The 56239-nt window shown below is 60.7% G+C and carries 56 protein-coding genes and 1 tRNA gene (1 of these 57 cut by a window edge); 25 read left to right on the forward strand and 32 right to left on the reverse strand.

The window, feature by feature from the left end:
- Positions 1 to 329: 329 nt before the first annotated feature.
- The 3 genes from msrQ to KUD11_RS03835 form a co-directional block, all read right to left on the reverse strand.
- Positions 330 to 935 carry a protein-methionine-sulfoxide reductase heme-binding subunit MsrQ gene (gene msrQ, locus KUD11_RS03825; protein WP_109386459.1) on the reverse strand — a complete coding sequence of 202 codons (606 nt, stop codon included), beginning with the start codon at positions 933 to 935 and terminating at the stop codon, positions 330 to 332.
- Positions 932 to 1837 carry a protein-methionine-sulfoxide reductase catalytic subunit MsrP gene (gene msrP, locus KUD11_RS03830; protein WP_109386457.1) on the reverse strand — a complete coding sequence of 302 codons (906 nt, stop codon included), beginning with the start codon at positions 1835 to 1837 and terminating at the stop codon, positions 932 to 934. Before msrP ends, msrQ begins: the two co-directional genes overlap by 4 nt.
- Before the next feature lie 71 nt (positions 1838 to 1908).
- Positions 1909 to 3402, reverse strand: a complete 1494-nt coding sequence (locus KUD11_RS03835; protein WP_109386455.1) for an FMN-binding glutamate synthase family protein — start codon at positions 3400 to 3402, stop codon at positions 1909 to 1911.
- A gap of 277 nt (positions 3403 to 3679) precedes the next feature.
- On the opposite strand from KUD11_RS03835, the gene KUD11_RS03840 reads away from it, so the two are divergent.
- Positions 3680 to 4159: a fasciclin domain-containing protein gene (locus KUD11_RS03840; protein WP_109386453.1), complete on the forward strand. Its 480-nt coding sequence runs from the start codon at positions 3680 to 3682 to the stop codon at positions 4157 to 4159.
- 162 nt (positions 4160 to 4321) lie between these two features.
- Here KUD11_RS03840 and KUD11_RS03845 read toward each other — a convergent pair whose 3' ends face one another.
- On the reverse strand, positions 4322 to 5005 hold the full coding sequence (locus KUD11_RS03845; RefSeq protein WP_109388265.1) for a hypothetical protein: 684 nt from the start codon (positions 5003 to 5005) through the stop codon (positions 4322 to 4324).
- Positions 5006 to 5028: 23 nt separating this feature from the next.
- Positions 5029 to 5883 carry a hypothetical protein gene (locus KUD11_RS03850; protein WP_224380144.1) on the reverse strand — a complete coding sequence of 285 codons (855 nt, stop codon included), beginning with the start codon at positions 5881 to 5883 and terminating at the stop codon, positions 5029 to 5031.
- 262 nt (positions 5884 to 6145) lie between these two features.
- On the opposite strand from KUD11_RS03850, the gene KUD11_RS03855 reads away from it, so the two are divergent.
- Positions 6146 to 7195 carry a hypothetical protein gene (locus tag KUD11_RS03855; protein WP_146190856.1) on the forward strand — a complete coding sequence of 350 codons (1050 nt, stop codon included), beginning with the start codon at positions 6146 to 6148 and terminating at the stop codon, positions 7193 to 7195.
- Here the strand turns inward: KUD11_RS03855 and KUD11_RS03860 are convergent.
- The 4 genes from KUD11_RS03860 to clpB all read right to left on the reverse strand — a co-directional run bounded on the left by KUD11_RS03860 (position 7192) and on the right by clpB (position 13783).
- Entirely contained in the window at positions 7192 to 8121 is a 930-nt protein-coding gene (locus KUD11_RS03860; protein ID WP_109386447.1) for a hypothetical protein, read from the reverse strand. The genes KUD11_RS03855 and KUD11_RS03860 overlap by 4 nt on opposite strands.
- Before the next feature lie 4 nt (positions 8122 to 8125).
- Positions 8126 to 10165, reverse strand: coding sequence for a glycosyltransferase family 2 protein (locus tag KUD11_RS03865; protein WP_109386445.1), 2040 nt, complete (start codon positions 10163 to 10165; stop codon positions 8126 to 8128).
- A gap of 223 nt (positions 10166 to 10388) precedes the next feature.
- On the reverse strand, positions 10389 to 10928 hold the full coding sequence (locus KUD11_RS03870) for a GNAT family N-acetyltransferase (protein ID WP_109386443.1): 540 nt from the start codon (positions 10926 to 10928) through the stop codon (positions 10389 to 10391).
- Between the two features lie 236 nt (positions 10929 to 11164).
- Entirely contained in the window at positions 11165 to 13783 is a 2619-nt protein-coding gene (gene clpB / locus KUD11_RS03875) for an ATP-dependent chaperone ClpB (protein WP_109386441.1), read from the reverse strand.
- Positions 13784 to 14041: 258 nt separating this feature from the next.
- Here clpB and pyrF point away from each other — a divergent pair, with 258 nt between their 5' ends.
- Both pyrF and KUD11_RS03885 read left to right on the forward strand, forming a co-directional pair.
- Positions 14042 to 14737: an orotidine-5'-phosphate decarboxylase gene (pyrF, locus tag KUD11_RS03880; RefSeq protein WP_109386439.1), complete on the forward strand. Its 696-nt coding sequence runs from the start codon at positions 14042 to 14044 to the stop codon at positions 14735 to 14737.
- A 138-nt stretch (positions 14738 to 14875) separates the two neighbouring features.
- Positions 14876 to 16132, forward strand: coding sequence for a DNA polymerase IV (locus KUD11_RS03885; protein ID WP_109386437.1), 1257 nt, complete (start codon positions 14876 to 14878; stop codon positions 16130 to 16132).
- 3 nt (positions 16133 to 16135) lie between these two features.
- On the opposite strand, the gene KUD11_RS03890 is transcribed toward KUD11_RS03885, so the two are convergent.
- A complete protein-coding gene (locus tag KUD11_RS03890) occupies positions 16136 to 16999 on the reverse strand; it encodes an N-formylglutamate amidohydrolase (RefSeq protein WP_109386435.1) in 864 nt (287 codons plus the stop codon).
- Between the two features lie 151 nt (positions 17000 to 17150).
- On the opposite strand from KUD11_RS03890, the gene KUD11_RS03895 reads away from it, so the two are divergent.
- The 3 genes from KUD11_RS03895 (at position 17151) to KUD11_RS03905 (ending at position 18968) form a co-directional block, all read left to right on the forward strand.
- Positions 17151 to 17225: transfer RNA gene (locus KUD11_RS03895), tRNA-Val, on the forward strand.
- 79 nt (positions 17226 to 17304) lie between these two features.
- The gene (gene ykgO / locus KUD11_RS03900; RefSeq protein WP_005850168.1) at positions 17305 to 17430 is read left to right on the forward strand and encodes a type B 50S ribosomal protein L36; all 126 of its coding nucleotides are present in this window, start codon (positions 17305 to 17307) and stop codon (positions 17428 to 17430) included.
- 296 nt (positions 17431 to 17726) lie between these two features.
- Complete coding sequence (locus KUD11_RS03905) at positions 17727 to 18968, forward strand: NAD(P)/FAD-dependent oxidoreductase (RefSeq protein WP_109386433.1); 1242 nt, start codon at positions 17727 to 17729, stop codon at positions 18966 to 18968.
- Positions 18969 to 18971: 3 nt separating this feature from the next.
- On the opposite strand, the gene KUD11_RS03910 is transcribed toward KUD11_RS03905, so the two are convergent.
- The 3 genes from KUD11_RS03910 to xseA all read right to left on the reverse strand — a co-directional run bounded on the left by KUD11_RS03910 (position 18972) and on the right by xseA (position 22382).
- On the reverse strand, positions 18972 to 19505 hold the full coding sequence (locus tag KUD11_RS03910; protein ID WP_109386431.1) for an NADPH-dependent FMN reductase: 534 nt from the start codon (positions 19503 to 19505) through the stop codon (positions 18972 to 18974).
- Positions 19506 to 19709: 204 nt separating this feature from the next.
- Positions 19710 to 20615, reverse strand: coding sequence for a LysR family transcriptional regulator (locus KUD11_RS03915; protein ID WP_109388263.1), 906 nt, complete (start codon positions 20613 to 20615; stop codon positions 19710 to 19712).
- A gap of 210 nt (positions 20616 to 20825) precedes the next feature.
- Positions 20826 to 22382, reverse strand: a complete 1557-nt coding sequence (gene xseA / locus KUD11_RS03920; RefSeq protein ID WP_109386429.1) for an exodeoxyribonuclease VII large subunit — start codon at positions 22380 to 22382, stop codon at positions 20826 to 20828.
- Positions 22383 to 22501: 119 nt separating this feature from the next.
- Here xseA and purD point away from each other — a divergent pair, with 119 nt between their 5' ends.
- Positions 22502 to 23764: a phosphoribosylamine--glycine ligase gene (gene purD / locus KUD11_RS03925; RefSeq protein ID WP_109386427.1), complete on the forward strand. Its 1263-nt coding sequence runs from the start codon at positions 22502 to 22504 to the stop codon at positions 23762 to 23764.
- Positions 23765 to 23783: 19 nt separating this feature from the next.
- Here the strand turns inward: purD and KUD11_RS03930 are convergent, their stop codons facing one another.
- Together KUD11_RS03930 and KUD11_RS03935 are read right to left on the reverse strand one after the other, a co-directional pair.
- Positions 23784 to 24485 carry a hypothetical protein gene (locus tag KUD11_RS03930; RefSeq protein WP_109386425.1) on the reverse strand — a complete coding sequence of 234 codons (702 nt, stop codon included), beginning with the start codon at positions 24483 to 24485 and terminating at the stop codon, positions 23784 to 23786.
- Between the two features lie 5 nt (positions 24486 to 24490).
- Positions 24491 to 24814, reverse strand: coding sequence for a 2Fe-2S iron-sulfur cluster-binding protein (locus KUD11_RS03935; RefSeq protein ID WP_109386423.1), 324 nt, complete (start codon positions 24812 to 24814; stop codon positions 24491 to 24493).
- A gap of 277 nt (positions 24815 to 25091) precedes the next feature.
- On the opposite strand from KUD11_RS03935, the gene KUD11_RS03940 reads away from it, so the two are divergent.
- Complete coding sequence (locus KUD11_RS03940) at positions 25092 to 25619, forward strand: peptidoglycan-binding protein (protein WP_397545199.1); 528 nt, start codon at positions 25092 to 25094, stop codon at positions 25617 to 25619.
- Between the two features lie 20 nt (positions 25620 to 25639).
- Here the strand turns inward: KUD11_RS03940 and KUD11_RS03945 are convergent, their stop codons facing one another.
- Positions 25640 to 26047, reverse strand: a complete 408-nt coding sequence (locus KUD11_RS03945; protein WP_109386421.1) for a DUF2177 family protein — start codon at positions 26045 to 26047, stop codon at positions 25640 to 25642.
- A 443-nt stretch (positions 26048 to 26490) separates the two neighbouring features.
- Between KUD11_RS03945 and KUD11_RS03950 the strand changes: the two genes are divergently transcribed.
- A complete protein-coding gene (locus KUD11_RS03950; protein WP_109386419.1) occupies positions 26491 to 26712 on the forward strand; it encodes a DUF1127 domain-containing protein in 222 nt (73 codons plus the stop codon).
- A 222-nt stretch (positions 26713 to 26934) separates the two neighbouring features.
- Here the strand turns inward: KUD11_RS03950 and KUD11_RS03955 are convergent, their stop codons facing one another.
- Positions 26935 to 27894: a KpsF/GutQ family sugar-phosphate isomerase gene (locus tag KUD11_RS03955; protein WP_109388259.1), complete on the reverse strand. Its 960-nt coding sequence runs from the start codon at positions 27892 to 27894 to the stop codon at positions 26935 to 26937.
- Positions 27895 to 28075: 181 nt separating this feature from the next.
- On the opposite strand from KUD11_RS03955, the gene KUD11_RS03960 reads away from it, so the two are divergent.
- Positions 28076 to 29407, forward strand: a complete 1332-nt coding sequence (locus tag KUD11_RS03960; RefSeq protein ID WP_109386417.1) for a UDP-glucose dehydrogenase family protein — start codon at positions 28076 to 28078, stop codon at positions 29405 to 29407.
- Between the two features lie 21 nt (positions 29408 to 29428).
- Here the strand turns inward: KUD11_RS03960 and trhO are convergent, their stop codons facing one another.
- Positions 29429 to 30343: an oxygen-dependent tRNA uridine(34) hydroxylase TrhO gene (gene trhO, locus KUD11_RS03965; protein ID WP_109386415.1), complete on the reverse strand. Its 915-nt coding sequence runs from the start codon at positions 30341 to 30343 to the stop codon at positions 29429 to 29431.
- A gap of 118 nt (positions 30344 to 30461) precedes the next feature.
- Here trhO and pncA point away from each other — a divergent pair, with 118 nt between their 5' ends.
- Positions 30462 to 31058, forward strand: coding sequence for a bifunctional nicotinamidase/pyrazinamidase (gene pncA, locus KUD11_RS03970; RefSeq protein WP_109386413.1), 597 nt, complete (start codon positions 30462 to 30464; stop codon positions 31056 to 31058).
- On the opposite strand, the gene KUD11_RS03975 is transcribed toward pncA, so the two are convergent.
- Both KUD11_RS03975 and KUD11_RS03980 read right to left on the reverse strand, forming a co-directional pair.
- Positions 31045 to 31392: a VanZ family protein gene (locus KUD11_RS03975; protein WP_146190855.1), complete on the reverse strand. Its 348-nt coding sequence runs from the start codon at positions 31390 to 31392 to the stop codon at positions 31045 to 31047. The two genes, pncA and KUD11_RS03975, sit on opposite strands and share 14 nt — an antisense overlap.
- Entirely contained in the window at positions 31392 to 32213 is an 822-nt protein-coding gene (locus KUD11_RS03980; protein ID WP_109386409.1) for an ABC transporter permease, read from the reverse strand. Before KUD11_RS03980 ends, KUD11_RS03975 begins: the two co-directional genes overlap by 1 nt.
- 129 nt (positions 32214 to 32342) lie before the next feature.
- Between KUD11_RS03980 and cysQ the strand changes: the two genes are divergently transcribed.
- Together cysQ and KUD11_RS03990 are read left to right on the forward strand one after the other, a co-directional pair.
- Positions 32343 to 33140, forward strand: a complete 798-nt coding sequence (gene cysQ, locus KUD11_RS03985; RefSeq protein ID WP_109386407.1) for a 3'(2'),5'-bisphosphate nucleotidase CysQ — start codon at positions 32343 to 32345, stop codon at positions 33138 to 33140.
- A complete protein-coding gene (locus tag KUD11_RS03990) occupies positions 33137 to 33937 on the forward strand; it encodes a 3-deoxy-manno-octulosonate cytidylyltransferase (protein ID WP_109386405.1) in 801 nt (266 codons plus the stop codon). Before cysQ ends, KUD11_RS03990 begins: the two co-directional genes overlap by 4 nt.
- Here the strand turns inward: KUD11_RS03990 and KUD11_RS03995 are convergent.
- Positions 33934 to 35301: an MATE family efflux transporter gene (locus KUD11_RS03995; RefSeq protein ID WP_224380145.1), complete on the reverse strand. Its 1368-nt coding sequence runs from the start codon at positions 35299 to 35301 to the stop codon at positions 33934 to 33936. The genes KUD11_RS03990 and KUD11_RS03995 overlap by 4 nt on opposite strands.
- 227 nt (positions 35302 to 35528) lie before the next feature.
- On the opposite strand from KUD11_RS03995, the gene galU reads away from it, so the two are divergent.
- From galU to KUD11_RS04030, 7 genes are read left to right on the forward strand one after another with little or no spacing between them, the layout of a single operon-like run.
- Positions 35529 to 36422: a UTP--glucose-1-phosphate uridylyltransferase GalU gene (gene galU, locus KUD11_RS04000; protein WP_109386403.1), complete on the forward strand. Its 894-nt coding sequence runs from the start codon at positions 35529 to 35531 to the stop codon at positions 36420 to 36422.
- Positions 36423 to 36449: 27 nt separating this feature from the next.
- Positions 36450 to 37433 (forward strand): UDP-glucose 4-epimerase GalE, encoded by a 984-nt coding sequence (gene galE, locus KUD11_RS04005; RefSeq protein WP_109386401.1) that lies wholly within the window; start codon positions 36450 to 36452, stop codon positions 37431 to 37433.
- A gap of 57 nt (positions 37434 to 37490) precedes the next feature.
- A complete protein-coding gene (locus KUD11_RS04010) occupies positions 37491 to 38534 on the forward strand; it encodes a glycosyltransferase family 2 protein (RefSeq protein WP_109386399.1) in 1044 nt (347 codons plus the stop codon).
- Positions 38535 to 38591: 57 nt separating this feature from the next.
- Complete coding sequence (locus tag KUD11_RS04015) at positions 38592 to 38771, forward strand: hypothetical protein (protein WP_181375364.1); 180 nt, start codon at positions 38592 to 38594, stop codon at positions 38769 to 38771.
- The gene (locus KUD11_RS04020) at positions 38701 to 39687 is read left to right on the forward strand and encodes a glycosyltransferase family 2 protein (protein ID WP_109388255.1); all 987 of its coding nucleotides are present in this window, start codon (positions 38701 to 38703) and stop codon (positions 39685 to 39687) included. Before KUD11_RS04015 ends, KUD11_RS04020 begins: the two co-directional genes overlap by 71 nt.
- 19 nt (positions 39688 to 39706) lie before the next feature.
- Positions 39707 to 41407 carry a DUF5927 domain-containing protein gene (locus KUD11_RS04025; protein WP_109386397.1) on the forward strand — a complete coding sequence of 567 codons (1701 nt, stop codon included), beginning with the start codon at positions 39707 to 39709 and terminating at the stop codon, positions 41405 to 41407.
- Positions 41408 to 41413: 6 nt separating this feature from the next.
- A complete protein-coding gene (locus KUD11_RS04030) occupies positions 41414 to 42841 on the forward strand; it encodes a sulfotransferase family 2 domain-containing protein (protein WP_109386395.1) in 1428 nt (475 codons plus the stop codon).
- A gap of 25 nt (positions 42842 to 42866) precedes the next feature.
- Here KUD11_RS04030 and KUD11_RS04035 read toward each other — a convergent pair whose 3' ends face one another.
- The 10 genes from KUD11_RS04035 to KUD11_RS04080 all read right to left on the reverse strand — a co-directional run bounded on the left by KUD11_RS04035 (position 42867) and on the right by KUD11_RS04080 (position 50337).
- Complete coding sequence (locus KUD11_RS04035) at positions 42867 to 43331, reverse strand: PTS sugar transporter subunit IIA (RefSeq protein ID WP_109386393.1); 465 nt, start codon at positions 43329 to 43331, stop codon at positions 42867 to 42869.
- A 53-nt stretch (positions 43332 to 43384) separates the two neighbouring features.
- On the reverse strand, positions 43385 to 43948 hold the full coding sequence (gene hpf, locus KUD11_RS04040; protein WP_109386391.1) for a ribosome hibernation-promoting factor, HPF/YfiA family: 564 nt from the start codon (positions 43946 to 43948) through the stop codon (positions 43385 to 43387).
- Between the two features lie 241 nt (positions 43949 to 44189).
- Entirely contained in the window at positions 44190 to 44948 is a 759-nt protein-coding gene (gene lptB, locus KUD11_RS04045) for an LPS export ABC transporter ATP-binding protein (RefSeq protein WP_109386389.1), read from the reverse strand.
- A complete protein-coding gene (locus KUD11_RS04050; protein ID WP_397545235.1) occupies positions 44945 to 45442 on the reverse strand; it encodes an LptA/OstA family protein in 498 nt (165 codons plus the stop codon). The genes lptB and KUD11_RS04050 overlap by 4 nt, the downstream gene beginning before the upstream one ends.
- Positions 45439 to 46053, reverse strand: a complete 615-nt coding sequence (lptC, locus tag KUD11_RS04055; protein WP_109386385.1) for an LPS export ABC transporter periplasmic protein LptC — start codon at positions 46051 to 46053, stop codon at positions 45439 to 45441. Before lptC ends, KUD11_RS04050 begins: the two co-directional genes overlap by 4 nt.
- Positions 46054 to 46665, reverse strand: a complete 612-nt coding sequence (locus KUD11_RS04060; protein WP_109386380.1) for a ribonuclease D — start codon at positions 46663 to 46665, stop codon at positions 46054 to 46056. It abuts the gene before it with no gap.
- Between the two features lie 106 nt (positions 46666 to 46771).
- Positions 46772 to 47191, reverse strand: a complete 420-nt coding sequence (gene arfB, locus KUD11_RS04065; RefSeq protein ID WP_109386378.1) for an alternative ribosome rescue aminoacyl-tRNA hydrolase ArfB — start codon at positions 47189 to 47191, stop codon at positions 46772 to 46774.
- 316 nt (positions 47192 to 47507) lie between these two features.
- Positions 47508 to 48362 carry a penicillin-insensitive murein endopeptidase gene (gene mepA, locus KUD11_RS04070; RefSeq protein WP_224380288.1) on the reverse strand — a complete coding sequence of 285 codons (855 nt, stop codon included), beginning with the start codon at positions 48360 to 48362 and terminating at the stop codon, positions 47508 to 47510.
- Between the two features lie 32 nt (positions 48363 to 48394).
- Positions 48395 to 49729: an MFS transporter gene (locus KUD11_RS04075; RefSeq protein WP_109386374.1), complete on the reverse strand. Its 1335-nt coding sequence runs from the start codon at positions 49727 to 49729 to the stop codon at positions 48395 to 48397.
- 59 nt (positions 49730 to 49788) lie between these two features.
- Positions 49789 to 50337 (reverse strand): acyl-CoA thioesterase, encoded by a 549-nt coding sequence (locus tag KUD11_RS04080; RefSeq protein WP_109386372.1) that lies wholly within the window; start codon positions 50335 to 50337, stop codon positions 49789 to 49791.
- Positions 50338 to 50463: 126 nt separating this feature from the next.
- Between KUD11_RS04080 and KUD11_RS04085 the strand changes: the two genes are divergently transcribed.
- From KUD11_RS04085 to yaaA, 3 genes are all read left to right on the forward strand, one after another.
- Positions 50464 to 50751: a YggT family protein gene (locus KUD11_RS04085; protein WP_109386370.1), complete on the forward strand. Its 288-nt coding sequence runs from the start codon at positions 50464 to 50466 to the stop codon at positions 50749 to 50751.
- A gap of 80 nt (positions 50752 to 50831) precedes the next feature.
- Positions 50832 to 52871: a DNA helicase RecQ gene (recQ, locus tag KUD11_RS04090; RefSeq protein ID WP_109386368.1), complete on the forward strand. Its 2040-nt coding sequence runs from the start codon at positions 50832 to 50834 to the stop codon at positions 52869 to 52871.
- Between the two features lie 32 nt (positions 52872 to 52903).
- Positions 52904 to 53680, forward strand: coding sequence for a peroxide stress protein YaaA (gene yaaA / locus KUD11_RS04095; protein WP_109386366.1), 777 nt, complete (start codon positions 52904 to 52906; stop codon positions 53678 to 53680).
- 4 nt (positions 53681 to 53684) lie between these two features.
- On the opposite strand, the gene KUD11_RS04100 is transcribed toward yaaA, so the two are convergent.
- Complete coding sequence (locus KUD11_RS04100) at positions 53685 to 55880, reverse strand: response regulator (RefSeq protein ID WP_109388253.1); 2196 nt, start codon at positions 55878 to 55880, stop codon at positions 53685 to 53687.
- Between the two features lie 143 nt (positions 55881 to 56023).
- Here KUD11_RS04100 and KUD11_RS04105 point away from each other — a divergent pair, with 143 nt between their 5' ends.
- Positions 56024 to 56239: the start of an MG2 domain-containing protein gene (locus KUD11_RS04105; RefSeq protein WP_109386364.1), read on the forward strand. Its footprint extends 4596 nt past the window's final position; 216 of the gene's 4812 nt are visible here — the first part of the coding sequence; its start codon is at positions 56024 to 56026; the stop codon falls past the right edge of the window.

The following is a 56239-nucleotide window of genomic DNA, read 5'->3' on the forward strand; positions in this document are numbered from 1 at the left end:
CGCTCCTTGGTTCGTCTGGCGTCCCCTTGGTGCATCTCTGCGCCGCCGGTGAAGTGGGTTCTACGGTTTGCCGCTAATACCCGCAACCCCTTTTTTCCCCAAACATGGGTTTTTTTCCAAAATGCCCGTTTTTGCCAATAAAACAGTTATTTAATAGGCAAATTTCTATGGAGACTTTCGCTCAGAGTAATTTTATTGCCCGTATATAGCGCCTGCGTTTCCCCATATTTTGCGCCTGCCGCCGGGACAGCCGCAAGAGCCGTAGAGAATCTATGATTCCCAGCCCCTGCGCGCCGAGGATTCTTTTTCAAACGCCCAAAGATTCTCTCTCATGCGGCCACGCGGCTGCGCTTTGGCACCCGGCGCAGGGCCAAAAGGCCGAGAATCGCCCCCATATAGAGAATCGGCTCCAGCTGAATCCCACGGGTCAGCAACAAGAAGTGCAGCCCCCCTAGAAATGCCACCACGTAGGTAAGCCGATGAAGGGTCCGCCATGTGGGGCCCAGCCTGCGCACAGACCAGTTATTGGAGGTCGCAGCCAGAGGGAGCATCAGCGCAAACGCCACCATCCCCACAGTGATATACGGCCGCTTCACGATATCCGTCCATATCTGGCTCACGATACCCACATCCAGAAACAGCCAGACCAGCAGATGCAGAAACACATATATAAAGGCGAGCATTCCGAAGGTGCGTCGGAACTTCATAAAGTTCACACCCAAGAAGCGGCGCAGCGGCGTGATGCACAGACCGATAATCAAAAGCTGAAGAGCAATCTCACCCAGCGCATGTTCCAGGGCCTTGATAGGCTCCCGGCCAAGCCCCCCGGTCTGCCCCTGATAGAGCAGCCAAGGAACCGGAAGCAGACACAGTATATATACTGCCCATGTCGGCACCCGCCGCGCGGTGCCGTTTATAGGATCAACTGGGCTCAATTGAACTTCACGAGGTCCATACCCTCGTAGAGCCCGGCCACCTCATCCTCGTATCCGTTGAACATCAATGTTGGCTGGCGCTTCGAGAATAACCCGCCGCCCACAACCCGCTCGGTCGCCTGGCTCCAGCGGCGGTGATCCACATTGGGGTTCACATTACTATAGAAGCCATATTCACGTGGGTTGGATTTGTTCCAGCTTGTCAGCGGTTGTTCATCCATGACGGTGATCCGCACGATCGACTTGATGGATTTGAACCCGTATTTCCATGGCACCACCAGACGCAGAGGCGCGCCGTTCTGATTGGGGATGTCTTTGCCGTAAATCCCTGTCGCCATAATAGTGAGCGGATGCACCGCCTCATCCATGCGCAGCCCTTCGACATAGGGCCAGTCCAGAACAGGGCTTGAGACACCCGGCATTTCCTCAGGCCGCAAGAGCGTCTCGAACGCCACATACTTACCGCCGCTCTGAACCCCCGCCATTTCCAAAAGATCGCGCAGCTCAAAACCGTTCCACGGGATCACCATCGACCACGCCTCGACACAGCGGAAGCGGTAGATGCGCTCCTCAATGCTCATCTGGGCCATGATATCCTCAAACGCATATGCGCCGGGGCGATCCACCATGCCGTCGATCTGCACCGACCACGGCTCGGTCGTCAGCATATGAGCATTGCGGGCGGGATCTTCCTTGCCCGTGCCGAACTCATAGAAATTGTTATAGCCAGTGATGTCGTCCCAAGCGCTTGGCTCCAAAACGTCACCTTGGGCCTGCGCGGCACCGGTCATCCCCACAAGGCCAAGCCCCGCCACACCCGCCATCAGCTGACGGCGGTTCATATAAACACCCTCTGGCGTCACGTCATTTTCAGTCAGGGTGTTTTTCCAGCGGTAGGCCATATGTCTCTCCGGGTTAAGATGCGTCTTGTTGCCTTAAGAGATGCGCACCTGATCCGTCAAAACAAGCAGCCTCACGAAGCTGTGCCCGCGTTGTAACTTGGCCGGATCTGGTTGAGCGGGATCGATGTGCCATCCGCCTGCACGATCCGCACATGCCGCCTGCGCATTTCACGCGGCTCGCCCACACCAACGGAATGCGCGATCATCTCAAGCTCTTTGGTCACCGCTTTGGCATAAAGGGCGACTTTCTTGAACTTATCCTCAACCACCAAACCCTTCTGAAACCGGGGATCATGCGTGGTGATGCCCGTCGGACAGGTGTTCTTGTTGCACTTGAGCGCCTGAATACAGCCAAGCGAGAACATGAACCCCCGCGCCGAGGTCACGAAATCCGCCCCTGCACAAATCGCCCAGGCCACGTCACCGGGATTAACGAGCTTGCCACTTGCCACAATGCGGATGCGCTCCTTCAGCCCGGCTCGGTCGCGCAAATCCACCATCCGCACCAATGCATCGCGAATTGACAGACCCACCAGATCCATCAAAGGCATGGGTGCCGCACCCGTGCCACCCTCGCCGCCATCCACGGTGATGAAATCCGGGGCCGAGGCTGCACCGCGCGCTTTGATCTGCTCAAACAGCGGTGCCCACGCTTCGGTCGCGCCAACCACAACCTTGATCCCCACGGGCTTGCCGGTCACCTCGCGCACCCGCGCAATCATATCGAGAAGACCGCCAAAATCCTCCACCTCCGCATGGCGGTTGGGCGACAGGCTGTCGGCCCCCTTCGCGATCCCGCGAATGTGCGCGATCTCATCCGTGATCTTTTCAGCGGGAAGGATGCCGCCTTTGCCCGGCTTGGCTCCTTGGGCGAGCTTTATCTCGAACATCCGCAGGGTGGGATGCGCAGCCACCTCGTGCAGCTTCTCGTCATTCAAATGCCCGTCCGCGTTGCGCACACCGTATTTCGCCGTGCCGATCTGAAAGACAAGGTCGCACCCACCCGAAAGGTGATAGGGCGAAAGGCCCCCCTCCCCGGTGTTGAGCCATACACCCGCCTCAGCCGCACCCCGGCTGAGCGCCTCAACGGCGGGGCGCGAAATGGCACCAAAGCTCATCCCGGATATGTTGAAGATTGAGCGCGCCTCAAAAGGATGCCGGCACTGCGGGCCAATCACCATCGGGTCAGTCAACGCCGCCTGACTGTCCAAAGGCGGAAAGGCCGCGGGCACGAAAATCGGCGTACCAGCCAATGTGATGTTGCGGGTGGACCCAAACGCCACCGTGTTGCCCGCGCCGCTGGCGGCATGGTTGACCCAATCGCGCTGCGCCCGGTTGAAGGGCAGTTCCTCGCGGTCCATCGCAAAGAAATACTGCCGGAAAAATTCACCCAAGCCGCTAAAGAGCTTCCGAAACCGCCCAATCACAGGATAGTTCCGTCGGATCGCATCCTCAGTCTGCATCTTGTCGAAAACAAAGATCACCACAACCGCCAGAGCGATCACCCCAAGCAAAAAGACAAAGCCCAGCGCAAGGCCCTCTAAGGCCGCCATCGCAAAATCCATGGATACCGCTCCTATGTTTACAGCGCTGCGACGATGCGCCGGATCATGGCCTGCCACAAGACATCACAGCCCGATCAAGCGCTAGATTGCTACAGCTTCCAGTGCTCAGATCACAAGGTGTTTACTGGAAAAGCTCAAAACGTCAGGCTTAGGCCGAATGGGATTTGCGTCAACAGCGATAGGCGGAAAACCCCTGTGAACCAAAGTGATCCGCTGCGCGTAAGATTGTCGATGCCACAGACGGCATCAGATATTATTCTTCAAATGGGAGAAACACATGTTTCGTAGAACTTATCTCGCACTGACAGCAGCAACTGTTCTGGCCGGCACATCCGCCTTCGCCATGGACAAGAAAGACATTGTTGACACAGCCGTTGCAGCGGGCTCCTTCGAGACCCTCGTCGCCGCCGTTGGCGCCGCCGGTCTGGTCGATACGCTGAAAAGCGAAGGCCCGTTCACAGTCTTCGCCCCAACCGATGAGGCGTTCGCAGCCCTACCCGAAGGCACGGTTGAATCGCTGCTCCTGCCCGAAAACAAAGATCAACTGGTCTCGATCCTGACCTACCATGTTGTGCCCGGCAAAGTGATGTCCACTGACCTGACCAACGGCATGGAAGCAGCCACTGTTCAAGGCGCGAACGTGACCATCATGACCGAAGGCGGCGTGACCGTGAATGGTGCGAACGTCACAACGGCGGATGTGGAAACATCCAATGGCGTGATCCACATCATCGACGCCGTGATCCTGCCCGAGTAAGTCACTCTGGTCTGAACGATGAAAGGCGGGGCGTATCAAACGCCCCGCCTTTTTCATGTCTATACTCTATGGTGGCTCAAGTGTTTGGCCGTGAACGTCAGGCTCTCACTCAAGGCGAAACCCGCGAAACCGTCATACGCCGCGTGCGTTTCGCGAAACGCTTTAGCGTTTGTGGATCACCGCCACCTGATCCTTGCGGTGTTTTTGGTATTTCACCGGATGCACGATACAAGCCGAAATCTCGGGGATCAGTGCGTTGAACCCTTCGGCAATCGCAGAATCCGTATGTGAAAACTGCCGCTCATCAATGAACGACCGCAAAAGGGCCGCCGTCTTGGTGATACCCTTGACCTCGTAAGGGGGCGGCTGCCAGCGTAAATCCTCAATCACATAAAGCCCGCCGGATTTCAGACGCGGGAAAATCTCCAGAAACGCGTTTTGCTGGTGATGGCTCGCATGGCTCGCATCATCAATCACGATGTCTGGCGCGGGCATGGAGGCCGCAGCCGCCGCTACCTCATCACGACTGTCCATATCGCAGCGGTGAAAGCTGAACCGCTCATGCTCAAACCATGAAAAATCCGACACATCCAAGCCCATGATCTGGGCCTTGGGAAAATACTCCAGCCACATGCGGATCGACGGCAGATCGGTCGTCTTGCGGTCCTTGTCCACACCATGTTCCGGGCCACCAATCAGCAATCCCATCTCAAGAAAATTGATCTTCCGCTGCCGATAGGGGTGGAAGAGCATGTGGTAAAGCTCGGTATAGCGGTGCTTGGTTGAGCCTTTATCCGATCCGTATTGATCAGCCAGATCAGTCAGATTAATCGCACTCTTGCTCATCTTGGTGGGTCCTTGATCCAGCATCACTCAACAGCCTCTTTGTCTTTCTTGGAAATCACCGGCGCGGCTGTGGGGTCAATCCCGTGCTTTTCGCAAAGCGCATGAATAAGCCCCCCCTCATCCGGCTGGCCATCAGGCCGGCTGGCAAGAAATTCGCGGATACGCCGTCCATAAAGATGGATAGAGGTGGTGTTCTCGGTCAACTGCGCCTCGGCCGAGGCGCGACGCCCCGCCTTGACCATCCGGCGGCGCATCTCGAACGGGATGGGATAGAGCACCTCGCGCGGGAAGGCATACTTATCCTCTCCGGTTTTCTGCAACCACGCCGTCACGGCATGCGGCCCCCAAACGCCCCAGGGCAGTTCGCTCACATGCACCGGCGTGCCCGCATCAGCCTGCGCTTGAAGCTTGGTGCGCGCGCCGTCGGAATACCAAAACGGAATGCCAAACTCATCGCCGCTCATCTCCAGGAGACCGGCGAGCGCCTCACTTTCCGGCGGCAGCCCGAGAACACCACCGTTGATATGATGATTGCTTTCCCAGCCGAAGTAATGCCCGGTCTCCGTCTCGAACGGCTTCATGCAGTAGGCGTCCGTATCGGCCCAGATCACCCGCTCGGATTTGGTCAGCAGGTGATAGCGGAACACATCGGAGAAAAGAGCAAGGCTCCCCGTGCGGCCATGGGATATGAAATTGTCGCGCTCAAGGATCACATCCCCATGCAGGACCGTCACCCCCTCAGGCACGTTCGCCACCGGGCCGTAATGATAAAGCGTCACCTCATGGCCCGCATCGAGGAAGGATTGGGCGCAGAGCTGTTCGACATAGCTTAGCGGGCCTTCGACCCACAGCATGGCGATTGGATAGAGTTTACTCATGACTGGGACTGCTCCCCCCGTATATGCCCTCAACACGCGCGCGCCCGTTTTCGGGTCTCTGCTGCGAGATATGATAGCCAAAGCCACTCCACCGCGCAATCGCGCAGAGGAATGCGCCGCAGGATCACGCCCCAAGCGGTGCATTTTCGACATAAAGGCGATTCACGTAGGTGGTAAAAACCGCTAGTCTGGCCAAAATCCCTTGCACAAGCAGACAGCCATGCGCCTCACGCCCCTTTCCTTCTGCGTCCTGCCCTCCCGCATGACACTACGCAACACGCCCGGCGGGTATGATGATTGGGACAGCGCCGCGCAGCAGGCCTTTGACGCCAACACCCTCTTTCACGATGTGTTTGCCTCCGAAGAGCCGGGCAAAATCTATGCCGTGGGGCCACCCCTCAAACGTGCGTTCCGAACCCTCCTGAAGGCCGCCGATCTGCGCATCGACGGGGTGCCCGCCAAGATGAATGAAATCAGCCAATCGCAACGCGCCTGCGTGGTTGAGATCACAGCGCCCGTGGACACAGCAAAGGTGTTGGAGATATCGCACCCTTCCATGGCCACGCGGATCGCGGTCAGCCCCTCGGCCCTGGCCCAATACAAAGGCGCGCGGGCAATGTTCACGCTCAGCCGGAACAACACGCTGGACTGGGTGCGCGACTGGGCGCACTTTCATGTCGACACCCAAGGCGTGGATGCAATTGTGCTCTTTGACAATGCCTCCGACGCTTACGGCGCGGATGCCCTTCTGGAGGTGCTGGCCGGGATCGACGGGCTCAAAACCTTCGACGTGATCCCCGCCCCGTTTCAATACGGCCCCGTGGGTGATGGGCGCGAGCGGACTTCCGTGCGCTATCTGCAATTCGGGCTTTTCGAGATCATCCGCCTGCGGTTTTTGGGTCAGGCTTACGGCGCGCTCAACATGGATATCGATGAGATGGCCTACGGGCCGGACGGCTTCACTGTGTTTGACGCGGCCAAGCAAAGCGACGAGGGGTTTCTCACCCTTCCCGGTGGCTGGCGCTACCCAGCCCCCGGCGCGCCGCCAACCCATGCGGCCCATGTTTTGCGCGCCACAGACGATGCGGAAATGTACCCCAAATGGTGCATCGACCCCGCGGGGCCCCAAAAAGACAAAAGCTGGCGCACCCACGGGATCAAAAAACTCCCTGATCAACTGCAAGACGGCTTTGGCTTTTTCCACTGCCGGATGATCTCGGAAAGCTGGCATTACGACCGTTCGGAATATACCGACCTCACGCTTGAGACCGATCCATTGGCGCAGAGCCTTCTGGGCCCCCGCGCGGATTAAGGCGCGAGAAACGTCACCTTCTTGCGCATCCTAATCTCGCGGCAGTCGCGCTCATATAGCCGGCCAAGATGCGCCCGCTCGGCGACGCTCCACGGATCATAGCCGGGATACTGATTCCCCCGCGGGTACCGCTCCTGAATTTCCACCCGGTGCTCCAAAGCCTTATCCGCGCCAAACCTGTCGATCTGCATCAGGATTTCCTGCACCGCCTTGTGACTGGCCGATGGCCGCCCCCGTTTGCGTTTGGGCTCAACCAGCGCGCCCGTATCAATATCCGGCCCCACCAAATTGCCGATGATCTCACCGGACAGGTGGCGAAAATCCTCATGCCGCCAGACAGTCAGCTGCGCGTCCGGGAAACACGAAATCACCAGATCAATGAACCCTGTCCAACTGGGTAGGGTTGAGAGCACCGCGCGCTTCATCTGCGCCTCGGGAAACACATTCTCCCCCTTGGCCGAGCGCAGAAACTCCACAAAGGTCGAGGCGAAGAAATCACCGTATTCACGGATCGCCAGATGTACCTCCGTTACGGGATAGGGGATGTTCTGGGCAAAAATCGGAATGAGCGTGTCGCGGCGGTTATACAAATCGCCCGACCGCACACAATGCCCACTATGGCCCGGCATGTTCTCATCCGAGATCACGATCCGCTCACCCGGCCCCGCACCGATCTTGTCAAAAAATTTCGCAGACATCTTGGCAAGCTTTTCATCCGGCACCTTGGTGCGGTAATTCAGGCCCAGCTTTTCATAACCATTCAGCTGCGTGGGAAAGGTGTATTCCTTGCGCGTGTCACGGTGATGGACGTAATGCACGCCGCTTTTGCGCATCCTCCCCGCGTTGCGCTGAAGGATTGCCTGCACATAGCTCGTGGCGGTTTTGTGCACGCCACCATGCACCACCACATAAGGGTCCTGGCCCATGTGCTCAGCCCTCTTGCAGCTCCGACGCTGCGTTAATCACGGTGATTTGGTCGCGGAACTCGGCCCAGCCGTCGCGCTTTCGCAGCTCCTCAATCTTGGCGCGGTGCCAATCACAGGCAGCAATATGCAAGCGCGCCAGCTCAGGGTCCCTGAGCAGATCATTCATTGCCTCGCGCAGCATCGGCAAGCGGGCGTGGATCGAGGTGTCTTGCTCGGTGTTGTAATTCATGTTGGACCAATAGGTGACACCCTGATCGTCGCCCACATGATTGGTGCGGCCCCGGTCACGCTTCACAAGAAAGCTGTCGACAGACCGCACCGCATAGTGATGCAGGCGCACATAGTCATGGCTGAACCCCTGATAGGCCTTCCAGCCTTGGCTTAGATAGAGATCCGGCATCGGTTTGCCGCCCCCATCGACCCACGACACATCGCCCCGGTCCAGATGAAAGGCGGGACGGTGGATGCGCAGCCGCTCGAACCGCTCGGAATTGCGCACCAGTGTCTTCATGCCCAGCGCGCGGTAATTGGGATATTCTTCCTCCCCACAGGCCCGGTCAAATTGGGAAATAACAAAGTCTTGATCATAGGCGATCCGGCCCGAATTGCCGAAAAGCTTCCAGCAGACGGAAATTGCATCCGCATCACCAACGGCAGCAAAAAGATCATCCAGCCGCCCCTCGCCCACGCGGATATTCATAAACTCATCGCAATCCGCACAGATCAGCCAGTCTGCCTCGCCCGCGATGGGCTGCTTCATGGCATCGCGCAGCGCGGCGCGCTGTGGGCTGCCGTTTTTCTTCATCGGGTTTTGCCGATGCTCAACAATGCCCAACTCCGTCAGCCGCTTGGCAATCAGGTCGGTCCCATCGTCGCAATCATTGGTGTAGATAAGGAAATCCGTGAACCCGATGGCGCGGTTATAGGCCACCCATTCCAGCATGAAGGGCCCTTCGTTCTTCATCGTGGTCACGATGAGCCGCTTGTCACTGCCCTGCTCTTTTGGGGCCACCCTCCCGGCATTTGCAGGTGCCACGATACGTGCATCTGTCGCGCCCGTGGGGGCCGCTTTGGCCGCCGCTTTGCGCTTGATCGTAGGCTGGGCCGCAACCTCGGGGGCCTGCTCGGCGGGGGCTGTTGTCGCAGCCTCGGCGGCAGCTTCCTCTTCCTTCCGCTTGCGTTTGCGCAGACGGCGGCGGAAGGCCTTGTCGAAACGGTCGGCAATCTCCTCGCGCCCCTTGTCGCGGAAATACCCAGAGACCGATCCGCGATACCATGGCAGGTTCCGCCGGTTGCGGTAAAGGGTATAGAACTCCTCCATCGTCAGCTCGTCGAAAATGGCCCGCGTCATCACCGTTTTGAGCGCATCGATCTTGCGCAGGAACACGGCCGTCTTGTGGGCCGAAAACCAGCATTTGTAGATATGCACGTTGTCGCCATTCAGGCGGTCCACATGTTGCTGGTCCAGCGCGTGATAGGGGTCGTAGAAAACATTCACCCGGCCCGCGCCCGATGTCAGCGCGGCACCATCCCCCAGAGGCAGCGTCCAATCCTGCCGACGCCCGTTCTCATACCGCGTCTCCCACGGCACCAGATCAGGATCGAGCGTGCTTTGCGGATTGATCGCGATCACATGCGCGCCGGGCACCACCGACGAAAGCGACAAGGCCGCATAACCGCCCATGGACACGCCCGCGAACACCACCCGCGCGTAGCCGTCGAAAAACCCGTCGCGCGCGAGGGTTTGGAACCGCGCAATGATATCTGCGTCGCGATACCAATCGCTGACATGCGCCATCACGCCGAGATGGCTCAGCGCGCTGTCTTGGGCAAATTTGAACCCCCAAGGCTCACGCATGACGCTGTCGTCATTAACGTTGGAGAGATTGTCGAACGTCACCAAAAGACGGTCACCGGGCCGCTTGATGAACATGAGCGAATGGCGCAGGTTCTTCTCAAAAAACCCCTCACCCTCGGCACCGGGCCGAAGGTCATCCAGCCAGCGGGGCGTCTCGGAATCGGGTGCGTCGGGCGTCTCTGCCATGATGATATCTATGCTCTGCCTGTGCGCGGCGCACCTTGAACCCTGCTCGGCTGGCGCATCCATTTTAGGCCAGTATAGACCGCAGAGGCGAATCCTCGCAACATATCAATGAAAATGTGGTTATTGCTTCCGAAATGGGGATCGTTGAGCGACAGGCACCGGCGGTCCGCTCAAAGGACAACGCGGTCACTGGATCAGGCAATGAGGTGACGGTGACCCCGTTTCACCAAATCGCCGGATCGTTCAGGGCTGTTACACAAGTGCTGTTGCCTTGAAGAGGGTGCAGCGGCTCATCAGTGAGAGATTGGCCGACCCACCCCTCAGGAAAGCTGAGCGGCAAGGGCGGCGCGGCAGCCGCTTCGTCAAGTGGCCGGAACCCGACCTTGGCGTAGAACCGAGGGGCACCATAGGTCAAAGCCACCTCTACCGCGTTATCGCGCAGCGCGGATAATGCATTGGTCAGAAGAGCCTGCCCGACGCCTTTCCCTTGCATTTTTGTCATAACCGCCATCGGAGAGAGGATGAAGACAGAGCGAGGATCGTCCGCAAAGGTCAAACGCGAAAAAATTGCGCCGCCAATGACCCTCCCATTTTCGAGAGCGGTGAAAACGAAGATATCCTTTTCGGCTGTGCTGCCCAGCAGATTGCTCACGAGGGTGCCGATCACGGCACCTTCATCCGCGCCCTCGGATGCGGTGAAGGTCGATGCAAAGAGATCGATAATCTCCTCCACCAAACCATCGCTTTTGTCATGAAACTCCACTCGCCGAACCCCTTCCAGTTCATCAATTCAGTGTGCCGGCACGTCGCGCTTTCGCCATGCGTTTGTCAAGATTGCTTCCGTCACTCTGCCTGATCCGGGCTCTGAAGGAGACAGTTGCGCACACTCCCTCTCGCCCGGACCTTTCAACACCAAATCATCGTTCGGTCCACCCGACCCATTGAAAAAGCGCGCGACCCGAGGCCACGCGCTTTCAGTCAGCCAGTTATCACCCGCGCTCAGTGCACCACGGCATCGCCCGGTTTGGGCGCGCTTGTGGCCCCCACGCGGTCACCGATGATCAGGCCTTCGGTGCCCGCGCTGATCGGGATCACGGAACCGTCCGTCACGCCACCTGCCAGAAGCATCTCGGCCAGCGGGTCCTGCACCGCCCGCTGAATGACCCGCTTCAAGGGCCGCGCGCCGAAGACCGGATCATAGCCCTCATCGGCCAGCCATTTGCGCGCGCCCTCGTCCAACTCAAGCGTGATCTTGCGCGCCATGAGACGGCGCGCCAGCCGGGCCAGCTGAATATCGACGATGCCATCCATATCAGCGCGCGCGAGGCGGTCAAAGATCACCGTCTCGTCCAGACGGTTGAGGAACTCGGGCCGGAAATGCGCCCGCACCGCCTCCATCACACCGCGCCGCGCATCGGCGGCGTCGGCCCCCTCGGGCAATTGGCTGAGCGCTTGTGACCCAAGGTTGGAGGTGAGCACGATCAGCGTCTGCTTGAAGTCCACAGTCCGCCCTTGGCCGTCTGTCAGCACCCCGTCATCCAAGACCTGCAACAGCACGTTGAACACATCCGGATGCGCCTTTTCGACCTCATCAAAGAGGATCACCTGATAGGGCCTGCGCCGCACGGCCTCGGTCAGCACCCCGCCCTCGTCATATCCGACATAGCCGGGAGGCGCGCCGATCAGACGCGCGACTGCGTGTTTCTCCATGAACTCAGACATATCGATGCGCACCATCGCGCTGTCATCGTCAAAGAGAAACTCGGCCACAGCCTTGGTCAGCTCGGTCTTACCCACGCCCGTGGGACCCAGAAAGAGGAACGACCCCAAAGGCCGGTTCTCGTCATTGAGACCCGCACGCGCCCGGCGCACAGCATTGGCCACGGCCTTCACCGCTTGGTTCTGGCCGATGATCCGCTTGTGCAGACCGTCCTCCATGCCCAGCAGCTTCTCACGCTCGCCCTCAAGCATCCGCGCTGTCGGGATGCCGGTCCAACGCTCGACGACTTGCGCGATCTGCTCCGGCCGCACGGCCTCTTCGACCATCACGCCCTCATCCTCGGCCTGCTCGGCCTCGGCAAGCTGCTTTTCCAGCCCAGGAATAACACCATAGGAAAGCTCTCCGGCCTTGGCGAGGTTGCCCTCGCGCTTGGCAGCATCAAGCTCGATCCGCGCGCGGTCCAACTTCTCCTTGAGGTCGCGCGCACCGGCCAGCTTATCGCGCTCGGCCTGCCATTTCGCTGTCATCTCCGCGCTGCGCTCTCCCAGATCGGCAAGCTCACGCTCCAGCTTTTCCAGACGGTCCTTGGACGCCGCATCATCCTCACGCCGCAGCGCCTCCGCCTCAATCTGCTTTTGCAGTATCTCGCGGTCAAGCGCGTCAAGCTCCTCGGGTTTGCTGTCCACCTCCATCCGCAGACGCGAGGCCGCCTCATCCATCAGGTCAATCGCCTTGTCGGGCAGGAACCTGTCGGTGATGTAGCGATGGCTGAGCGTGGCGGCTGTGACCAGCGCACTGTCGGAAATCCGCACACCGTGGTGAAGCTCATACTTCTCCTTGATGCCGCGCAGGATGGAGATCGTGTCCTCCACCGTCGGCTCTTCGACCACGATGGGTTGAAACCGGCGGGCAAGGGCTGCGTCTTTCTCCACATGTTTGCGGTATTCATCCAGCGTGGTGGCCCCGATACAGTGCAACTCCCCGCGCGCAAGCGCCGGCTTGATCAGGTTCGCCGCATCCATGGCGCCGTCACCCTTGCCCGCGCCGATCAGCGTGTGCATCTCGTCGATGAAAAGGATGATCTCACCGGCCGCAGAGGTGACCTCGCTCAGAACCGCCTTGAGGCGCTCTTCGAACTCCCCGCGATATTTCGCCCCGGCAATCAGAGCCCCCATATCGAGGCTCAGCAGACGCTTGTTCGCAAGACTCTCGGGCACGTCGCCATTGACGATGCGCAGGGCCAGACCTTCGGCAATCGCGGTTTTACCCACCCCCGGCTCCCCGATCAGAACGGGGTTGTTCTTGGTCCGGCGGCTCAAGACCTGCATGGCGCGGCGGATCTCGTCATCGCGCCCTATGATAGGATCAATCTTGCCCTCGGCAGCGGCGGCTGTGAGGTCGGAGGCGTATTTTTCGAGCGCCTCGAACGTGTCCTCCGCACTCGCCGTGTCGGCGGTGCGGCCCTTGCGGACATCGTTGATGGCCTCGTTGAGCTTCTGCGCGCTGACATCGCCCGCCTCAAGCGCGGTCTTGGCCTCGGATTTCACCATGGCAAGCGCGGTGAGGATCCGCTCCACCGGCACGAAACTGTCCTTGGCTTTCTCGGCCAGTTTCTCCGCCTCGCTCAGAACCTTCACGGTCTGCTGATCGAGATAGGTCTGCCCCGCATCGCCGCTGACCACGGGGATCTTGCCCATGGCCAGATCAAGCGCCTGCACAACGCGCGCAGGGTCACCCCCAGCGCGCTTGATGAGATTCGAGGCAAGCCCTTCGCCATCATCCATCAACGCTTTGAGAATATGTTCGGGCGCCAGCTTCTGGTGGCTCTCCCGCATCGCGATCGTCTGAGCGGCTTGCACAAAGCCGCGCGACCGCTCGGTGAACTTGGTTAAGTCCATCTGAGGTCTCCTTCATGATAAGCGGCCCATTTTGCGCACCCTGAAATAGGCATACGCGGCTCCGGGCCCTTGGTGATTAAAAAATGGGCAGGCGAGGTGGTTGCTTCAAGACCCCAGCGACGATTTTCCGCCGCGATTGGCCCTGATCGAGCGCTCGGTTGCCGTTTGCCCTACGGCCACATTGGAATTCTGCCAAAACGCTTGACGCCTCCACGCGGCCCCGCAACAAGGGCGGAACCCTGACCCGGAGGCCGCAAAATGACCCCACCTGATGACCGTCTTATCGTTGCTCTCGATGTGCCCGATGCCCTTCGCGGGCTTGAGCTTGCCGAACGGCTGGGCAATTCCGTGAGTTTCTACAAGATCGGCTTGGGGATGCTGACCGGCGGCGGGCTTGCCCTTGCCAATGAGTTGAAGGGCGAGCATGGCAAACGGATATTCATGGACCTGAAGCTTTTTGATATCGGCGCCACGATTGAAGCCGCCGTGCGCGGGCTCGCGCAGTTTGATCTGGATTTTCTGACCGTGCATGGCGACCCGCATGTGGTGCACGCCGCCAAAGAGGGCGTGGGCGGTAAGGACACCAAGATCCTCGCCGTGACCGTGCTGACCTCTCTGGATCGCACCGATCTTGATGCCTGCCTGATCCAGCCCGGTGATATCGCAGATCTGGTCACCACCCGCGCCGCCCGCGCGTTTGAAGCTGGCGCAGACGGGGTGATCGCATCACCCAATGAGGCCGCTGCCATCCGCGCCCTGCCGCAGGCGGCGGGCAAGCTCATCGTCACCCCCGGTGTGCGCCCCGAGGGCAGCGACAAGGGCGATCAAAAACGCGTCGCCACCCCGGCCCAAGCGATTGCGAATGGCGCAGATCATATCGTGGTTGGCCGCCCCATCTGGGCCGCACCCAATCCCGCCGCCGCCGCGCAGAGCATCCTTTCCTCGTTGCGATAAGGCCCCCGCCTGCCAAAGAGAAGAATGCCTTCGGCGAGGATATTTTAAGCAAGAAGAAGGGCGGGGTCTTTTTGCGTTTTGTTTCGGTGCAGGCCGGAATCAGTGTAGGCTGCGCCGCACCCAAGCCACAGGACATCCATGCCCGCCTTCTGTCGTGATTGCCTTTTTGAGACGGACCCGGATCAGCGCCGCTGCACGGCCTGCAACAGCCCGCGCGTGCTGTCTCATCCGGAGCTTTTCGATCTCGGCATCGCGCATATGGATTGCGACGCGTTCTATGCCTCGGTCGAGAAGCGCGACAACCCAGAGCTGAGGGACAAACCCGTGATCATCGGCGGCGGGCGGCGCGGCGTTGTCTCGACCGCGTGCTATATCGCGCGTATTCGTGGCGTGCGCTCGGCCATGCCAATGTTCAAGGCGCTCAAGCTTTGCCCCGATGCGGTAATTATCAAGCCACGCATGGATCATTACGTGGCCGTCTCGCGCCAAATCCGCGCGATGATGGAGGACATGACGCCTGCGATTGAGCCTTTGTCGCTGGATGAGGCGTTTCTTGATTTGACCGGCACGGCCAAGCTACATGGCGCGCCCCCCGCTATCATGCTGGCCCAGCTCGTGAAGCGTATGTCAGCCGAGTTGGGCGTCACCGGCTCCATCGGCCTCAGCCATAACAAGTTTCTGGCCAAGATCGCCTCGGATCTGGATAAACCACGCGGATTTTCCGTGATCGGCGCAGGCGAGACGGCGGCGTTTCTTGATGGGCAGCCTGTGCGGCTGATCTGGGGTGTCGGTCAGGCGGCGCAGGCGCAGCTGACGGCGGCGGGCATCCACACATTCGCCGATCTTTTGCGGTGGGACCGGGCCGAGCTTGGGGCGCGGTTTGGCTCCATGGGCGACCGGCTCTGGCATCTTGCGCGCGGGCAGGACCGGCGCCGCGTGAACCCGCGTGCGCCGGTGAAATCCATCTCCAACGAGACGACATTTCACGAGGACACGCGCGATCTTGATATTCTCGACGGCCATCTTTGGCGTTTGTCGGAGAAAGTGTCAGACCGCGCCAAAGCCCGCGATCTGGCGGGTCGCGTCGTGATACTCAAGCTCAAACGCGGTGATTTCACGTTGATCTCGCGGCGTGTGGCCCTGCGCGATGCAACGCAACTGGCCGACACGATTTATCGCACCGCAAGTGGGCTGATGGAAAGCGTTGTGCAAAAAGCGCCCTTTCGGCTCATCGGTGTGGGGCTCTCGGACCTGATCGATGCGTCCGGGGCGGACCGTTCGGGCGATCTGCTTGACCCCGGCGCGGCAAAACGCAGCGAGGCGGAGCGGGCAAGTGACGCGATCCGCGCGAAATTTGGTGACAATGCAATCCTGAAGGGCCGTGCCCTGCGTTAGCAGCTATTCCGCCGCCAAAGGCATCTGCGCGGGCCGACCGATTTCGGCAATCTGAGCCACCACGCCGCTGATCACGACGCGGAATTCATCAAAATGCGGATGCGGCGTGAGCGTGGCCTCATCCATGTAAAGCGCACGGTCAATCTCGACCTGAACCGCATGTCGCCCGTACTTGGGTCGTCCGTAATGCTGTGTGATATAAGCCCCTGCGAAGGGCGTGTTGCGCGCCACCACGAGGCCCGCCCCGCGAAATGCCGCCTCGATGCGATCCACCACAGCCGCGCTGGCCGAGGCCCCGAACCGGTCGCCCAGAACCACTTCGGGCCGCCGCCCGCCAGCCCGCGCGACCGAATCCATCGCCTCGTTCGGCATGGAATGACAATCGATCAGAATCGCCTCGCCAAACTGGGCAAAAGCCTGATCCATCTGAGCCAAAAGCGCTGCATGATAGGGCCGCCAGAACGTGTCGATCCGATCCTGCGCCTCACTCAAAGCCATCTTGCCCTTATAAATTGCGCGCCCATTGGCCACGACACGCGGGATCACACCAAGCCCGGAGGCGATGCGCGGGTTATGCCCCGTGGGCCGCACCCCTTCGATCAATCCCGGATCAAGCTCATCGGCGCTGCGGTTGAGATCCACAAAAGCGCGCGGTGCACCTGCCTGTAAAAACGGAGCACCCATTTGCGGCGCCGCAGAGAAAAGCCGGTCCACATACGCATCTTCCGAGCTGCGCACCGTCATACCATCGAGCTGCGTGCGATCCATGAACCACTGTGGATAATCCCGCCCGCTATGAGGCGAGGCAAACACGACGCTTGTCGTGCGGCGCTTGGGATAGATCAGATGGAAGGCGGTTTTGGGCATTTTTACTCCTGCTCGCGGGATGATAGCGCGTTTCATGCGCAAACCAAAAGCCCTTGAAACGCCCATCGACTCCTTTTATAGACCAGCGAACTGGCGCGGGATTCCGCGCCCCTTATCTTTTTGGGGCACGGGCCACCGATCCGGTATTCATGGGCGATTAGCTCAGCGGTAGAGCACTTCGTTGACATCGAAGGGGTCACAAGTTCGAACCTTGTATCGCCCACCATGAATTCACTGGCCTCCCCGGGGGCCGCCCGCAAACCTCAAGGCGCTGGCCCGCGCCGCGACAGAAAAAGGAGATGACGATGAAAGTCCGTAACTCGCTTCGTTCGCTCAAGAACCGGCACCGCGATTGCCGTGTCGTGCGCCGCAAAGGCCGCGTCTACGTGATCAACAAAACACAGCGCCGTTTTAAGGCCCGTCAGGGCTGAGTGTGCTGCCACCTTTCGGGGTGGTGCAGAGATTGGGAACCCTGCCTTGGCAACAAGGCGGGGTTTTTCTTTTTGGTCTTACGCTTACTGCTGTGCAGCCAGCCCCATGACCACCGCCACCAGACGCGACACCGCGATGGCACTGATGCCGTCCACATCCGCCTCGGGCACGAATTCGGCGAAATCCACGGCACTGATCCCCCCACGCGATCAATCAGCGCAACGAGAAACGCCTGCTTGCCGGGGCGCACCCGCTCTGATTAGGGTTGCGAAGCGCAGTAATAGGAGCCGCCCCAATGCCCCCCAAACATGTTGTCGTCATCGGTGCGGGCATCTGCGGGCTCTCGTCTGCCATATGGCTGCGCCGCGCAGGCGCGGAGGTCACGCTGATCGACCGGGCGGGGCCGGGCGCGGGCGCGTCCTATGGTAACGCAGGCCTCTTGGCGGAATGGGGTGTCGCCCCGGTAAACACGCCGGGCATCCAGAAGACCGCGCTCAAATACATGCTCTCGCCCTCCAGCCCGCTTTTCATGCAGTGGCGGCACATGCCCCGCCTGATCCCGTGGCTGCGCGCGTTTGTGCAAAACTCGACCGATACGCGCGTCCGCGATATCTCCACCAACCTCGCCCTCCTGCTCCATGACAGCAGCGATCAACACCGCGCGCTGGTGCGTGGCACGAGGGCCGAGAAATGGCTGGCGACAAGCGATTTCGCCTATGTCTACAAATCCCGCGCCGCGTTTGAGGTCGACCGCTATGGCTGGGAGCTGCGCCGCCCGGCGGGATTCGTGCCCGAGCTGATAGAGGGGCGCGCGGTGCAGGAGTTTGAACCGATGCTGGGGCCTAAGGCCAATCTGATCGCGCTGACCCGCAATCACGGCCATATCCTCAATCCCGGCGCCTATATGACTGATCTGGCGCAGGTGTTTCAGGACGAGGGCGGGACCCTGCAGATTGCCGATGTCCGCGACGTGACCCTGACCGAGGGGCGCATCACCCAAGTGATCACCGACCAAGGCCAGATAGAATGTGATGCGGCCGTGATCTCGGCCGGGATCTGGTCAAAACCCTTGATGAAAAAGCTGGGGCTTAACGTGCCGCTGGAGGCCGAGCGCGGCTATCACCTGCACCTGAAAAACCCCTCGCAAAGGCCCAAAACACCGATGATGATCGGTTGGGGCAAATTCGCCGTGACGCCGATGGAGGGCGCTGTGCGCTGTGCCGGGATGGTGGAGCTTGGCAGCATAAAAGAGCCGCCCTCAAAGCAGCCCATTGCCCTGATGCACCGCTTTATCGCTGAGGCGTTTCCCGATCTGCAATGGGAAGAGGTCGAGGAATGGCTGGGCTTTCGCCCCTCCACCCCCGACGCCCTGCCGCTTATCGGCGAAGTGGGCACCACGGGCGTCCATGCCGCCTTTGGGCATCAGCATGTGGGTCTCACCGGCGGCCCAAAGACAGGCCGCTGGGTGGCCGAAATGATCACTGGGAAAGGCCCAAATGCCGATCTCAGCGCTTTCGACGCCCAGCGGTTCAACTGAAGATCACACCAGCGCGCGCAGCCGCTCCATCCGCGCCTTGATCTGCGTTTGCAGGAATTCATTGGGCAGCGATCCATCCGCGCCAAACTCATCATGTGCTGCGGCCACAAGGATCAGCGGGCCATGCACGACCTGCATCTGCAACTGCGCAAGGATGCTCATCGTCTGAAACTGCGCCGTCTCGCCCCCGGTGCGTCCGGCAGTGGCGGACATGGTGGCGACCGGCTTGTCTTTCAGCACCGAGGGCGACGGGCGGCTCAGCCAATCAAGTGCGTTTTTCAACACACCGGAATAGCCCTTGTTGTATTCCGGCCCGGAAATCACCACCGCATCCGCGCGCGCCATCTGCGCGCACAGGTGCGTGACGGCCTCGGGCACGCCCGCATCCTCGACATCCCCGTCATAGAGCGGCAGGTTCAGATCTCCCTCGATCACCTCGGCCTCACCAAAGGCGGCAACGGCCTGCGCCAGAAGCATCCGGTTATATGATCCGCGACGCAGCGAGCCTGACATGGTCAGCAATACGGGTTTGGTCATGAAGAGCACCTTTTTGATTTGTTACGGCATTGGCATGTGATGTGGCGCGCAGCCCCCAAGAAGGCAAGCCCGCGGCACGCACACCCCCTGTGCAGCACCTGTGCAGCAAGCCATCAGCCCCCCCTGAAAAGAAAAAGCCCCGGATGCGGGGAAAGCATCCGGGGCAGGTAGCCCTTGGGGACAAGGGCGGGGAGGAAAGTCAGATCACCACTCAGTCGGGCCTTTGTCGACAAAGGAGTGGACGAGGAAATCAATGAACGCGCGCACTTTGGGCTGCGTGAAACGGCCTGGTGGGTAGACCGCATAGATGCCTTGCGTCTCCACCGGCAGATCGGGGATCACATCCTCAATCAGGCCTTTGCTCATCGCATCGGCATAAAGAAAACTGGGCAAATAGGCGATGCCGAGCCCGGAAATGGCGGCGTTGAGGAGCGACTGCCCGTCATTGACCGACAAGCCCCCGGCTGTGCGCACCTGACGCTTTTCGCCCGAAGGTGCGGTCAGCTTCCAGACCGATCCACCAGACTGGCTGGAGTAATGCAGGAGTTTATGTTCGTTCAGATCATCAATCTTCATAGGCCGGCCATATTTCTCGATATAACCCGGCGACGCGATCATGCGTTTCGTGGTCTCGGTCAGTTTGCGGGCGCGCAGGGTGCTGTCTTCCAACTCGCCTATGCGGATCGCCATGTCGAACCCTTCGGAAATTAGCTCCACATAGCGGTTGTTGAGCACCATATTGACGGTGATATCCGGGAACTCATCAAGAAACGTGCCCAAAACCGGGCTGAGGTGATTGACGCCGAAATCAGTCGCCACCGAGATACGCAAGAGGCCCGAAGGATCACTCTGCATAGAACTGACAAGCGCGTCGGCCTCCCCGGCATCGTTCAGAACACGCAAGGCGCGGTCATAATAGGCAAGGCCGATCTCCGTCGGGCTCACCCGCCGTGTCGTCCGGTTGAGCAAACGCGCACCCAGCCGCGCCTCCAGCGACGAGACGTGTTTGGAGACGGCCGATTTGGAAATCCCCATCTTGCGGGCTGCGTCGGTGAAGCCGCCTTGATCCACAACGGTGGCAAAGGCTTCCATCTCGGTCAGACGATCCATCGTTACAGTACCTCTTTCTCTGTCAGGATCGCTTTTGATCGCCAAAAGGGGCCGAAGCATGGCGCGCATCGGACAATATCGGGGTTTTGTCTGGAATCGTTCATGGCACAGAAACAGCGAGACAGACGTTTCCACAAGAGGTTCACAGGGCCAAAACGCATAAGAATAGGGCGGCATAGGTCCGTGCCTATCCCGTTTACGCCTACCGCGTCAGAACAAACTGCCCTGGTCCGACGCGTCTCTCGAAGGCTTTGCCGGGGCACGCGCCGGTGTGGCGCCCGCGCCCACCGTCAGCCGCCCATCGGCAAACTCGATCTCAAGGTTTGTGGCCTTTTTCGCAGCCCCCTTGCGAGTGACCAGATCACCATCCCCCCGCACCACGGCATAACCCCGCTCAAGCGTCGCCTTATAGCCCAGCGTCTCGCGCAACCGGTCAAGGCCCCGCAATGCCTCGCTCAGGCCGCGCATTTGCCGCGCGCCTGCGGCACTCAATCTTGCCCCTGCCCCCTCAAACGCGCTGCGCCGTTGGGCAAGCCCCGCCTCGGGCGAGCGGAGCGCCAGCCGCGCGCTCAGCGCCTCAAGCCGTCCGGCGCGCTCGGCCACGCTGCGCAAGAGCGCAGGCTGAAGCCGCTCAGACCGCCCGGCAAGCCGCTGTGCATCGCTGGTCACGAGCCGCCGCAAGGCGGAAGGCCGCAAGGCGCCCGCCACCTCCGACAGACGCACCCGGCGCATCTGCACGCCGCGCACCAACCCGGTATCAAGCCGCCCCGCCACCAGATCAAGCTTCTGCTGCGGCCCTTCATAGAGCGTCTCGGCCCGTGGCAAGGCCCGCGCCAAATCCCGCAAGCGCTGCCCGCGCAGCCGCACACCATTGCTCAGCGATTGCGTAAGCCGCGCCTCCGCCCCCTCCAGCCACGCCAAAAGCTCCATTCGCACGGGCACCGCAAGCTCCGCCGCCGCCGTGGGCGTGGGCGCGCGCTTGTCCGAGGCATAATCAATCAGCGTCGTATCCGTCTCATGCCCCACAGCGGAGATAAGTGGGATTTCGGAGGCCGCAGCGGCGCGCACGACGCTTTCCTCATTGAACCCCCACAGGTCCTCAATCGACCCGCCCCCACGCGCGACAATGATGAGATCGGGCCGGGGCAGGCTGCCACCGGGCGTCATTGCGTTGAAACCTTCAATCGCCCGCGTCACCTCGGGCGCGCATTTCTCGCCCTGCACCGCCACGGGCCAAACGAGCACTTTGCGCGGAAACCTGTCGCGCAGACGGTGCAGAATATCGCGGATCACAGCACCCGAGGGCGAGGTCACAACCCCAATCACCTCCGGAAGGTAAGGCAGCGGGCGCTTCAGTTCGGCCGCGAACAGCCCCTCCGCCGAAAGCTGCGCCTTGCGCTTCTCCAGCATCGCCATAAGCGCGCCCATGCCGGCGGGGCGAATATCCTCAATAATGATCTGATAGCGCGATTGGCCGGGGAATGTGGTCATACGGCCCGTGGCCACGACCTCCATCCCCTCTTCGGGCTGCACGGCGAGACGCCCTGCCACGCCTTTCCAGATGATCCCGGCAATCACCGCACGATCATCCTTGAGGTCCATATAGACATGCCCCGATTTGGGCCGCGACACGCGCCCAATCTCGCCCTTGACGCGCACGCGGGCAAATTCGCCCTCGATCACACGTTTCAGCGCCCCGGAAAGCTCCGATACGGAAAATTCCGGGGCATTCTCGCCCGGACCGGCATCATCAATAAGGTCTGACATTCCCCATCAATGCCCGATCCACGCGCGCTTGAAAAGCCCGCGCAGGGCGCACGCGCCTTGCACGCCTGCCCCCCGCGTCCTATGCAAGCGGCCAGCGGATCGGAACCAAGGAGAGCGCCATGAACATCCTCATTCTGGGCAGCGGCGGGCGCGAACACGCCCTCGCATGGGCTGTGTTGCAAAACCCCAAATGCGACCGTCTGATCGTGGCACCGGGCAATGCCGGGATCGCGATGATCGCCGAATGTGCAGCACTTGATATCATGGATGGCGGCGCGGTGGCGACATTCGCCGCTGATGAGGCGATTGATTTCGTTATCATCGGCCCCGAGGCCCCTCTGGCGGCAGGTGTGGCCGACAGGCTGCGCGAGGCGGGTATCCTGACCTTTGGGCCGTCTGCGGCGGCGGCGCAACTTGAGGCGTCGAAAAGCTTCACCAAGCAAATCTGCGATGCTGCAAAGGCTCCCACCGCCGCTTACGGCCATTTCACCGATGCCGCCTCTGCGCGCACCCATGTAGCCAAAACCGGCGCGCCCTGCGTGGTCAAGGCCGACGGTCTGGCGGCGGGCAAGGGCGTGATTATCGCAATGTCCGAGCCCGAGGCCGTGGCGGCCATCAACGATATGTTTTCGGGCGCATTCGGCGGTGCCGGGGCCGAGGTGGTGATCGAGGAATTCATGGAGGGCGAGGAGGCCTCACTTTTCGTTCTTTGCGACGGCACCGATATCCTGTCCATCGGCAGCGCGCAGGACCACAAGCGCGTGGGCGAGGCCGACACAGGGCCCAATACCGGCGGCATGGGGGCCTATTCCCCCGCGCCCGTGCTCACGCGCGAGATTGAGGCAAAAGCGATGAACGACATCATCCGCCCTTGCGTGGACGAGATGGCCGCGCGGGGCATGCCGTTTCAGGGCGTGCTTTACGCGGGCCTGATGATCAAGGACGGCCAGCCGCGCCTTGTGGAATACAACGTCCGTTTTGGCGATCCCGAGTGTCAGGCGTTGATGATGCGCCTCGGCGCACAGGCGCTGGACCTGATGCACGCCGCCGCCGAAGGGCGCTTGAAAGACGCCCAGGTAACGTGGGCCGATGATCACGCTTTGACCGTGGTTCTGGCTGCCAAGGGCTATCCCGGCGACTATGCCAAGGGCAGCGTGATTAAAGGGCTGGAGACCTGCGCCGAGGACAGCTTCCACATGGTCTACCACGCGGGCACTACGCTGAAGGACGGTCAGATCACCGCGTCTGGTGGCAGGGTTCTGGGCGTCACCGCGCGTGGCACGAGCTTGCAAGAGGCCGCCACCCGCGCCTACGGCATGGTGGACCAAATCGACTGGCCCGAAGGGTTTTGCCGCCGCGATATCGGATGGCGCGCGCTGTGAAGTGCGTTGCCTGTAGCCTCTAAGGACAGCTCAGCGCCGCCTCAAGCGTATCCGGCCCGCCGTAGCGGCCAATCTCGCGTGCCGTCAAAACGCCGCCTTCCAGCCGCGTGGCCATCACACGCACCCAATCGCTATCGGCGGTAATCATCTCTGGCCCGGAGCCACAATCACGCAAGCCCCCAGCAATGAAATCCCACCCGATCTCGTGATTTGTGAGACCCACCAGATCAGCCACATGGCCCAGCGCACCTTGCGCAACCGTGCCGTTGAAACGCCACACGCGCAGGCGCTTGGCCAGATGGGGCCGGTCGATATAGGCGATCTCAATCACGCCGTCCCCGTCCATATCCGCAGCACCGATTGGGGCCAACCATCGATTGGGCGTGCCGATATAGGGCGTTGCGGCGACCAAGCCTTGCGCATGGTATATGGCCAACCGCGCACCGAAATCACGGTGGCTCTCTACCACCAGTGCCGCCATGCCACCGGGCAGAGACACCATACGCGGCGCGATATCCTCAAACACCCGCGCGTCGGGCAAGGTGATGCGCGTCTCGCGGCCATCGTGGCTCAGCACGAGGTCGCCCCACTCAACCGCATCGCCCAAAACGCCATGCGCATACCGCGTGGTCGGCGCGTCATAACGCGCAGACGCTATGTCGGCCCACGCAGGGCCGATGGCAAAGACAAGCAGCGCCGCAAGAACCGCGCGTACGCGCATCGTGCCTAGATTTGTTTTTCGGGCATCTGTACGCGCAGACCGTCCAGCGCGTCCGAAACCTTAAGCTGGCATGTCAGACGCGAGCGCACGGGGTCAGCCTCATGCGCAAAATCCAGCATGTCCTCTTCCATGTCGTCTTTCTTGGGCAGCTTCTCGACCCATTCCTCTGCCACGTAAACATGGCAGGTCGAACAGGCGCACGCGCCCCCGCAATCAGCCTCGATGCCCGGAATGTTATTGTCCCGCGCGCCTTCCATAACGGTCAGCCCATTGGCCACCTCGACCACATGTTCGGTGCCGCCATGCTCGATATAAGTGATTTTTGCCATTGCTTCGGTGCCTTTCTCATTCGGTGTTCCACAAATCCCTAGCCATGGCATCTAGGGCTGACCAGCCCAATTTGCGAGCTTGCCGGAAAAGAGTTGCACGAACTGCTCTATGTTCTCATTTTGTTTGCATCGCTGGAAAAATATGCCTGGGCTCTTTTGCCCGTACCTTAAAATATCCGCATCCGCTCGGCCTGGCGGGGATCATCGCCCCGCTTCCCCGCCACAGCAAAATCCGTTAGGTTACAAGAATAACTTCGCGGCTGAGGGCCTCTGAGCATTGTTCACACGCACGACCCTGATCCCTCTGCTGTGCGCCGCACTGCTGGCCGGATGCGACGCCCCCTTGCCCGGCGCGTCCGAGCCCAATTTGGTGCAGACTCTGGCCGAAGCCCCGCCCGGCGCGGCCCCCGGCACCTGTTGGGGCAAGGTGGTCACACCCGCCGTGATAGAGACCGTGACCGACCAGATCATCCTGCAACCAGCCGAGGTCCTGAGTGACGGCACGGTGACAAGCCCCGCCGTGTTCAAGACCGAGACCCGCCAAGCCATTGTGCAAGAGCGCAAGGTGACATGGTTTGAGACCCCTTGCGCCGCCGACCTCACGCCGGAATTTGTGGCCACGGTGCAACGTGCCTTACAAGCGCGCGGCTTCTTTCGCGGCGGCATCACCGGCTTGATGGACACACGCACCCGCGCCGCAATCCGCCGCTTCCAAGCACCCGAAGGCCTTGATAGCGGCATCCTGTCACTCGCCGCGGCCCGCAGCCTCGGCCTTGTCGCGGTGGAGCGTACTGACGGGTCCTAGGCGAGACCTGAAGGCGCGGCTCAGGCAGGTGCCACCATCCGCGCGATCCAAACCCCCGCCATGGCCGAAAACCCGGTGAGCAGGGTGCCCCATGTGAGGTCCGTCGCCACCATCCGCCATGTCCAACCCTTGAGCGTGGCCAGATTGGTGAACTCATAGGTGCCATAAGCCATCGCCCCGATCAAAGCGCCGGTGCCGAACACCCAGAGCAGCGAATGGCCCTGCAAAACCGCAGGCCAGCTGACGAACCACAAAAGACAGCCCACGTAAAACGCATAGAACATCACCGCAGGCCCGATGCGGGGGCTATCAAGGATCAGCGATGGGATATCACGCTCGAATACCGGCTTCACGATATAGCTGAGCCCGAAGTAATCTATGCCCAGAAAAACCACGAATGTGGCGATGTAGAGAATGGCAAGCGTCATGGCGGCCTCCTGAATTGCGCAAGACCCTAACGCGCGGGGTGCATTTTGGTTGCGAGGGCTGGATGCGCGGGCGAAAGATGAGCCCCCTCACGAATCACTTTTCGGCACTCGGGTCCAGCCTCTTGCGGTGGCTGGACCCACCCCGGCTTAGGCCTCACACCCTCGCCCCATCCCACTCCTGCCCGATCTCTGCGCAGGGCTGCTGCATTACGCCGCAGCTTTTGTGCGAAGGGCGAGGCCAGCCCCTTGCCCAGACCGCTCCCGCCCAAAAAATACCCTGTTTGCTTAACCTTAGGGCAAGCACACCCATGCAATTTCTGCATGGCAGCATTGAGGCGGAAGGGTATTGTGCAGGTGCAGCATAATCCTAGATACTGATCACAAACGAACAGACGGGACCCGCCAAATCGGGCGCTGGGTCCGAAAATGCAAAGGAACAGGCGATGACAATCGCGACACACACATATGCCAGCCGCACGGCGCGCACCAACACGCTCATCGCGATGATGCACGCGTGGCAGGACAAGTGGTCCAAGCGGCGCGCCTATCTGCGCACCGTGGACGAGTTGAGCATGCTCAGCGACCGCGAGTTGGCCGATCTCGGGATAAACCGTTCCGTGATCACACAGACAGCCGAAGCCGCCGTGGATATCACCCGCGGCTGAGGCAGACCAGATCAGGCACCCTCCTCCTCCCAGAGGGGCTGTCTGTACCCGCCGCGGCCTTCTCCTCCCAAATTGGGGTCGCAGCACAAAGACCGGGGGCAAAACGCCTCCGCAAATTACGGCCCCGGATCGCTCCTCCCAAACTGATCCCGGGGACGCCTTGAACGGCGGTGCCCTCCTCCCATCTGGCACCGCCGTTTCATTTTACCCCAGCCCTATCCGCTAGACTACGCCAGTGCGCAGCACATCATGGATGTGCACCAACCCGCGCAGCGTGCCGTCCCCATCCACCACAAAAAGCGCCGAGATCTTGGCCGCGTTCATCACGCCCAGCGCCTCCGAGATCAGCACCTCAGGCCGTGTGGTGCGCGGATCGCGCGTGGCGATCTCACCCGCTGTGCGGTCCATCAAACTCGCAAGGTTGCGCCGCAAATCCCCATCGGTGATCACACCCGCAAGCCTGCCATCCGTCACAACGGCGGCCACACCAAATCCCTTGGCCGTCATCTCCAAAAGCGTCTCGCCCATATCCGTGTCCTCCGACACGATAGGCAGGGCAGCCCCTGAATGCATGACCGCGCGCACCTGTAAAAGTTGCGCCCCCAGCGTGCCACCGGGATGAAAGGCCAGAAAATTCTCCCGCTCGAACCCCCGAAGCCGCATCAGGGCCACCGCCAGAGCATCGCCCAGCGCCAATGTGCAGGTCGTGCTGGTCGTAGGGGCCATGCCGATCCCGCAGGCTTCGGGCGCATCGGGCAGGGGCAGGAGATGATCCGCCTGCACCGCCAGCGCCGATCCTACATTGCGCGTGATCGCAATCAGCGGAATCGCAAAGCGCCGCGTATGCGCGATGATATCGGCCAATTCCCGCGTCTCGCCGGAATTGGAGATCAGGATCACCGCATCCGCACCCGTGATCATGCCCAGATCACCATGGCTCGCCTCACCGGGATGTACCGCTTGCGCAGGCGTGCCCGTGCTGGCCATCGTGGCCGCAATCTTGTGCGCGATATGGCCCGATTTCCCCATTCCTGAGACAATCACCCGCCCCTGCACTTTCAGCAGCAACGCCACCACCGCGTCAAAGCTATCTGGCAGCGCATCGCGCATCTGCGCCAATGCATCACTTTCGATCCTGAGAACCTCGCGGGCGATCTCGGACGGGCTAGGGGTCTGGGTCATCATGCGCTCCGGCAGGGGATTTGTGCCCCCGAATACCGCGCCCCCCGCCCCAAGGGAAGGGGCGCGCATGATGCAGCAAGGGCGCAAACCCACCAAAAGCCACGCGGCCTGCGTTGACTTGGAGGTAAGGCTTGGCCAGTAATCAGGGAAAAAAGAGCAGTCGAGCATAAAGGGCAGCACCATGAAAATCGCGATGATCGGCACGGGTTATGTCGGCCTTGTCTCCGGGGTGTGTTTTTCGGATTTCGGTCATGATGTGATCTGTGTGGACCGCGATCCCGCCAAGATTGCCATGCTGGAAGCAGGCGAGGTGCCGATCTTCGAGCCGGGGCTGGACACGCTGATGAACAAAAATGTCGAGGCCGGGCGGCTGTCGTTCACCACCGATCTGAAAACGGCTGTCGAGGGTGCCGAGGCCGTATTTATCGCCGTGGGCACGCCCACACGGCGCGGTGACGGGCACGCCGATCTCAGCTATGTCATGGCCGCAGCCGAAGAGATTGCCATGGCCGCCAGTGATTATCTGGTCATTGTGACCAAATCCACCGTGCCGGTGGGGACCAACCGACAGGTCAAGCAGGTGGTCAAGAAGGCCCGGCCCGATCTGGAGTTCGATGTGGCCTCCAACCCCGAATTCCTGCGCGAAGGGGCCGCGATTGATGACTTCATGAAACCCGACCGCATTGTCGTCGGCGTGCAGACCGAGCGCGCGGGCGAGGTGATGGCCGACATTTACCGGCCACTATATTTGCGCGATTTCCCGATCCTGACGACCGATCTGGAATCAGCCGAGATGATCAAATATGCAGCCAACGCGTTTCTGGCGATGAAGATCACCTTCATCAACGAAATCGCGGCGCTCTGTGAGCGCACCGGCGCGGATGTGAAGCGGGTGAGCCACGGCATCGGCCTTGACGGGCGCATTGGCAACAAGTTCCTGCACGCAGGCCCCGGCTATGGCGGAAGCTGTTTTCCCAAAGATACCAAGGCGCTGGCGCGGATCGGCCAAGAGCATGGATTGCCCATGCAGATCACCGAAAAGGTGATCACCGTGAACGAGGAAATCAAACGCCGGATGACTGAGAAACTGCGCGATCTGTGCGATGGCAGCTTTAACGGCAAGACGATTGCGGTGCTGGGCGTAACGTTCAAACCCAACACCGACGATATGCGCGACGCGCCGTCGCTGACCATCGTGCCCGCCCTTGTGGGCGGCGGTGCAAAAGTGCGCGTGGTGGACCCCCAAGGGCGGCGCGAGGGCGAGGCCCTGCTTCCGGGCGTGTCGTGGCATGATGACCCTTACAAGGCCGCAAACAATGCCGATCTGATCGTGCTTTTGACCGAGTGGAACGAATTTCGCGCGCTTGATCTCAAGCGTCTGGCCAAGAAGATGGCGACCCCCCGCATGGCCGATCTGCGCAACATTTATGACCCCAAAGATGCCAGGCGCGCCGGGTTTGAGGCATATGAACCCGTTGGCCGCGCGGGCTACGGCCCCACGCCCGAGGCGTAGGCACCCGGTCAGTCGCCGGGATCAGTCGCCGGGGATGTTCAGCATATGACGTTCGCCGCGCGCGGCGGATAGGGCGATCTGCTTTTGCCGCTCGCGGAAGCGGTTCTTATCGTCCTCGCTCGTCTCCGCAACGCAGTGATGACAGGACACGCCCTCCTCAAACTCCGGGCGCGCCTCGTCCTCGGGCAGGATTGGACGGCGGCAGGCATGGCAGAGCCGGTGCGGGCCGGGTCTCAGCCCATGACCCACGGACACGCGCCCATCAAAGACAAAGCACTCGCCCTGCCATGTGCTGTCGTCCTCCGGCACCTCTTCGAGATATTTCAGGATGCCGCCCTTGAGGTGATACACCTCCTGCGCCCCCTGCCCGAGCAGGAAGTTGGTGGATTTTTCGCAGCGGATGCCCCCGGTGCAGAACATCGCGATGCGCTTGCCCTCAAACCGCTCCTTGTTGGCGGCCCACCACGCGGGGAAATCGCGAAAACTGTCGGTCTTGGGGTCCACGGCCCCCTCAAACGTGCCGATGGCCACCTCGTAATCGTTGCGCGTGTCGATCACGGCCACATCAGGGCTGGTGATGAGCGCGTTCCAATCGGCGGGCTCCACGTAACGCCCGGTCCCGCTCAAAGGGTCCACATCGGGCTGACCCATCGTCACGATCTCAGCCTTCACGCGGACGCGGAGCCTGCCAAAGGGCTGCTGCTCTGCGGTGCTTTCCTTATGGATCAGACCCTCGCAACCCGGAAGGGCGCGCAGATGCGCCAGCACCGCATCGACGCCTGTGCGCGGCCCGGCGATGGTGCCGTTGATCCCCTCGGGCGCGAGCAGAAGAATGCCCGTAATCCCTTCCTCCGCGCAGAGAGCCGCCAGCGGCGCGCGCAGCGCATCCGGGTCCTCAAAGCGGGTGAAGTGGTAAAGCGCTGCAATTGTATACATAGGCCGGGTCTTTAGGCCTTCGCGCGCGGTGGGGCAAGGGGGGCGGCAAGAGGCGCAGTTGACGGCGGGCGCGCGCCTGCCTACCCCTTGGGGCGTGCGATGCCCAAGGAGAGATACCATGACCAAGGCCCTGATCGTGATAGATGTGCAAAACGATTTCTGCCCCGGCGGCGCATTGGCGGTGACCGGAGGGGACGTGATCGTGCCGGGCATCAACGCCGCGATGACGGAGTTTCGCACCGTGGTTCTGACGCAGGACTGGCACCCGGCGGGACATTCCTCCTTCGCCTCGTCGCATCCCGGACGCGCGCCCATGGAAATGGCCGAGATGTCCTACGGCCCGCAAGTCCTGTGGCCCGATCATTGCGTGCAGGGCAGCGCGGGCGCGGAATTTCACGCAGGCCTGAACGTGACCCGCGCCGATCTGATCATCCGCAAGGGCTATAACCCCGCGATCGACAGCTATTCCACGTTTTTTGAGAATGACCAAAGCACGCCCACGGGGCTGCACGGATATTTGACCGAGCGGGGGATTACGGATCTGACGATGGTCGGCCTCGCCACGGATTTTTGCGTGAATTACTCGGCGGTGGATGCAGCCCGGCTGGGATATGCCGTGCGGGTGGAGACCACGCTCTGCCGGGGGATAGATATGGACGGATCGCTGGCAGCCGCCGAGGCCGGGATGCGCGGCGCGGGCGTCACCCTCGCTTGAGCCGGGCCAGAAGCACACCTGCCACCGCGCCCGCAAAAGCGCCCACCACATCGGCCAGAAGGTCCAGACCCTCCCGCGCGCGGCCAAAGGCGGGCTGAACAAGCTCAATCCCCGCCCCAAAGACCACGGCGACCGCCACGATAAAGGCCCAGCGCGCCGGTAGCGCCCATGACAACGGCAGGGTCAGAAGGGCAAAGGCGATTGCATGGGCCAGCTTATCATTGATTGGAAGTGGCGCGCCTCCCGAGGGCACGCTCAGCGTGAACCGCAAGATGAGCAGGATGACCAACACGGTTAAACACGATGCAAGGCCCAGCCGAGCCACACGCGGCATCAGCGGCGCGCATCCCAACTGCTTGATGCGCGTTGCCGTGTGTAGAACTCACCCATCAGGCCGAGCATGACAAGGACCAGCGCCACGTATAGCGGATATTCCACGGACGAATTGCGCGGAACATAATTCACGAAGACATATCCACGCGCCTGATCAATGCAGTGAAACAGCGGGTTCCAGTCAAACATCGCCAGCATGTAGGACGGCAGCGCATTGGCCACAAACATCTTGCCCGAGGCGATCATATTGGCGCGCTGATAGACCGTGGCGAACGTGCTGGTGAAGGTTGGGAACCACGGCTTGATCGCGAGAAGAACAAGGCCAATCGCGAACCCTGTGAACCACGCAAGCAAGAACATCCCAAACGCCGCGAACGGGTATTCGATCTCAAACGGGGTGAAGGCCACGTGATAGACAAACAAGATGATGACCAGCGTGAGCACCTGAATATAGAGCGCGCTCATCGCCGCTGCCATGATCGCAATCGCCGTGTTCATCGGCGCGTGCTTCATCATCGGTGACGATGGCCCCTCGGCCCCGGACACGGCCCCAATCGTCTTGATATGCGTGAGGAAAAGGAAAATCCCAGACATGATGTACAATAGGAAATCACCACGAAGCGCCGCCCCCCGCAGACCCAAAAGTGAGAACATGACGTAGAACGCGGCTATAAAAACCACCGCCTGAAGAATGTTCAGCGCCAGCGCCATAAGCGCGTTGCCATGCCCTTTGCGCACATCACGCACCGTGGCGTGATAGATCAGCTCAAGGATCGAAACCGCCGTGTGCAGGGTTGATTTGGGTTTTACCTGTTGAAACATAGCCTCACTCTGCGCCGCTCTGCCCGGATGGATGACACGGAATTCTTGCTGTCCCGTTAGCGCCGCAGCATAAGGAGGGCGACGCGTTGCCGCAATAGACTTGGCCCGCCCCGAAAAGGAGCCCTTGATTTGGACTATGCCCGACTGACCGATGTGATGCGCCGCCTGGCCCTTGAGGCGGGCGATGTGATCATGGAAATTTATGCCCGCGACGATTTCGACGTGAAGGCCAAGTCCGATGACAGCCCCGTCACCGCCGCCGATGAGGCCGCAGACGCGCTGATCTCCGCCGGGCTGCGCGCGGCCTTTCCGGATGTCCTTCTGGTGACCGAGGAACAAGCCGCCTCACACACCAAACAGGCCGATACATTCCTCATCGTGGATCCGCTCGACGGGACCAAGGAATTCATCAACCGGCGCGGCGATTTCACCGTGAACATCGCCTATGTCGAGAACGGTGCGCCGACGCGCGGTGTGGTCTATGCCCCTGCGCGGGGCCGTATGTTCTACACTTTGGCGGATGGCAGCGCGGTTGAAGAAACCGGCGCGCTTGATAAGGCCGCCCCCGGCACCCAAGAGCCGATCCGCGTGAGCACGCCGGACAATGCGGCCTTGATGATCGTCGCCTCCAAATCGCACCGGGATCAGGCGACGGATGACTACATCAACAAATACGCCGCCAAGGATATGAAAAGCGCAGGCTCCTCGCTCAAATTCTGCCTTGTAGCAACGGGCGAGGCGGACATCTATCCCCGCGTGGGCCGCACAATGGAATGGGACACAGCGGCGGGCCATGCGGTGCTGTCGGGCGCTGGTGGGGCCGTGATCCGCTTTGATGATCACACCCCCCTGACATACGGCAAGGATGGCTACGCCAACCCGTTTTTCATTGCCCACGCCCCCGGTGTGGAGCTTAAAAAACCATGAGCGTTCTGATAGCAATTCCTGCCCGTTTCGCCTCCACCCGCTTTCCTGGCAAGCCTTTGCACATGCTCACAGGAGCCTCGGGCGTGGCCAAATCCCTCGTTCAGCGCTCGTGGGAGGCCGCGCGCGCCGTGGCCGGTGATCACCGTATCGTCGTGGCCACCGATGACGCGCGCATCAAGGCGGCGTCAGAGGCGTTTGGCGCCGAGGTGGTGATGACCTCGGAGCATTGCGCCAACGGGACCGAGCGCTGCGCCGAAGCCGCAGAAACGCTGGGCGGTGGTTTCGAGATGATCGTGAACCTGCAAGGCGATGCGCCGCTCACACCCCATTGGTTCGTTGCGGACCTGATCGAGGGGCTGCGCAACGACCCCTCTGCGGATGTAGCGACACCAGTGCTACGCTGTGATGGTCGCGCGCTCACCGGCTTTATCGAGGACCGCAAAGAGGGTCGCGTGGGCGGAACCACAGCCGTCTTCGCCGCCAATCACCACGCGATGTATTTCTCCAAGGAAGTCGTCCCCTATACCGGCCAAACCTATGGCGAGGACGCAGAAACACCCGTCTTCCACCATGTTGGCGTCTACGCCTATCGCCCCGATGCGCTCAAAGCCTACCCAAGATACACGACCGGCCCGCTGGAGACGCTCGAAGGGCTGGAACAGCTGCGATTCATGGAAAACGGACGGCCCGTGCTCTGTGTCGAGGTCGCGGCACAAGACCGTCAGTTCTGGGAGCTGAACAACCCATCAGACGCGCCCCGCATTGAGCAGATGATGCGCGAGATGGGGATGGACTAAGCGCGTGCGCGCCTGAAGAACCGCCACGTCAGCAGCACCGCAGCAAGGCCAAGCCCGAGCCCATAGCCAATCCAGACGCCGTAAGGGCCCATCTCGAACGTGAAGCCCAGAACATAGCCAACCGGCAGCGCCAGGATCCAATAGCACACCAGCGTGATCATGACCGGCACGCGGTTATCCGTCATACCCCGCGACGCACCCAGCATCGCGCCCTGTACCCCGTCCGCGATCTGCAAGACTGCGACAATCACGAAGAGCCCCGCCGCAAGCGTCACCACCTCCGGATCGTCTGAGAGGCTCTGCGCAATCGCACCACCCGCGGCCAAAAGCGCCAGCGTCACAAGGCTCATCCAGCCGATAATGACCAAAAGCCCCGCTTTGCCGATCAGCACAAGCCGCTCACGCTCGCCTGCACCAATAGCCTGCGCCACCCGGATCGACACAGCGACCGATACGCCCAGCGGCACCATGTAAAGCACCGCCGCGACCGATCCCACGATCTGATTGGCCGCCAGCGCCGCCGCACCAAACCACCCCATCATCAGGCCGACCACTGCATAGGCGCCACCCTCACCCACATATCCGGCGGCGATAATGCTACCCTCGCGCACCTGCACGCCCATCTCGCGGCGGACACGCCGTGCCGGCACCCGCGCAGCCTGCGTCATCTTGGCTCGCCGCCAGATGATCAGCGCCAGTATCAGCGACACCAACTCCGACAAAAGGCTCGCCAGACCCGCCCCCAAAAGGCCAAGCCCCTCCCAACCACCGATCCCGTGGATCAACACCCAATTCGCAGGCACGTTCAACGCGACCGCCACAAAAGCAAGGCCCACGCCGACCCACGGCTTGTCGATCGCATCAAAGAGAGCTTTGAGCGCATAAAAAAGCGTGAAGGGGATCATCATCGCGCTCATCGCCAGCCAATAGCCGTCCAAGGCCGCGACCACCTCGGGGGGCTGGCCAATCTCGCCCATCACACCCTTTAGCAGGGCCATCGCAATGGCCCCCAGCGCGCCGACCACACCCGCAACAATCAGCCCGGTGCGCACGGTGGCCGATAGCTCCGTGTCGCTGCCACGCCCGTGCGCCTGCGCAAAGCGCACACCAATGGCGGAGACAAACCCGTAAAGCCCTGAATAAAAAATCATGACTGCCGCCATAGTCAGCGAGACCGCAGCCAAAGGCACCGTGCCCAAAGGCGCGACCATGATTGTGTCCACAACGCCAATCAGGCTTGCCGCAGCCAGCGACACCGCGATTGGAAATGCCAAAATCGCCAGACGGCGCACCTCGCGCAGGATACGGATATAGGTCGGCGGGGTCGCTCCACCCTGCGGCACCTCGGGCTGGATCACAGACATGTTTTGCATCCTTCGCCCCGCATCATCCGCCATTGGGTCCGAAGGCCATTTGATAAGTCAAGCGCCGCTCTATACCCCGCCACAACTCAAGCGCGAAGGGGAGGCTTTAAGGTCACTTTTTATTAAAATGTCCAAATTCCAACGGGCTCTTTTCATATCTTATGTAATTATTTTGTATCTTATGTAGGTTCGCGTGTAAAAAAGAATACGATTTGGGGAACGATCAAATGCGCAGTAAAGTAACCAAGGCTATTTTTCCAGTTGCCGGTATGGGCACCCGCTTTCTCCCTGCGACCAAATCAGTGCCAAAAGAAATCATGACCCTCGTGGACCGCCCCCTTGTGCAATACGCGATTGACGAGGCGCGCGCGGCAGGGATCAAGGAATTCATCTTTGTCACCTCGCGCGGCAAAGGTGCGCTTGAGGATTATTTCGACAACGCCCCACAGCTTGAGCAAGAGCTGCGCAAAAAGGGCAAGACGGAACTTCTGGATATCCTGAAATCCACTAATATGGACTCGGGCGAGATTGCGTATATGCGCCAACACAAGCCCCTCGGCCTTGGCCATGCCGTCTGGTGCGCGCGCCGTCTGATCGGGAATGAGCCGTTTGCCGTGATCCTCCCCGACGATGTGATTGCCGCCGAAAAGCCCTGCCTTGAGCAGATGGTAGAAGCATTTGAAGAAACCCAAGGCAATATCGTGGCCGCCATGGAAGTGCCGGATGACAAGGCATCCTCCTATGGCGTGCTGGACATCAAGGAAGACATGGGCGCGCTGGTCTCGACCAAAGGCATGGTCGAAAAACCTGCGCCCGGCACCGCCCCATCGAACCTTGCCGTGATCGGCCGCTATATCCTGTCGCCGACTGTGCTCAAGATGCTCAACAAGAAAAAACCCGGCGCAGGCGGTGAAATTCAGCTGACAGATGCCATCGCGGATGCCCGCGACGAGGGTGAGGAAGTCTATGGCTTCCGCTTTCGGGGCCAACGGTTCGATTGCGGCTCCAAAGCGGGCTTCTTGCAGGCAACCGTGTCCTTCGCCCTCGCGCGCGATGATTTGCGCGACGATTTGCGGAACTTCCTTTACGACACACTCAACGCTGATAGGGCTGCGCAATAGTTCTGAACGACTAAAGGCGGATTTCGCGTGACCAACATTCTTGTAACCGGCGGCGCGGGCTATATCGGAAGCCATGCCTGCAAGGCGCTCAAGGCCGCAGGCTATATGCCCGTTACCTACGATAACCTGATCACAGGCTGGGTCGATGCGGTAAAGTTCGGCCCTTTCGAGCAGGGTGATCTCAACGACCGCGAGCGTCTGGATCAGGTCTTTGCCGCCTACCAACCCGCCGCCGTGATGCATTTCGCGGGCCTCAGCCAAGTGGGCGAAAGCACCCGCATCCCGGAGACGTATTGGCAGACCAATGTTTGCGGCTCGCTCACGCTGATGCAGGCCGCCGTTACCGCAGGCTGCCTTGATTTCGTGTTCAGCTCTACCTGCGCCACCTACGGCGATCAGGACAATGTCGTGCTCGACGAGACCTGCGTGCAGATGCCGATCAACCCCTATGCGTCATCCAAGCGCGCCATTGAGGACATGCTGCGCGATTTTGAGGCCGCCCACGGGCTGCGCCATGTGATCTTTCGGTATTTCAACGTGGCTGGCGCCGACCCCGAGGCAGAGGTCGGCGAGCAACACCAGCCAGAGACGCATCTTGTGCCCCTGATGCTCGATGCGCTCGACGGCACGCGGGGTGCGCTCACCATCTTCGGCACGGATTACGACACACCCGATGGCACCTGTATCCGGGATTACGTGCATGTGTGCGATCTGGTGGATGCGCATATCCTCGGCCTCAAATGGCTGGAGGACAGTAAGCCAAGCCGTGTCTTCAACCTCGGCACCGGTGATGGGTTCTCCGTCCGCGAGGTGATCGCGCAGGCGGGTCATGTGACCAACCGCGACGTGCCTGTGATCGAGGGTCCAAGGCGCGAGGGCGATTGCACGAAGCTTGTCTCCGGCTCCACCCGCGCCGAGGCCGAGCTGGGCTGGACGCCCACGCGGTCGTCTATGGCGCAGATGATCGGCGATGCGTGGCGCTGGCATCAATCTGGACATTTTGAGAAATAACGGCAATCCTGCCCCGACACGGCCCGCGCCAAATGACGGGCTGGCCACGAGGTGCAGATGACGGGCAAGACCACTCTCTGGGACCAACTGAGCGAGGCGAAGCTCGCCTACCGGCTCCGCTGGAAACGGCGCAGGCTGCTTTTGCGCGCATGGCGCAAACGGCAGCAGCTCCGCGCTGTGCGCGACAGGACCAAGGCGATCAAACCCGGCGCGATCCTGTGTTTCTCCACCGTGCGCAATGAGGCGATCCGCCTGCCTTACTTTCTCGATCATCACCGCGCGCTCGGCGTCGATCATTTCCTGTTCGTGGACAATGGCAGCAGCGATGACACCGCCGAGATGCTTTCCGAGCAGCCCGATTGCTCCGTCTGGAGCACCGCCCACAGCTACCGTTTGAGCCGCTTTGGCGTCGATTGGCTGACATGGTTGCAAATCCAGCACGGCCATGGCCATTGGTGCCTGACCTTGGATGCGGATGAGATCCTGATCTACCCCTTCCACGACACGCGGCCCCTGCCCGCCCTGACAAACTGGCTCGATATGAAGGGTCTGCCGTCGTTTGGCGCGCTGATGCTGGACCTCTACCCACGTGGGCGGCTGACCGAGACCCCCTATGAGGCGGGCCACGATCCAGCGGAAACCCTGCAATGGTTTGATGCGGGTAACTATATGATCCAAAGAAAGAAAGACTTGCAAAACCTCTGGATACAGGGCGGCCCGCGCGCCCGTGCTTTCTTTGCCAAAGAACCCCGCCGCGCACCAACGATGGGCAAAATTCCCCTGATCAAATGGGATCGCCGCTACGCCTATGTCAGCTCCACCCACTCCGCCCTGCCGCGGCGGCTCAACCAGACCTATGACGTCACGGGGGGGGAGGCCGCGTGCGGCGTGCTTCTGCACACCAAATTCCTGCACACCATCGCCGAGAAGTCGGCGGAGGAAAAACAGCGCGGTGAGCACTTCGCCAACTCCACCCTCTACGAGGCCTATTACGATCAGTTGACCGAAGACCCGGTCCTGTGGTGCCCCACCTCCACGAAACTCACCGGGTGGCGACAGTTGGAGGCGCTGGGCCTGATGAGCCGCGGGACATGGCTGTGAGGATGGAAAACCGTTTACCCAAGCGTGACAAGGCTTTATCGTTTCGCAAAGCCGCAGATGCGGATCATGGTCGGCGGCAATATTCCCTTAAGCCCGCCGCGCTATGGTCACTCCGATGCGGCAAAACCAAAGGGCGGCGCGCGTGAAATTCTGGCAATCATATCGCATGCGGTGGCGGCGCAAATGGGCCAAGATGCGCGCTTGGCACAAGCATTTTGGCATGTCGCCTGTGGTTGATCGCACCGCCGCGATCAAACCCGGCGATGTGCTCTTGTTCTCCACCCTGCGGGACGAGCATATCCGCCTGCCTTATTTCCTGAAATATTACCGAGAAATGGGCGTCGATCATTTCCTGATCGTGGACAATGACAGCACCGATGGCAGCGGCGACTACCTCGCGGATCAGCCTGATGTTTCGCTCTGGCACACGAGGGCGAGCTATAAACGCGCGCGCTTTGGCGTGGATTGGCTGAACTGGCTTCAACGGCAATACGCACACGGGCACTGGACGCTGACCGTCGATCCTGATGAGCTTTTCGTCTATCCGTTTTGCGACACACGCCCCATTCGCGCCCTCACAGATTGGCTCGATGGCTCCAACGTGCGCAGCTTTGGGGCGATGCTTCTGGATATGTATCCCAAGGGACGGCTCGATGCCGTTCCATACCGCCGGGGGCAAAACCCGATCGAGATCGCCTCATGGTTCGATCCCGGCAATTACATGATCGAGAAGAATCGCAAATTCGGCAATCTGTGGATTCAGGGCGGCCCACGTGCCCGTGTCTTTTTCCCCGATGCGCCGAAAAAAGCGCCCGCGCTGAACAAGATCCCTTTGGTGAAATGGAACCGCCGCTACGCCTATGTCAGCTCCACCCACATGCTGCTGCCGCGCGGCCTGAACCTTGTCTATGACGAATGGGGCGGGGAGACGGCAAGCGGCGTCCTGCTGCACGCAAAATTCCTCGACACATTCACCACCAAGGCCGAGGAGGAGATGGAGCGCCAACAGCATTACCGCGCCTCTCTGGAATACAAAGCCTATGTGGAAAATCTCGAAAAGACACCAGAGCTTTGGTGCAAATGGTCGGAAAAATATATAAACTGGCGTCAATTGGAGATCCTCGGGCTTATGTCCAAGGGCAACTGGGCATGAGCAGGAAGGCAAAACGCAGGTGAGTGTCGGCATTGTCATGCTCGTCCACACGGCCCTCGGCCGCGCCGAACAGGTGGCGCGCCACTGGTCTTCTGCGGGCTGTCCATTGGTGATCCACGCCGATCTGTCCGTGCCTGCCAAGACATTCAAGGCCTTCCGCGAGGCGCTTTCAGATCTTCCAGACGTGCGATTTTCCAAGAGACACCGCTGCGAATGGGGCACGTGGAGGCTTGTCTCGGCTTCACAATCAGCGGCACAGACCATGCTTGATGATTTTCCCGATGTGCGTCACGTCTATCTCGCGTCGGGCTCCTGCCTGCCGCTGCGCCCGGTGACGGAGCTGATTGATTACCTGACCGAGCGCCCACACACCGATTTCATCGAAAGTGCGACGACCGCCGATGTCCCGTGGACCATTGGCGGACTGGACGAGGAACGCTTCACCCTGCGCTTTCCGTTCTCATGGCGCAAGAACCGGTTTTTGTTCGATAAATATGTGGCCCTGCAACGCGCCTTCGGCCTCAAGCGCCGCATCCCGAACGGTATCGTCCCGCATATGGGAAGCCAGTGGTGGTGCCTCACGCGCCAGACCCTCTCGGCCATCCTGACCGACCCCGAGCGCGCCAAATATGACGCCTATTTTCGGCAGGTCTGGATCCCGGATGAGAGCTATTTCCAAACCCTCGCCCGGCAATATTCGCGCAATATCGAAAGCCGCTCTCTCACGCTGAGCAAGTTCGATTATCAGGGCAAGCCGCATATTTTCTACGATGACCACCTCCAATTGCTGCGCCGCTCCGATTGCTTTGTGGCGCGCAAAATCTGGCCGCACGCGCATAAACTTTATGATGCTTTCCTCACCGATGCGGCCCATGCGATGAAAAAGACCGAGCCCAATCCCGGCAAGATCGACCGGATCTTCAGCAAAGCCGTGGAGCGGCGCACGCGGGGCCGCACCGGCCTCTATATGCAAAGCCGCTTCCCGGTTGAGACGCGCGAAAATGGGCTCACCTCGGCGCAATATTCCGTTTTTCAGGGTTTCTCAGCCCTTTTCGAGAATTTTGAGACATGGCTTGCCCGCGCCACCGGAACGCGGGTTCACGGCCATCTTTTTGCGCCCGGACGAGCGGAGTTTTCGGAGGGGCAGACGGTTATGAACGGCGCGCTCTCTGACAGCGCGAAACTGCGCGATTACAACCCGCGCGCCTTCCTCGCCTCGCTCATCTGGAACACCCGCGGGGAGCGGCAGTGTTTTCAGTTCAGCCCCGCCGACAATCAGGCCATCAACTGGGACATCGCCAAAGACCCCAACGCGCAAATCTCCGTCATCTCCGGCGCATGGGCGGTCCCGCTTTTCAAATCCAACCAGAATTTCTCCGATATCCGCCGCGAGGCCGCCCGCCTGCAACAGGTTGAGAGCAAACATCTGGAGATCCTGCGCTCGTCCTGGACCAAGGCGCGCGTGCGCATTTGGACCATGGCCGAGTTTATCGAGGCACCGATGGAGCCTTTGCAAACCATCATCGACGAAATCGGCCCGATGCAGAACACGCGCGGGCTGAGTGAAGTGCCGAAAATGGCCGACCTGACCGGCTTTGGCCAATTCCTGCAAAACCTGAAAAACCAGGGGATGCACCCCTACCTCATGGGCAATTTTCCCGTGGCGCATGAGCTGCATGAGGCTCAGACAAGCTCGCGCAAACCCTATCTTGTTCGGTAAAATCTAATGCCCCAGTTCGATTACTTCGTCGTCTTTGCCGAAATGCGCACAGGCTCCAACCTGCTGGAGGCGAACCTGAACGCATTTGAAAGCTTTGAGTGCCACGGCGAGGCCTTCAACCCCGCCTTCATTGGCTACCCGAACAGGACCGAAATCCTCGGCATCACCCAAGCCATGCGCGAAGGCGATCCCGCCCGTCTGATCGACACGATCAAGACCCAAAGCACCGGCATGGGGGGGTTTCGCTTTTTCCATGATCACGATCTGCGCGCGCTTGAGATCGCCACCGCCGACCCGCGCTGTGCCAAGATCATCCTCACCCGCAACCCCGCCGAAAGCTATGTCAGCTGGAAGATCGCTCAGGAAACTGGGCAATGGAAGCTGACCAACGTGAAGCGACGCAAGGAGGCCAAGGCCCGCTTTGACGCCGCCGAGTTCGAGGATCACATCGCGCGGCTTCAGACCTTTCAGGTGTTCTTGATGAACACACTACAGAAGACCGGGCAGACGGCGTTTTATCTGGATTACGAAGATCTAAACAATCTTGAGGTAATGAACGGCCTCGCTCGCTTTCTCGGCAGCGACGAGCGGCTGGAGGCGCTGGACGACAAGCTGAAAATCCAGAACCCCCAGACGCTTGAGGATAAGGTCGCCAATTTTGACGAGATGACCGCAGCGCTGGCCGGGATCGACAGGTTCAACCTCACCCGCACGCCCAATTTTGAGCCGCGCCGCGGGGCCGCCGTGCCCGCCCATGTTGTGGGTGTCAAAGCACCGCTTCTCTTCATGCCCATCCGCTCTGGCCCCGAGGACGAGGTGCGCAGATGGCTCGCCGCGCTCGACGGGACCACACACGACGCGCTCTATACCAATTTGAACCAAAAGCTTCTGCGCCAATGGCAGCACGGCACGCCCGGCCATCGCAGCTTTACCGTGCTGCGCCATCCACTGGCGCGCGCGCACACGGCGTTTTGCACCCGTATCCTCAGCCGCGGCCCCGGCTGTCTCGGCGAAATCCGCCGCATCTTGCGCAATTTTCACAAACTACCGATCCCCGGCCCCGGCCCTGACGAGACCTATGACCGGCGCGCACATCACACCGCCTTCACCGCGTTTTTGCAATTCCTCAAGGCCAATCTGCGCGGTCAGACTTCGGTGCGCGTCGATGCCAATTGGGCCACGCAATCGGCCGTCCTGCAAGGCATGGCGCAGGTCTGCTTGCCCGATTTGATCCTACGCGAGGACGAAATGCAGCTGCACTTGGGCGCGCTCGCCAAACAGGTGGGCTATCCTGGTGCCACGCCCATTGAGGCCGCGCCCAAGGACACTCCCTTTGCGCTGGCCGATATCTATGATGACACGTTAGAGGCGCTGGCCGCTGACATTTACCAGCGCGATTACGAAGCCTTCGGATTTGGGGCGTGGAAGGCCTGAAAGCCGCTTCCGTAGCCGGGCTCGATTAGGCAGCGATAGAGCGCTGTGCCTCGGTCAGTATCGTATAGATCGTCCCCGCATCCGGGTTTGCGCGCAGTTTTGCACAAAGATCACTATCCCTGAGCGTCCGCGACACGAGCGCAAGCGCCTTGAGATGCTCGACCCCTGCTTCCAACGGCGCGAAGAGAGCAAAGGCCAGATCCACCGGCTGCCGGTCAACCGCGTCAAAATCGATGGGGCGCTCCAGCAAGATCAGCGCGCCCACGACCTCTCCAAGCCCGTCAAGCCGCGCATGGGGCAAGGCGACACCATTCCCGACACCCGTTGGCCCAAGCGCCTCACGCTCCAGCAAGGCCTCGACTGCCCGCGCAGCGGGCAGACCGTATGCGGATTCGGAAATATCGCCCAGCTCATGCATCAAACGCTTCTTGCTTGATGCAGAAGACAAGACGCGCACAGCCTCTGGTTTGAGGATCATGGAAATGTCCATTCTTTGCTCCGACCGTTCATGAGCGGCGGCGCTGCGCCCTCAAACCTCAGTGTTTACGGGTCGATCCACCCTATATTGCCATCGTCGCGGCGATATACAACGTTCAGCCCGCCTTTTGCCTCGTTCCGAAATACCAGCACTGGCGCTCCAGCAAGCTCCATCTGCATCACTGCCTCCCCAACGGAGAGGGCCTGAATCTTCGCCTCCATTTCGGCGACGATAATAGGCTGAAGGCTTTCCGGTTCCGATTCCGAGTTTTCGCTTTCAGAGGCGAGGATATACGAGGCCCCCCCGGAAAGTTCAACCGGCTGGTGCCGGTCTTTATGGTGATCTTTCAAGCGGCGTTTGTAGCGGCGCAGCTGCTTGTCCATTTTTTCAAGGCTCGCATCGAAAGCGGCATAGATTTCATGGGCCTTTCCCTTGGCTTGCACGGTAAGGCCCGTGGAAAGGTGAACCACACTCTCGCAAACAAATTCGCTGGCGCTTTTGGAGAAAACCACGGTCGCGTCGGTCGGTCGCTTGGCATATTTTTCCACCGCAGCGCCTAGTTCGGTCTTCACATGGGTCTGAAGCGCCTCACCAATGTCGATCTGTTTGCCGGAAATTTGATAGCGCATGGTCTCTCCTTCATGTTGTCGCAGGCGGGCGTGCCGAGGAACACAGGGAATGTAGGTCCGGCTCAGATCCGCTTGCGGGAAAATGGCGTGAGGAGGGGCTGTGCGCGGTCCGCCCAATCAGATTTGGGGCGCGATACGGCAAGCTCGAAACTCCTATCGTCCATAGGTTGATTGACGCGTTTATCCGGCCTCTTGTCAATGCGCATTGCGGCGGCGAGAGCCAAATTCTGCCCAAAATAGATTAAGAAATGCGAAAATTCTCGCCGAGATATACGCGCCGGACATTCTCGTTCTCGACCACTTCAGCAGGCGTGCCGGACATCAGGACCTTGCCGTCATGCAAGATATAGGCGCGATCCACAATCTCCAATGTTTCCCGGACATTATGGTCAGTGATCAGCACGCCGATGCCGCGTTTTTTGAGGTCCGCAACCAAATGGCGAATATCGCCCACGCTGATCGGATCGACCCCAGCAAAAGGCTCATCAAGCAGCAAATATTTTGGATTCGCCGCCAAACAACGCGCGATTTCGACCCGCCGCCGCTCGCCCCCCGACAGGGCCAGCGCGGGCGCGCGCCGCAAATGCTCCACCGAGAAATCCGAGAGCAGCTCTTCCAGCCGCTCGCGCCGTTTATGGCCATCGCTTACGGCGATATCGAGGATCGCCATGATGTTATCCTCAACCGATAGCCCGCGAAAAATCGACATTTCCTGGGGCAAATACCCAATACCAAGCTTCGCCCGGCGATACATCGGCAGGTTGGTCACATCGCGCCCTTCAATCTCCACGCGCCCGCCCTCGGGATAGATCAAACCGGCTATGGAATAAAAAGTGGTCGTCTTGCCCGACCCGTTGGGACCCAAAAGGGCCGCAACCTCGCCTTGGCGCAGTTGCAACGACACATCCCGGATCACCACGCGCTTTTTATAGCTTTTGCGCAGGTTGCTGACAGTCAGCCCGCCTCTTTCCGAGGCGACATGAAGCTGCGGTTTGCTCATTCCTGCGGCTCGGAGGATTGCAGCACGGTCTTGACCCGCCCGTTCATCCGCGCGGTCCCGGCGGCGGTGTCCACATACATCTTGTCAGCCGTAAGTGCGCTCGCCCCCTGCACCAACAGAACATCACCCTCCATCTCGATCATGCCGGTCTGCACGTTGTAATTGGCGCGGGCCGCTTCCGCTGCGTCCGGTCCGCTCACAAGGGTCACACCACCCGTCGCCTGAAGCCGCTCGATCCCGGTCTGATCCGCAAGGTAGACGACAAGAACCCGCGGGGCCGCGAGACGCATCTCGCCCTGACCGATCACCACATTGCCTGTGAAAATTGCCGTGCCATCGGTCTGGTTGACGTTGAGATTGTCGGAGGTGACCTCAACCGGGAGGCTGCTGTCCTGAGCCACGGTGCCAAAGGCGACCTGCGTTCCCTGCGCCTGCGCCATCCCGGCGAACGCCATAAGCGCGAGCATATATGTGTAACGAGCCACGTGGGTCAGTCCTTTGTCTCTCGCGGGAGGTATATCAGTTTGACCCCATCCGTGAACAATAAATCGGCATCACCCACCTCGCCGCCTGTTGTGAGCACCATCCGGCCCGCTTGCAGATCGCCGGGCGGGCCTGTGGCCGTCACCGGGCCGGGGCTTTCGGCATAGACCGTATCAAACTGCGCATCCAGACGTTCTGTTCGGATATCATAGCCCGTGGTCAACAGGACCCGGACGTCGCCGGTCAATTGCGCCGTCAGGGCAAGTTGATCACTCTCGCCGTTCGCGGCCTCGATATTCATCACCGTGCCGCCCAGCAGGTTGACCTGCGCGCGCACCTGATCGGCTAGCATTTTCTCGGGGTTTGTGGGGTCTGGCCGCACCGTGTCTGCGATAAAGCTGACCTCCTCACCGCCTGTCGCCACCCCGGCAAAGCGCGGATTGGTAGCCCCTTGGTCCTGCGCGCGCTGTTCCAGATCAATAGTGCTGTAGGGGATCGTGCCGGACACATCCACCGTTCGCGACAGCAAAAAGAGCGTCGACAAAAGGCCCAGCGCCAAAATCGGCAGAATGATCTTGGCCCAAGCGACAAAGCGCGAGTGGAAGTTCTCGCCCAGCACCATCTAATGCGAGAAAATATCTTGATCAGGCCAACCCGCCAGATCGAGCCCTGCGCGCATGGGCAGAAAATCAAAGCAGGCCTGCGCCATTTCCATCCGCCCCTCGCGCACAAGGCGCGTGTTCAACTCCTCGCGCAAGCGGTGCAGATAGAGCACGTCCGAGGCGGCATAATCAATCTGCGCGCGGCTCAGCTCAGGCGCGCCCCAATCCGAGCTTTGTTGCTGCTTGGAGATATCCACGCCCAGCAATTCCTGAAGTAGGTATTTCAGGCCATGCCGGTCCGTATAGGTGCGGATCAGCTTGCTCGCGATCTTGGTGCAATAGACCGGCGCTGTGACCGCGCCAAAGGCATTTTGCATCGCGGCAATGTCAAAGCGCCCAAAATGGAAGAGCTTGAGCACATCCGGGTTCGTCAACATCGCACACAGGTTCGGCGCGTCAGTCTGGCCTTTGGCGACCTGCACAAGATGCGCATTCCCGTCCCCGCCCGACATCTGAATAACGCACAGCCGGTCGCGATGCGGATGCAGACCCATCGTCTCGCAATCAATCGCCACGACCGGACCAAGGTCCAGCCCATCGGGAAGATCACCCTGATACAAATGGTTCGCCATGCTCTACCTCCGCGCGCTGTGCGCCTCCGGGTCTATATAGGAACGCGAGCAGGGGCCACCAAGAATTGCCCAAGCCCTGCCACGCGAAAGCACGCCGTGGGCTTCCTCACTCAGGATCAACCGACCCCCGCAAAGCCTTCACCTCACCGCGCACCTTTTTTGCCTTCAGCCGTCGTTTCTTTGATCCCAGCGTGGGCTTAGTTGCCACCCGCCGCTTGGGCACCTCAAGCGCAGACCGGATCAACGCCACCAACCGCTCGCGTGCAATATCGCGGTTGCGGGCCTGATGGCGGGTCTCGTCGCATTGAATGATCACCGCGCCTTCTTTGGTCCAGCGCCGCCCCGCCAGCCGTTTGAGCCGCCGCTTCACCGCATCAGACAGGGCGGGCGACCGCTCCGCCTCGAATCTGAGCTCAACCGCACTCGCCACCTTGTTGACGTTCTGACCGCCCGGCCCGCTTGCGCGGACGAATTGCTCCGTCAGCTCCCAATCCTCGATGCTGATGTGATCATTAACCTTGAGCATAGCCGCCTTTTTCGCACCAAATCATCGTCGAGGCCATACGGACCACCCATAAGCATACCAAAAGGGCCGCCCCGATCAGGGACGGCCCTCTAGAAGATTGCGGAGGCGGGGTCGGTTAGACACGCGCCAATCTGGATGCTTTCGCACCTAAGGTCTGCCCTAGATGCTCGTCCCCCAAACTGTTCCGACACCTCTCTCCAATACCTCTATAGACACTGGATCACCTCCTTTCAGTTGTTAAAATCACCCTCAGCCTGCCACAAATTTTGCGTTTGTCAAAACAAAATGCAGGGTCCAAGGCACAAAATCATACCACCTATTGCGATTGGGCAATCGCTGCACATTGTTCGGGCAGGTCGGCCATGGTCAGCTCGCGTCGTGGTTTGGGCGGCGGTGCATTGGGGTCGGGGGGCGGCGGGTTGAGGATGTTGTTGACCCACTCTTGCGCATCCGCGCAACCATCGCCCGGCGGCGGTGCGGCCTGATCCACACAGTCACGCGCGCCGCGAGGGCAGCTCAGCCGCACATGGAAATGATAGTGATGCCCAAACCACGGCCGGACCTTGCGCAGCCACGCGCGGTTGCCGGTCTCATCCTTGCACATCTGCACCTTGGCACCGGGAAACACAAAAATCCGCGCGGTGCGGCGATCCTGCGCCGCGGCCTTGATGATCTCGTGATGCGCAGGCGTCCACAGGTCATTCACAAACGCCCCTTGGGACCGCCGCATGGAGATGGACGATATATTCTCACGACCCCGGCGGGTGAGGTTCATCTGCCTGCCGGGCAGCATCCAGATATCTACATCCAGCCCGATTTGATGCGAGCGGTGCCCGGTCAACATCGGCCCGCCGCGCGGCTGGCTGATATCGCCGATATAGAGCCCATTCCACCCCGGTTGCTGCGCGGCCTTTGCCGACAGCTTCTCGACAAAATCAATCACCTCCGGATGGCCCCAATTACGGTTGCGGCTCAGGCGCATCGCCTGCCATGTCGGCCCCGTCTCGGGCAGTTGCACACCCCCGGCAAGGCACCCTTTGGCATAGCTTCCAAAGGGCATAGCCTTTTGGCTGGAGCCGTTGCTGAACGCGCCAAACACCTGCTTGGCTTGCTTGGTCTGCGACGACACAACAGGCGCACCCAGATCCTGAGCGGCGGCAGGCGCACTCATCAGCGCAGCACAGAGGACGGCAATCAGGTGTCTCATCTCGGGTCTCCTTCCGGCTTCACCCATGCTAACAAAATCAATCCGATGAGGAAGAGCCCAATCAGCGGCGTCACCCCGATCTGCTGGCTGCCGCTGATTGCGGTGACCACGCCGACGAGGAAGGGCGCGAGAAACGACGTGGCCTTACCCGCCAGCCCATAAAGCCCGAACGCCTCGGCCATGTGACCGGGACGGGCCTGCTGCACCATCATCGTGCGGCTGGCTGATTGGATCACGCCCCCAGCCGCACCGATTAACGCGCCCAGCACGTAAAACGCAGTATCGGGCAGGGTCGATTCCGGGCCAACGGCAATGCCATAAACACTGCTTCGGGATACGAAAACGATGCTGATCGACACGAAAGTCAGCACGGCGATGCAGACCATGACCACAGGTTTGGAGCCGAACCGCGCATCCGCGAACCCGCCCAGCCACGCAAAGATTGTGCCCGACAAGATCGCGATGATGCCGAAAATGCCGGTATCCACCACGCTCCATTCCAACACGCCCGCGGCGTAAATGCCGCCAAACACATACATCCCGTTGAGCGCGTCACGGTAAAACATCGACGCCCCAAGGAAGGAGAAAAGCGACGGTGTCTGGGGCAGCCGGCGCACCGTCTGCCAGACGCGGCTCAGCGCTGCCTTGACCGCACCGGGGGCCGCGCGTCCGGGGCGCGGATCGCGCACCCACAGGAAAAAGGGCACCATGAAGAGGAGGAACCAGAATCCGGTCAGCGGCCCGACAAAGCGTGTCCCCTCCCGCGCCTCTGCGTCCAATCCAAAAGGCGGCTCCAGCCCGATAAACGTCCGGCCCGTAGCACCGCTTTCGGCAAAGAATGCCAGCATGATCACCAGTGCCAAAAGCCCGCCGAGATAACCAAACGCCCAGCCTGAGCCAGATATTTTCGCGATCTCCGCGCGCGTGCCCAGATCGGGCAGCATGGAATTGGTGAAGATCGTGGCAAGTTCCATCCCCACCATGCCGACCACGAAAAACAGCAAGATCATCATAAGGTTGAAATCACCCGGAATGGCCCACCACAGACCAAAGGCCCCGACGACATACATCACCGAAAACCCCTTGATCCACTGCATCCGGTTGCCGGTCTGGTCCGCCATCGCCCCGAGGATCGGCGCAAGTGCTGCAATGATCAGCCCTGCCGCCGCCACGCCAAAGGCCCATGCCGTCTGCGCCTCAACCCCGTCGCCGATAAGCTCTTTGACGTAAGGCGCGAAAATGAAGGTGATAATGAGCGTGTTATACGGTTGGCTGGCCCAATCGAAAAAGAACCAACCCCAGATGCGCTTGCGATGCGTCGCGGCTTTCATCCACCTGCCCCCAATGGCTTATGCGCTCGATATGACAGGCCGCAAGGCGCCGGGGCAAGCTATTGTTTGGGCGCGTCCTGCATGGGTGGCCAAGCGCGCTGATCCTCGGCGGCAAGCCATCCCTGAACCCAAACAGGGAGCACGGGCGACGGCGCGCTACGCCCCAGCGCGTCCATCACTTCGGCGGGCGGCACAATGCCTTTTGCACCCGTCACGGCCCCGCGATAGACAATATGGCTCGCACATTCCCCGTTCGCCTTCCACATGGATTGCTCCAGATACATGAAGCGCGCGTCCCAGCCGATCGCCCGACTGCGCATCTCGATCTTCTCGAACATCCGCACCCGGCGGCGATAGCGCACAGCCGCCCCCGCCATGGCCAGGCCCCAGCCGTGCCGCTTCAAGAGTGGCAGAAGCCCAACACGCGCCGCCAAAGGGATACGGCCCAAATCATAGATCGTGAGGGTCCGGCCATTGTTCAGCTCCCTCCACACATCAATGTCCTGAGGCAGGCAGTAATGCTGCGAGACATGCGTACCCGTCAGCGGCAGGGGCGCATCCTTGCGATGCTTGAAAAGCTGCCATGCGAGGCGAATGATGGGATACATGAGGCGGCTCCTTTCGCCGTTATCTGTGCCCAGTTTACGCTAACGTCAACCACTACCCGGCGTAAACCTTGCGCTTTCCCAAGGCTCGGCATACCTGTGGGGCAGATTGGCAAAAGGAGCCGCGCAATGCTCGCAATTTACGGACCACTGCAACTTATCCTCGGCGTGGTGTATTTCGTGATGATCGTCCACATCATCATGAGCTGGCTGATCAATTTTCAGGTCCTGAACCTGCACCAACCCTTCGTGCGACAGGTCTGGGACGGGCTCAACCGCCTGCTCGAGCCGATCTACAGCCCCCTGCGCCGCATTCTGCCCGACACACGCCCGCTTGATCTGGCACCCTTGGCCGCGCTGATCATCGTGATCTCGCTGCGCGCCTATGTCCTTCCGGTAATATTCGGCTTCGCCTGAGGCATACTTGCCCTTGCTGCGCGATTCCTAATCTGTGAGGATTACCCCTCACGGACATCACATCGGTTTGGGACAAAGCCATGACGGGCGCGCACACGCATCTCAGGGATATCTTCGGCTATGACGCCTTCCGCCCCGGCCAAGAAGAGATCGTGGCCGCCGTAGCAAGCGGTCAGAACGTGCTGGCCATCATGCCCACAGGTGGCGGCAAATCGCTTTGTTTTCAGCTTCCCGCACTAATGCGCGAAGGGGTTACGTTGGTCATTTCGCCGCTCATCGCGCTAATGCGCGATCAGGTCCGCGCGCTGAAGGCCGCAGGGGTGGAGGCGGCGGCCCTCACCTCGGGCAATACCGAGGAAGAAACCAACGAGGTCTGGGACGCGCTGGAAGAGGGGCGGCTGAAGCTGCTCTATATCGCGCCCGAACGGCTGGCGGCAGGCTCTGCCGTTGGCATGTTACGCCGCATCGGGGTCAGCCTCATTGCCGTGGATGAGGCGCATTGCGTCAGCCAGTGGGGTCATGATTTCCGCCCCGATTACCTGCGTATCGGGGAGCTGCGCCGCACGCTGGGTGTGCCGCTTGCGGCCTTTACCGCCACCGCCGATTCCGAGACCCAAGACGAGATCATCGAAAAGCTCTTCGATGGGGCCGCGCCTGCGAAGTTTCTCCACGGTTTTGATCGTCCCAACATCCACCTCGCCTTCGCGGCCAAGGACGGGCCACGCCGCCAGATTCTCGACTTTGCCGCTGCCCGCAAAGGGCAATCCGGCATCGTCTATTGCGGCACCCGCGCCAAGACCGAAACCCTGTCGCAGGCTCTGGGCGAGGCGGGCCACACCGCCGCCTTCTATCACGGCGGCATGGACCCTGATCAGCGCCGCTATGTGGAGCACAGGTTCAGCACCGAGGACGGGCTGATCGTGGTTGCCACGGTCGCCTTCGGGATGGGTGTGGACAAGCCCGACATCCGCTGGGTTGCCCATGCGGACCTCCCCAAATCCATCGAGGCCTATTATCAGGAAATCGGCCGTTCGGGGCGTGATGGCGCGCCTGCCGAGACGCTCACGCTTTATGGCCCCGACGATATCCGTCTGCGCCGCAGCCAGATTGACGAAGGCCTCGCACCCGCCGAGCGGCGCAGCGCGGATCACGCGCGACTCAACGCGCTCTTGGGTCTGGCCGAGGCGCTAAAATGCCGCCGGGTGCAGCTTTTGGGCTATTTCGGGGAGGAGGCCACACCCTGCGGCAATTGTGACCTCTGCGATTCCCCGCCCGCCACGTTCGACGGGACCGAGGCGGTGCGCAAAGCCCTCTCGGCAATCCTGCGCACGGGCGAGTATTTCGGCGCGGGCCATCTCATCGACATCCTCACCGGCAATGCCACAGAAAAAGTCCGCGAGCGCGGCCATGATAGCCTGCCAACCTTTGGCGTGGGAAAAGACGTGGACAAACGCCGCTGGCAGGGGATTTTTCGCCAGATGCAAGGGCACGATTTGATCCGCCCCGACCCCGAGCGGCACGGCGCACTGCGCATGACCGACCCGGCGGTGCCGATCCTGAAGGGCGAGGCGGAAATCACCCTGCGCCAAGACACCCTCGGCACCAAAGAGCGCCGCCCGGCGCCCAAGGCGCTCGTCTCGGATGAGGACGCGCCGCTTTTGTCGGCGCTCAAGGCCAAGCGCCGGGCGTTTTCCGAGACGCAGCGCGTGCCCGCTTACGTCGTCTTCAACGACCGCACCCTGATTGAGATGGCCGAAACCCGGCCCCAGAGCCTTGATGACATGGCGCGCATTGGCGGCGTGGGCGCGAAGAAGCTGGAGCAATATGGCGCGGCCTTTCTGGAGGTGATCACTGGCGAGGCGGCGGCCATGCACCCGACGCGCCGCAAACTCGCCGGGCGCGAGGCAGGCACGCTCTATGATCGGCTGGTTGAGGTGCAGACAGCGCTCGCCAACGGGCCGGACGGGCATGACAAACCACTCAGCTGTTCGTCGTCCCAAATCACCAAGATCGCCCAAATGCGCCCGCGGGACGCCGCCGCCATGGCCCGCCTTCTGGACGAAAAACGCGCCGAGCGTTTCACCGCCGCCTTTCTGGAAGTTCTGGCCGAAGAGCGCTAGGTTACTTCTGACGTCACCAAGGAGACATGCACATGCTCGTCGTTGTATCGCCCGCCAAGAAACTTGACATGAGCGCCGTGGACGCGCCCACGCCCAGCGCGCCGCACTTCGCTGATGAAGCCAACGCACTTGCCGAAGTGGCGAAAGATCTCAGCGAGGCGGACCTGCAAAAGCTGATGAAAATCAGCGCACCTCTGGCCAAGCTCAACGCCGAGCGGTTCGCGAATTTCGGCCATCAAGACACCAAACAAGCCGCTTTGGCCTTTGCCGGAGACACCTACCAGGGGCTTGAGGCCGGCACGCTCGACGCCGATGAAATGGCATGGGCGCAGGATCATTTTCGGATTCTGTCAGGGCTTTACGGCCTGTTGCGCCCCCTCGATGCGATGGAACCTTACCGCCTTGAGATGGGCAGCCGCCTGAAAACCGCCCGAGGCAAATCGCTCTATGACTGGTGGGGCGACCGGATCGCGACCGCGCTCAATGCGCAGGCCGAAACGGTGGGTACCGACACCTTGATCAATTGCGCGAGCCAGGAATATTTTGGCGCGGTGGACCCCAAGGCGCTGAAGCTTGACGTGATCACGCCCGTCTTCATGGAAGAGCGCGCAGGCACGCCCAAGATCATCAGCTTTTATGCCAAAAAAGCGCGCGGCGCGATGGCCCGCTTCGTGATCCAGAACCGCCTGACCACGGCTGAGGGCCTCAAGGATTTCGACAGCGGCGGCTATGCGTTCGACGCCAAAGCCTCCGTGCCCGGCAAGCTGGTCTTCATCCGGCCTGAGGCGGCGCAAAAAGACGCGGCCTGAGGGGTCAGCCCGCTTCGGCCACAGAGGGCAAGGGCGGGCGCACATCATCAGAACAGGCGTTCTCAATCCGCTCATGGATCGCGGCCTTGCGCAGCGGTTTGGTCAGATAATAATCAAGCCCCGCCGCAAGGATGCCTTTGTCGTCGCCTTCCATCGCATGGGCCGTCATAGCCACAATCGGCACATGACGCCCCGTTCCCTCCTCGATCGTGCGAATGCTGCGCGTGGCCTCCTTGCCGTCCATCTTGGGCATGGAAATATCCATGAAGACGATGTCGGGATCAAAGCTTTGATACATTTCCACCGCTTCGATTCCGTTGACGGCGAATTTCAGATCAATATCCAGCGTCTTCACCATCTTTGAAAACACCAACTGATTGGTCTTGTTGTCCTCCGCCGCCAAAACCCTGAGGGCACGCGCTTGCGACACCACCGGACGGGTCGGTTCAGGCGTGAGCGGCGGCGTCTCAGGCATGGCGTCCCCGAGATCCGCCAGCATTGCGAAGAGATCACTGCGCGGCACAGGCTTTTGCAACATGGCGCAGAGAAACCTGCGCGCCGGGTCCTGCTCGGCGTAGCCAGTATTCCCGCTCAGCAGCACAATGGGCACGCTGTGCCCCGCGCCGCGCAACGCCTCGGCCAGCTCAAGCCCATCCATCTCGGCCATGTTATGATCCGTCAGGACCAGATCAATCTCGGGGGCCATCTGCGCCAGCGCTTCGGCCCCGCTGTGACATTCCACTGTCTCGACCCCCATCAAGCTCAGCTGTTTGGCGAGGATGGAACGATTGGCGTCCTGCGCATCCACGACCATCGCGCGGCGGACCCCTTTTGGCGGCGCGATCACCTCTTGAGCAGCCCCATCGCCCAACGGCAGGGTGATCTTGAACCCAAAGGTAGAGCCCTGCCCCTCCACACTCTCGACCCAGATATTGCCACCCATCAGCCGGATCAGCTGCTGCGAGATGGCGAGGCCAAGCCCGGTGCCCTCAAACTGCCGGTTTTGCGCCTCATCGACCTGGTTGAACTCGCCAAACACATGATCGACCTTGCCACCCGGAATGCCGATCCCGGTATCCTCGACCGTGATGTGGATCTGGGCGCAGCCGGGGGGCGAATCCTTCACACCCACCACGCGGATCAGGACATGCCCCTCCAGCGTGAATTTCACCGCATTACCAATGAGATTGGTCAAAACCTGCCGTAAGCGCCCCGGATCGCCCACAAACTGCGTTGGCAAAAAGAGATCGTAGTCGAGGAAAATCTCCAAGCCCTGATCGCGCGCCTTGGGCTGCATCAGCATAATCAACTCATGCAGGCACAACTCCAGATCAAAAGGCTCTGGGTGCAGGAGCAGCTTTTCCGCCTCGATCTTGGAATAATCCAGCACATCGTTGATGATCACCAAAAGCGCCTCGCCGGAGTTTTTGATCGTATTGGCATAGAGCAATTGCTCCTCGTTCAGCTCAGTATCCTTGAGCAGATCGGCCATGCCAACGACCCCGTTCATCGGCGTGCGGATCTCATGGCTCATATTAGCAAGGAAGGACGATTTTGCCCGGTTCGCCGATTCCGCCCGGCGACGCGCCTCTTTCAGCTGCTCTTCATAACGCACCGTCTCGGTGATGTTCAGCGCAAGGCTGACCACATCCCCGCCATGGCCGCGCTGATCGATCAGCTTGATGTATTCCCCGCTCCAAAGGCGGATCACCTCAGGCTCGGGGGTCAGGCCCTGCCAGCGGTCCAGCATGTTCTCACGCCAGGCCGCCGGGCTTTGATCCCCGATATTCACGATCCCCTCCTCGGTACAAAGCTGCAAAATCTCCACATAAGAAATGCCCGGCGCAATCAGCTCCAGCCCGTCAAAAACCGAGATATAGGCCGGGTTGGCCGCGATCATCCGGCTATCGGCATCGAAAAAGGCGAACCCGTCCTGAATGGTCTCGATCGAATGCCAAAGCCGCCGCTCGGCGATCTCGACCTTCTCATTGGCCACATGCAGGTCTGATTTAACCCGCTGATTCTCGCTCTCGACCGTCTCGACCTTTGCACGGGTCTCCACGATCTCATCCGAGAGGGCGCGCGCATGTTTGCCCAGCTTACGGTTGGCCGCATGAAGCTCCGCTTGCTTTTGTTCCAGCAGCCGTTCGGCGGCAAGCCGCGCCCGCCGTTCCTGTGAAAGTTTGTTGGCAAGGCTCATGCCCATCCTCCGCCGCGCCGGACCCTTTGTTGACGCAGACGATGGGGGCACAAGGTGAACAAGTGTTTAAGAGCCGCCCTTGAATCATTGCCACACGCGCGCCTCCGTGCAAGCATCGGGGGAGGTCCATTCAGGAGGGCGCCATGTTTCACCGCGCATTTTTTATCGTCTTTTCAATCGCTTTCGCGGCCCAAACCATTGGCGAAGCCACCGCGCAATCCGGCCTGCCCGACCGCCGCGCGGTGCTGACAAACAATATCGACCATTACGGCGCGGACCTCACACCGCTTTTCGACACCAGCTTTGACGCGTGCCGCACCGCGTGTCTGACGAATCCCGCGTGCCGCGCCTTCACATAC

Origin of the sequence: Roseovarius carneus (genome assembly GCF_020141465.1) — a bacterium.
Lineage (GTDB): Bacteria > Pseudomonadota > Alphaproteobacteria > Rhodobacterales > Rhodobacteraceae > Roseovarius > Roseovarius carneus.

Coding starts and splice junctions, on each gene's coding strand:
- msrP (WP_109386457.1), bottom strand. CDS start 1,837: ATGGCCTACCGCTGGAAAAACACCCTGACTGAAAATGACGTGACGCCA.
- KUD11_RS03835 (WP_109386455.1), bottom strand. CDS start 3,402: ATGGATTTTGCGATGGCGGCCTTAGAGGGCCTTGCGCTGGGCTTTGTC.
- KUD11_RS03840 (WP_109386453.1), top strand. CDS start 3,680: ATGTTTCGTAGAACTTATCTCGCACTGACAGCAGCAACTGTTCTGGCC.
- KUD11_RS03845 (WP_109388265.1), bottom strand. CDS start 5,005: ATGAGCAAGAGTGCGATTAATCTGACTGATCTGGCTGATCAATACGGA.
- KUD11_RS03850 (WP_224380144.1), bottom strand. CDS start 5,883: ATGAGTAAACTCTATCCAATCGCCATGCTGTGGGTCGAAGGCCCGCTA.
- KUD11_RS03855 (WP_146190856.1), top strand. CDS start 6,146: ATGACACTACGCAACACGCCCGGCGGGTATGATGATTGGGACAGCGCC.
- KUD11_RS03860 (WP_109386447.1), bottom strand. CDS start 8,121: ATGGGCCAGGACCCTTATGTGGTGGTGCATGGTGGCGTGCACAAAACC.
- KUD11_RS03865 (WP_109386445.1), bottom strand. CDS start 10,165: ATGGCAGAGACGCCCGACGCACCCGATTCCGAGACGCCCCGCTGGCTG.
- clpB (WP_109386441.1), bottom strand. CDS start 13,783: ATGGACTTAACCAAGTTCACCGAGCGGTCGCGCGGCTTTGTGCAAGCC.
- pyrF (WP_109386439.1), top strand. CDS start 14,042: ATGACCCCACCTGATGACCGTCTTATCGTTGCTCTCGATGTGCCCGAT.
- KUD11_RS03885 (WP_109386437.1), top strand. CDS start 14,876: ATGCCCGCCTTCTGTCGTGATTGCCTTTTTGAGACGGACCCGGATCAG.
- KUD11_RS03890 (WP_109386435.1), bottom strand. CDS start 16,999: ATGCCCAAAACCGCCTTCCATCTGATCTATCCCAAGCGCCGCACGACA.
- ykgO (WP_005850168.1), top strand. CDS start 17,305: ATGAAAGTCCGTAACTCGCTTCGTTCGCTCAAGAACCGGCACCGCGAT.
- KUD11_RS03905 (WP_109386433.1), top strand. CDS start 17,727: ATGCCCCCCAAACATGTTGTCGTCATCGGTGCGGGCATCTGCGGGCTC.
- KUD11_RS03910 (WP_109386431.1), bottom strand. CDS start 19,505: ATGACCAAACCCGTATTGCTGACCATGTCAGGCTCGCTGCGTCGCGGA.
- KUD11_RS03915 (WP_109388263.1), bottom strand. CDS start 20,615: ATGGATCGTCTGACCGAGATGGAAGCCTTTGCCACCGTTGTGGATCAA.
- xseA (WP_109386429.1), bottom strand. CDS start 22,382: ATGTCAGACCTTATTGATGATGCCGGTCCGGGCGAGAATGCCCCGGAA.
- purD (WP_109386427.1), top strand. CDS start 22,502: ATGAACATCCTCATTCTGGGCAGCGGCGGGCGCGAACACGCCCTCGCA.
- KUD11_RS03930 (WP_109386425.1), bottom strand. CDS start 24,485: ATGCGCGTACGCGCGGTTCTTGCGGCGCTGCTTGTCTTTGCCATCGGC.
- KUD11_RS03935 (WP_109386423.1), bottom strand. CDS start 24,814: ATGGCAAAAATCACTTATATCGAGCATGGCGGCACCGAACATGTGGTC.
- KUD11_RS03945 (WP_109386421.1), bottom strand. CDS start 26,047: ATGACGCTTGCCATTCTCTACATCGCCACATTCGTGGTTTTTCTGGGC.
- KUD11_RS03950 (WP_109386419.1), top strand. CDS start 26,491: ATGACAATCGCGACACACACATATGCCAGCCGCACGGCGCGCACCAAC.
- KUD11_RS03955 (WP_109388259.1), bottom strand. CDS start 27,894: ATGACCCAGACCCCTAGCCCGTCCGAGATCGCCCGCGAGGTTCTCAGG.
- KUD11_RS03960 (WP_109386417.1), top strand. CDS start 28,076: ATGAAAATCGCGATGATCGGCACGGGTTATGTCGGCCTTGTCTCCGGG.
- trhO (WP_109386415.1), bottom strand. CDS start 30,343: ATGTATACAATTGCAGCGCTTTACCACTTCACCCGCTTTGAGGACCCG.
- pncA (WP_109386413.1), top strand. CDS start 30,462: ATGACCAAGGCCCTGATCGTGATAGATGTGCAAAACGATTTCTGCCCC.
- KUD11_RS03975 (WP_146190855.1), bottom strand. CDS start 31,392: ATGCCGCGTGTGGCTCGGCTGGGCCTTGCATCGTGTTTAACCGTGTTG.
- KUD11_RS03980 (WP_109386409.1), bottom strand. CDS start 32,213: ATGTTTCAACAGGTAAAACCCAAATCAACCCTGCACACGGCGGTTTCG.
- KUD11_RS03990 (WP_109386405.1), top strand. CDS start 33,137: ATGAGCGTTCTGATAGCAATTCCTGCCCGTTTCGCCTCCACCCGCTTT.
- KUD11_RS03995 (WP_224380145.1), bottom strand. CDS start 35,301: ATGTCTGTGATCCAGCCCGAGGTGCCGCAGGGTGGAGCGACCCCGCCG.
- galU (WP_109386403.1), top strand. CDS start 35,529: ATGCGCAGTAAAGTAACCAAGGCTATTTTTCCAGTTGCCGGTATGGGC.
- KUD11_RS04010 (WP_109386399.1), top strand. CDS start 37,491: ATGACGGGCAAGACCACTCTCTGGGACCAACTGAGCGAGGCGAAGCTC.
- KUD11_RS04015 (WP_181375364.1), top strand. CDS start 38,592: ATGCGGATCATGGTCGGCGGCAATATTCCCTTAAGCCCGCCGCGCTAT.
- KUD11_RS04020 (WP_109388255.1), top strand. CDS start 38,701: ATGCGGTGGCGGCGCAAATGGGCCAAGATGCGCGCTTGGCACAAGCAT.
- KUD11_RS04030 (WP_109386395.1), top strand. CDS start 41,414: ATGCCCCAGTTCGATTACTTCGTCGTCTTTGCCGAAATGCGCACAGGC.
- KUD11_RS04035 (WP_109386393.1), bottom strand. CDS start 43,331: ATGGACATTTCCATGATCCTCAAACCAGAGGCTGTGCGCGTCTTGTCT.
- hpf (WP_109386391.1), bottom strand. CDS start 43,948: ATGCGCTATCAAATTTCCGGCAAACAGATCGACATTGGTGAGGCGCTT.
- lptB (WP_109386389.1), bottom strand. CDS start 44,948: ATGAGCAAACCGCAGCTTCATGTCGCCTCGGAAAGAGGCGGGCTGACT.
- lptC (WP_109386385.1), bottom strand. CDS start 46,053: ATGGTGCTGGGCGAGAACTTCCACTCGCGCTTTGTCGCTTGGGCCAAG.
- KUD11_RS04060 (WP_109386380.1), bottom strand. CDS start 46,665: ATGGCGAACCATTTGTATCAGGGTGATCTTCCCGATGGGCTGGACCTT.
- arfB (WP_109386378.1), bottom strand. CDS start 47,191: ATGCTCAAGGTTAATGATCACATCAGCATCGAGGATTGGGAGCTGACG.
- mepA (WP_224380288.1), bottom strand. CDS start 48,362: ATGAGTGCGCCTGCCGCCGCTCAGGATCTGGGTGCGCCTGTTGTGTCG.
- KUD11_RS04075 (WP_109386374.1), bottom strand. CDS start 49,729: ATGAAAGCCGCGACGCATCGCAAGCGCATCTGGGGTTGGTTCTTTTTC.
- KUD11_RS04080 (WP_109386372.1), bottom strand. CDS start 50,337: ATGTATCCCATCATTCGCCTCGCATGGCAGCTTTTCAAGCATCGCAAG.
- KUD11_RS04085 (WP_109386370.1), top strand. CDS start 50,464: ATGCTCGCAATTTACGGACCACTGCAACTTATCCTCGGCGTGGTGTAT.
- recQ (WP_109386368.1), top strand. CDS start 50,832: ATGACGGGCGCGCACACGCATCTCAGGGATATCTTCGGCTATGACGCC.
- yaaA (WP_109386366.1), top strand. CDS start 52,904: ATGCTCGTCGTTGTATCGCCCGCCAAGAAACTTGACATGAGCGCCGTG.
- KUD11_RS04100 (WP_109388253.1), bottom strand. CDS start 55,880: ATGAGCCTTGCCAACAAACTTTCACAGGAACGGCGGGCGCGGCTTGCC.